The sequence below is a fragment of the Streptomyces sp. NPDC026500 genome, assembly GCF_055567635.1.
On record NZ_JBVHQB010000014.1, the window covers coordinates 1 to 57,671 of the forward strand.

At 70.1% G+C, this 57,671-nt stretch carries 31 protein-coding genes and 4 pseudogenes (1 of these 35 running past the window's edge); 15 read left to right on the top strand and 20 right to left on the bottom strand.

All coding sequences use genetic code 11. The annotated features are described in order from the left end of the window. A partial coding sequence (locus ACZ4N5_RS24635) for an SDR family NAD(P)-dependent oxidoreductase (protein WP_467759222.1) occupies positions 1-4,989 on the top strand: 4,989 nt, incomplete at its 5' end. Between the two features lie 180 nt (positions 4,990-5,169). Here ACZ4N5_RS24635 and ACZ4N5_RS24640 read toward each other — a convergent pair. The 3 genes from ACZ4N5_RS24640 to ACZ4N5_RS24650 form a co-directional block, all read right to left on the bottom strand. After that, entirely contained in the window at positions 5,170-6,135 is a 966-nt protein-coding gene (locus tag ACZ4N5_RS24640) for an ACP S-malonyltransferase (protein ID WP_467759223.1), read from the bottom strand. Between the two features lie 143 nt (positions 6,136-6,278). Then, a complete protein-coding gene (locus ACZ4N5_RS24645; protein WP_467759224.1) occupies positions 6,279-7,124 on the bottom strand; it encodes an ABC transporter permease in 846 nt (281 codons plus the stop codon). Further along, on the bottom strand, positions 7,121-8,113 hold the full coding sequence (locus tag ACZ4N5_RS24650) for an ABC transporter ATP-binding protein (protein ID WP_467759225.1): 993 nt from the start codon (positions 8,111-8,113) through the stop codon (positions 7,121-7,123). Before ACZ4N5_RS24650 ends, ACZ4N5_RS24645 begins: the two co-directional genes overlap by 4 nt. Positions 8,114-8,474: 361 nt before the next feature. Here ACZ4N5_RS24650 and rfbD point away from each other — a divergent pair, with 361 nt between their 5' ends. The 6 genes from rfbD to ACZ4N5_RS24680 all read left to right on the top strand — a co-directional run bounded on the left by rfbD (position 8,475) and on the right by ACZ4N5_RS24680 (position 14,435). Continuing rightward, positions 8,475-9,428 carry a dTDP-4-dehydrorhamnose reductase gene (gene rfbD / locus ACZ4N5_RS24655; RefSeq protein WP_467759226.1) on the top strand — a complete coding sequence of 318 codons (954 nt, stop codon included), beginning with the start codon at positions 8,475-8,477 and terminating at the stop codon, positions 9,426-9,428. Next, positions 9,425-10,039, top strand: a complete 615-nt coding sequence (rfbC, locus tag ACZ4N5_RS24660; RefSeq protein ID WP_467759227.1) for a dTDP-4-dehydrorhamnose 3,5-epimerase — start codon at positions 9,425-9,427, stop codon at positions 10,037-10,039. The genes rfbD and rfbC overlap by 4 nt, the downstream gene beginning before the upstream one ends. Further along, on the top strand, positions 10,036-11,103 hold the full coding sequence (locus tag ACZ4N5_RS24665; protein ID WP_467759228.1) for a glucose-1-phosphate thymidylyltransferase: 1,068 nt from the start codon (positions 10,036-10,038) through the stop codon (positions 11,101-11,103). Before rfbC ends, ACZ4N5_RS24665 begins: the two co-directional genes overlap by 4 nt. Next, positions 11,100-12,086, top strand: coding sequence for a dTDP-glucose 4,6-dehydratase (gene rfbB, locus ACZ4N5_RS24670; protein WP_467759229.1), 987 nt, complete (start codon positions 11,100-11,102; stop codon positions 12,084-12,086). Before ACZ4N5_RS24665 ends, rfbB begins: the two co-directional genes overlap by 4 nt. Further along, positions 12,083-12,727, top strand: coding sequence for a thioesterase II family protein (locus ACZ4N5_RS24675; protein ID WP_467759230.1), 645 nt, complete (start codon positions 12,083-12,085; stop codon positions 12,725-12,727). Before rfbB ends, ACZ4N5_RS24675 begins: the two co-directional genes overlap by 4 nt. A 283-nt stretch (positions 12,728-13,010) precedes the next feature. Beyond that, the gene (locus tag ACZ4N5_RS24680; protein ID WP_467759231.1) at positions 13,011-14,435 is read left to right on the top strand and encodes a class I adenylate-forming enzyme family protein; all 1,425 of its coding nucleotides are present in this window, start codon (positions 13,011-13,013) and stop codon (positions 14,433-14,435) included. A gap of 93 nt (positions 14,436-14,528) precedes the next feature. Here the strand turns inward: ACZ4N5_RS24680 and ACZ4N5_RS24685 are convergent, their stop codons facing one another. The 4 genes from ACZ4N5_RS24685 to ACZ4N5_RS24700 form a co-directional block, all read right to left on the bottom strand. Then, positions 14,529-16,190 carry a flavin monoamine oxidase family protein gene (locus tag ACZ4N5_RS24685; RefSeq protein WP_467759232.1) on the bottom strand — a complete coding sequence of 554 codons (1,662 nt, stop codon included), beginning with the start codon at positions 16,188-16,190 and terminating at the stop codon, positions 14,529-14,531. 176 nt (positions 16,191-16,366) lie between these two features. After that, positions 16,367-17,101, bottom strand: coding sequence for a 4'-phosphopantetheinyl transferase family protein (locus ACZ4N5_RS24690; RefSeq protein ID WP_467759233.1), 735 nt, complete (start codon positions 17,099-17,101; stop codon positions 16,367-16,369). Further along, on the bottom strand, positions 17,098-18,069 hold the full coding sequence (locus ACZ4N5_RS24695) for a metallophosphoesterase family protein (protein ID WP_467759234.1): 972 nt from the start codon (positions 18,067-18,069) through the stop codon (positions 17,098-17,100). Before ACZ4N5_RS24695 ends, ACZ4N5_RS24690 begins: the two co-directional genes overlap by 4 nt. Then, entirely contained in the window at positions 18,050-21,190 is a 3,141-nt protein-coding gene (locus ACZ4N5_RS24700) for a LuxR C-terminal-related transcriptional regulator (protein ID WP_467759235.1), read from the bottom strand. Before ACZ4N5_RS24700 ends, ACZ4N5_RS24695 begins: the two co-directional genes overlap by 20 nt. A 567-nt stretch (positions 21,191-21,757) precedes the next feature. On the opposite strand from ACZ4N5_RS24700, the gene ACZ4N5_RS24705 reads away from it, so the two are divergent. The 4 genes from ACZ4N5_RS24705 (at position 21,758) to ACZ4N5_RS24720 (ending at position 29,168) form a co-directional block, all read left to right on the top strand. Next, complete coding sequence (locus ACZ4N5_RS24705) at positions 21,758-23,350, top strand: acyl-CoA carboxylase subunit beta (RefSeq protein ID WP_467759236.1); 1,593 nt, start codon at positions 21,758-21,760, stop codon at positions 23,348-23,350. Positions 23,351-23,376: 26 nt separating this feature from the next. Next, positions 23,377-24,366, top strand: a complete 990-nt coding sequence (gene speB, locus ACZ4N5_RS24710) for an agmatinase (protein ID WP_467759237.1) — start codon at positions 23,377-23,379, stop codon at positions 24,364-24,366. A gap of 488 nt (positions 24,367-24,854) precedes the next feature. Then, the gene (locus ACZ4N5_RS24715; RefSeq protein ID WP_467759238.1) at positions 24,855-25,307 is read left to right on the top strand and encodes a hypothetical protein; all 453 of its coding nucleotides are present in this window, start codon (positions 24,855-24,857) and stop codon (positions 25,305-25,307) included. A 300-nt stretch (positions 25,308-25,607) separates the two neighbouring features. After that, the gene (locus ACZ4N5_RS24720) at positions 25,608-29,168 is read left to right on the top strand and encodes a choice-of-anchor D domain-containing protein (protein WP_467759239.1); all 3,561 of its coding nucleotides are present in this window, start codon (positions 25,608-25,610) and stop codon (positions 29,166-29,168) included. 121 nt (positions 29,169-29,289) lie between these two features. Here ACZ4N5_RS24720 and ACZ4N5_RS24725 read toward each other — a convergent pair. Together ACZ4N5_RS24725 and ACZ4N5_RS24730 are read right to left on the bottom strand one after the other, a co-directional pair. Next, positions 29,290-30,081 (bottom strand): annotated as a pseudogene (locus ACZ4N5_RS24725) (DUF262 domain-containing protein); the annotation flags it as partial. A gap of 893 nt (positions 30,082-30,974) precedes the next feature. Further along, entirely contained in the window at positions 30,975-31,337 is a 363-nt protein-coding gene (locus ACZ4N5_RS24730) for a hypothetical protein (protein ID WP_467759240.1), read from the bottom strand. Between the two features lie 368 nt (positions 31,338-31,705). Between ACZ4N5_RS24730 and ACZ4N5_RS24735 the strand changes: the two are divergent. Further along, positions 31,706-32,164, top strand: a pseudogene (locus ACZ4N5_RS24735) (IS3 family transposase); the annotation flags it as partial. Between the two features lie 470 nt (positions 32,165-32,634). On the opposite strand, the gene ACZ4N5_RS24740 reads toward ACZ4N5_RS24735, so the two are convergent. Together ACZ4N5_RS24740 and ACZ4N5_RS24745 are read right to left on the bottom strand one after the other, a co-directional pair. Further along, on the bottom strand, positions 32,635-33,489 hold the full coding sequence (locus tag ACZ4N5_RS24740) for a slipin family protein (RefSeq protein ID WP_467759241.1): 855 nt from the start codon (positions 33,487-33,489) through the stop codon (positions 32,635-32,637). Between the two features lie 1,450 nt (positions 33,490-34,939). After that, positions 34,940-35,302, bottom strand: coding sequence for a hypothetical protein (locus tag ACZ4N5_RS24745; RefSeq protein WP_384787652.1), 363 nt, complete (start codon positions 35,300-35,302; stop codon positions 34,940-34,942). A gap of 216 nt (positions 35,303-35,518) precedes the next feature. Here ACZ4N5_RS24745 and ACZ4N5_RS24750 point away from each other — a divergent pair. Then, positions 35,519-35,746 (top strand): annotated as a pseudogene (locus ACZ4N5_RS24750) (helix-turn-helix domain-containing protein); the annotation flags it as partial. A 37-nt stretch (positions 35,747-35,783) separates the two neighbouring features. Here the strand turns inward: ACZ4N5_RS24750 and ACZ4N5_RS24755 are convergent. Beyond that, complete coding sequence (locus tag ACZ4N5_RS24755; RefSeq protein ID WP_326784222.1) at positions 35,784-36,146, bottom strand: hypothetical protein; 363 nt, start codon at positions 36,144-36,146, stop codon at positions 35,784-35,786. Positions 36,147-36,276: 130 nt separating this feature from the next. Beyond that, complete coding sequence (locus ACZ4N5_RS24760; RefSeq protein WP_467759242.1) at positions 36,277-43,515, bottom strand: RHS repeat domain-containing protein; 7,239 nt, start codon at positions 43,513-43,515, stop codon at positions 36,277-36,279. Between the two features lie 341 nt (positions 43,516-43,856). Here ACZ4N5_RS24760 and ACZ4N5_RS24765 point away from each other — a divergent pair, with 341 nt between their 5' ends. Further along, on the top strand, positions 43,857-48,122 hold the full coding sequence (locus ACZ4N5_RS24765; RefSeq protein WP_467759243.1) for a ricin-type beta-trefoil lectin domain protein: 4,266 nt from the start codon (positions 43,857-43,859) through the stop codon (positions 48,120-48,122). Between the two features lie 268 nt (positions 48,123-48,390). Here the strand turns inward: ACZ4N5_RS24765 and ACZ4N5_RS24770 are convergent, their stop codons facing one another. The 7 genes and pseudogenes from ACZ4N5_RS24770 to ACZ4N5_RS24800 all read right to left on the bottom strand — a co-directional run bounded on the left by ACZ4N5_RS24770 (position 48,391) and on the right by ACZ4N5_RS24800 (position 55,676). Further along, positions 48,391-48,795, bottom strand: a complete 405-nt coding sequence (locus ACZ4N5_RS24770; RefSeq protein ID WP_326784219.1) for an FKBP-type peptidyl-prolyl cis-trans isomerase — start codon at positions 48,793-48,795, stop codon at positions 48,391-48,393. A 979-nt stretch (positions 48,796-49,774) separates the two neighbouring features. Continuing rightward, positions 49,775-51,952 (bottom strand): FUSC family protein, encoded by a 2,178-nt coding sequence (locus tag ACZ4N5_RS24775; RefSeq protein WP_467759244.1) that lies wholly within the window; start codon positions 51,950-51,952, stop codon positions 49,775-49,777. 275 nt (positions 51,953-52,227) lie between these two features. Beyond that, a complete protein-coding gene (locus ACZ4N5_RS24780; RefSeq protein WP_467759245.1) occupies positions 52,228-53,403 on the bottom strand; it encodes a glutathione-independent formaldehyde dehydrogenase in 1,176 nt (391 codons plus the stop codon). A gap of 536 nt (positions 53,404-53,939) precedes the next feature. Beyond that, a pseudogene (locus ACZ4N5_RS24785) lies at positions 53,940-54,325 on the bottom strand (GNAT family N-acetyltransferase); the annotation flags it as partial. Positions 54,326-54,438: 113 nt separating this feature from the next. Next, positions 54,439-54,768 carry a putative quinol monooxygenase gene (locus ACZ4N5_RS24790; protein WP_467759246.1) on the bottom strand — a complete coding sequence of 110 codons (330 nt, stop codon included), beginning with the start codon at positions 54,766-54,768 and terminating at the stop codon, positions 54,439-54,441. Positions 54,769-54,854: 86 nt separating this feature from the next. Continuing rightward, a complete protein-coding gene (locus tag ACZ4N5_RS24795) occupies positions 54,855-55,109 on the bottom strand; it encodes a hypothetical protein (RefSeq protein WP_467759247.1) in 255 nt (84 codons plus the stop codon). A 54-nt stretch (positions 55,110-55,163) separates the two neighbouring features. Then, a complete protein-coding gene (locus ACZ4N5_RS24800; protein WP_467759248.1) occupies positions 55,164-55,676 on the bottom strand; it encodes a hypothetical protein in 513 nt (170 codons plus the stop codon). 942 nt (positions 55,677-56,618) lie between these two features. Here ACZ4N5_RS24800 and uvrA point away from each other — a divergent pair. Continuing rightward, a protein-coding gene (uvrA, locus tag ACZ4N5_RS24805) for an excinuclease ABC subunit UvrA (protein ID WP_467759249.1) crosses the window boundary here: on the top strand, positions 56,619-57,671 show its beginning. The gene runs 1,434 nt beyond the window's last position; only the first 1,053 of its 2,487 coding nucleotides appear in the window; it begins with the start codon at positions 56,619-56,621; its stop codon lies beyond the right edge, outside the window.

The following is a 57,671-nucleotide window of genomic DNA, read 5'->3' on the forward strand; positions in this document are numbered from 1 at the left end:
GTGGACTGGGAGGCGGGCGCGGTGCGCCTGTTGACCGAGTCCGTCGCCTGGCCCGAGACCGGCCGGCCCCGCCGCGCGGCCGTCTCCTCCTTCGGCATCAGCGGTACCAACGCCCACACGATCATCGAGCAGCCCCCGTCCGCGTCCGCCCCGGAACCGGTCGGCGACACCACGGGCCCGCTGCCGTACGTGCTGTCGGCGCGGTCGCCCGAGGCACTGCACGCCCACGCCGCCCGGCTGCGGGTGCACCTGGAGCAGAGTCCGGGGGAGCGGACCGTTGACGTGGCCCACACGCTGGCGGTGCACCGTGCAGTGTTCGACCACCGCGCGGTGGTCGTGGCCGGAGACCGCGACCAGCTGGTACGCGGTCTGAACGCGCTGGAGTCCGACGGCACGGCCGCCGGGGTCGTGCGCGGGGAGGCGGATTCCCGAGGCAAACTCGCCTTCCTCTTCACGGGCCAGGGCAGTCAGCGGCTGGGTATGGGGCGTGAGTTGTACGCGTCCCAGCCGGTGTTCGCGGCGGCGCTGGACGCGGTCGCCGAACGGATGATCCTCGAACCGCAGCTGAAGGATGTGCTGTTCGGCGAGGACACCGAGCTGTTGAACCGTACGGAGTTCGCGCAGCCTGCGTTGTTCGCCATCGAGGTGGCGTTGTTCCGGCTGTTCGAGTCGTGGGGTGTGCGGCCGGACTTCGTGTCCGGGCACTCGATCGGTGAGATCGCTGCCGCCCATGTGGCCGGGGTGTTCTCGCTGGAGGACGCCTGCAAGCTCGTGTCGGCCCGTGGTCGGCTGATGCAGGCGCTTCCGGAGGGCGGCGTGATGATCGCGCTCCAGGCGACCGAGGATGAGGTCACGCCGCTGCTGTCGGAGCGGGTGAGCATCGCGGCGATCAACGGGCCGCGGTCCGTCGTCATCGCCGGTGATGCGGAGGAGGTCGAGAGGGTCGCCGGATCGTTCGGCGACCGCAAGTCCAAGCGGCTGACCGTCAGTCACGCCTTCCACTCGCCGCACATGGACGGCATGCTCGACGCCTTCCGCGAGGTCGCGGAGGCCCTGACGTACGAGCTGCCGAAGATATCGGTGATCTCGAATGTGAGCGGTGCTCTCGCTTCGGAGGAGCTGACGCAGCCCGAGTTCTGGGTGCGGCACGTCCGTGAGGCGGTCCGTTTCGCCGACGGCATCCGAGCCCTCGAAGCCGCGGGGGTGAGCACGTACCTCGAACTCGGTCCCGACGGCGTCCTGTCCGCCATGGCCCAGGACTGCATCGAGGGCGGCGACGCCGCTGCCTTCGTCCCCGCCCTGCGCGACGGCCGCGACGAGGCCGAGACCGCCGTCACCGCCCTCGCCCAGGCTCACGCCCACGGCACGCGCGTCGACTGGGCCGCCTACTTCGCCGGTACGGGCGCACACCGCGTGGACCTGCCGACGTACGCCTTCCAGCACGAGCGGTACTGGATCGACGTGCCGGTCGGTGGTGTCGGCGACGTGACCTCGGCCGGGCTCGGCGACGCCGAGCACCCGCTGCTCGGCGCGGCGGTGGAACTGCCGGACGGGGCGGGCACGGTGTTCACCGCGAGACTGTCCCTGGCCGCGCACCCGTGGCTCGCTGACCACGCCGTCGCGGGCACGGTCCTGCTGCCGGGTACGGCCTTCGTGGAGCTGGCGCTGCACGCCGGACGGCGGGTCGGCGCCGATGTACTGGAGGAGCTGACCCTGGAGGCCCCTCTGGTGCTGCCCGAGCAGGGCGCCCGCCAGCTGCGGGTCTCCGTGACCGGGCCGGACGAGGCGGGCCGGCGGGCACTGCACGTGCACTCGCGTCCCGAAGGCGACGCGCGGGCGGACGCGCAGCCGGACGAGCCGTGGACGCGGCACGCCGGTGGCGCGCTGGCCTCGCCGGAACCGGCGGCGCTGCCGGACCGGCTGGAGGCCTGGCCGCCCGCGGGCGCCGAGAAGCTGGACTCGGACGACCTGTACGAGCGGTTCGCGGCTGGTGGGTTCGGCTACGGTCCGGGCTTCCGCAACCTGCGGGCGGCCTGGCGCCACGGCGAGGAGCTGTACGCGGAGCTGGCCCTGGCCGAGGGCTCCGGCGCGGACGCCTTCGGGGTGCACCCGGCGCTGCTGGACGCGGCCCTGCACGGCCTGGCGCTCGGGATCGTTCCGCTCGGCGAGGGGCAGGACGCGGCCGGGCAGGTCCGGCTGCCGTTCTCCTTCAGCGGGGTCGCCCTGCACTCGGTGGGCGCGGACGCGCTGCGGGTGCGGCTGGCTCCGGCCGGTTCGGGGGCGGTGTCCCTGACGGCCTACGACGTGCAGGGCGCACCGGTGCTGGCGGTGGAGTCGCTGCTGCTGCGGGCGCTCGACCCGGCCCGGCTCGGGGCCGCCCAGGCGCCCGCGTACCACGAGTCGCTGTTCCGGCTGGAATGGCCGATCGTGTCCGCCGCGCCCGGGAAGAACGGGCGCTGGGCGGTTGTCGGGGACGACCCGATGGGCCTGGAGGCCGCGTTGCGCGGTGCCGGGCACGCCGTCGACGGGTTCGCCGACGCGGGTGTCCTGGCGGGTGTGGTGGCCTCGGGCAAGCCGGTGCCTGACACCGTGCTGGTGTCGTACGCCCCGTCGGACGGTGGCGATGCGGCGCCGGCCGCGCACGACGCGCTGGCGCTGGTGCGCGACTGGCTCGCCGGGGACGTACCGGAGGACGCCCGGCTGGTCGTGGTGACCCGGGGCGCGGTGGAGGCCCGACCGGGCGAGGGCGTGGCCGACGTGGCCCACGCGGCCGTATGGGGTCTGCTGCGCTCGGCGCAGTCGGAGAACCCGGGCCGGTTCGTGCTGCTGGACCTGGACGCGTCCGCCGCCACCGATCCGGCCGAGGCCCTGACCGCCGCCGCGGCCACGGGCGAACCCCAACTCGCGGTCCGCGACGGCGAGATGCGCGCGGCCCGGCTGGCCCGCGTACCGGCCGGCCGGGAGACGGTCGCGGAGATCGCCCTCGATCCCGAGGGCACGGTCCTCGTCACCGGTGGCACCGGGGCGCTGGGCGGTCTGCTGGCCCGGCATCTCGTCGTCGAACACGGTGTACGGCACCTGCTGTTGACGAGTCGGCGCGGTCCGGCCGCCGAGGGCGTGACCGAACTCGTGGCGGAGTTGCGCGAGTTGGGGGCCGAGGCGACCGTGACGGCGTGCGACGCGGCCGACCGGGACGCGCTGGCTACGCTGCTGACGTCCGTGCCGCCCGCGCACCCGCTGACGGCGGTCGTGCACACGGCCGGTGTGGTCGACGACGGCATGGTGGGTTCGTTGACGCCGGAGCGCCTGGAGAAGGTGCTGCGGCCCAAGGCCGAGGCGGCGCTGCACCTGCACGAGCTGACCCGGGATCAGGATCTTTCGGCGTTCGTGCTGTTCTCCTCGGCGGCGGGCACCCTCGGCAACCCCGGCCAGGCCAACTACGCGGCTGCCAACGCCTACTTGGACGCGCTCGCCCAGCACCGGCGCGCGGCAGGACTGCCCGCCGTCTCGCTGGCCTGGGGCCTGTGGGAGCAGCGCAGCGCCATGACCGGGGAGCTGTCGCAGGCGGACGTGCAGCGCATGGCACGGGCCGGGCTCGCGCCGCTCACCTCGGAGCAGGGACTGGCGCTTTTCGACACCGCCTGCGCGCTGGCCGCGCGCCGCGAACAGCCGGACGCCGGGGCGTTCGTGGCGATGCGCCTGGCCACGGCCCCGCTGCGCGCCCAGGCCGAGGCGGGGGCGCTTCCTCCGGTGCTGTCCGGGCTGGTGCGGGGCGGACCGCGCCGGGCTGCGGCGGGGCGGGCGACTGCCCCGGCGGCCTCGGCCGCCGCGCAGCGACTCGCGGGCCTCGCCGGACTGCCGGAGGCCGAGCAGGAGTGGATGCTGCTCGACGTGGTGCGGGCGGAGGTCGCGGCAGTGCTCGCGTACCCCTCGCCCGAGGCGGTCGGTGCCGACCAGCAGTTCCTGGAGCTGGGCCTGGACTCACTCACCGCCGTCGAGCTGCGCAACCGGCTGAACGCGGCGACCGGGCTGCGACTGCCCGCCACGCTGCTGTTCGACCATCCGACGCCCGTTCTGGCCGCGGCGCGGCTGCGCACCGAACTGAGTGCGGGCGCACCGACGGAGCGGTCCGCCGACGCGGGTGCGGCGGAGGAGTCCGGGGTGTTCGGCGCGATGCTCCAGGAGGCGGGCGCGCAGGGCGCGTCCGGCCAGTTCATGGAGCTGCTGATGCAGGCGTCGCGGTTCCGGCCGTCGTTCTCCTCGGCGGCCGACCTGCGCCGCGCGCCCGCCCTGGTGCGGCTGGCCCGCGGCGGGGAGGGTGTGGAGCGGCCCGGACTGATCTGCTTCTCGTCGATCCTGTCGATCTCGGGCCCGCACCAGTACGCTCGGTTCGCCGCGGCCTTCCGGGGCCGCCGCGACGTGCACGCGCTGAGCGCCCCCGGATTCCTGCACGGCGAGCAGCTGCCGGTGAGTGCGGACGCCGTCGTGGAGGCGCAGGCGGAGGCGGTGCTGAGGCACGCGGACGGCAGGCCGTTCGTGCTGCTGGGCCACTCCTCCGGCGGCATGCTGGCGCACGCGGTCACCTCCCGGTTGGAGGACGCGGGCGTCTTCCCGCAGGCCGTGGTGCTGATCGACATCTACTCGCACGACGACGACGCGATCGTGGGCATCCAACCGGGCCTGTCCGCGGGCATGGACGAGCGGCAGGACAGCTACGTGCCGGTCGACGACGACCGGTTGCTCGCCATGGGCGCGTACTTCCGGCTCTTCGGCGGGTGGAAGCCGACGGCGGTCAAGACGCCGACCCTGCTCCTACGGGCCGGCGAGCCGTTCTTCGACTGGCGTCGGGGCTCGGACGGTGACTGGCGCTCGTACTGGGATCTCGACCACACGGCGGCCGACGTACCGGGGAACCACTTCACGATGATGGAGGAGCACGCGGGGGAGACGGCCGGGGCGGTCGAGTCCTGGCTCGACGCCCCCCGCTGAGGACCCGAAGGGCGGCACCGCCGGCACCCTGCCGGCGGTGCCGCCCTTTCCGCCCTTCGCCGGGCGCCGCCCTTACACCCCCACGCCCCCGCACGGGGTGCCGGGAGTGCGGTCCGGGGCCCGCGTACGACTGAGGCCCGGCCGGGAGGAAGAACCTCCCGGCCGGGCCCCGGTGCGTGGTCAGGGCGCGGTGCGACGCCCCGGCCGCTGCCGCTCCCGCTTCTTGGGCAGCCCCACGGTCCGCACGGTGAACGAGGAACGCGTCAGGTCGAGCCGGTGAAACAGGTTGTCCGGCCCGGTCACGCACACGGTGCCCACGTCCAGCCCCGTGAGGGTCTCCACGACACTGGGCCAGTTGATCGGCCGGTCGAACGTGTCCAACATCATCGAGCGCAGCTCCGCCGCCGTCCGCACCACGCTTCCGTCGTGGTCGGAGACCACGGGAAGGGCCGGGTCGGCCAGTTCGTACAGGGTGAAGACCTCGTCCTCCGCTTTGCGCCGCAGCGCGGAGAACGAGGCCGCGTGCACCGGCGGGCGCATCGAGTACATGGAGTACCCGCCGGCCGCGCTGATGCGCGCCTTGAAACCGTCGAGGTCCTGCTCGCGCACGGACACCATGTGGAAGGCGTCGTCGAGCCGGCCGGAGAGGTCGTACCAGGCGCCGCGCGCGTCGAAGTCGGCGAGGATCTCCGCCAGGCGCTCCTGCGGGGTGCGCACGAAGGAGTGGGTGACCACGTCCGGATGGGAGGTGGCGAAGAACTCCTCCTCACAGCGGGCCAGTTCGGCCGTGAGCCGGACGACGTCGGCGAAGGACAGCGCGCCGGACCAGGCCGCCGCGGCCTTCTGGCCGAAACTGGGGCCGGTGATCACGGTGGGGGAGAGGCCGAGTTCGGCGACGGCCCGGTCGGCCATCGCCATCGAGTTGACCAGGAAGACGATCTGCGAGTGGACGGAGTAGTCCTCCTCGGAGTCACGGAAGCGGTCGAAGACCGAGTGTCCGAGGGCCTCGTCGGCCTGGGCGAGCCGTTCGCGGGCGTACGGGTCGAGCAGGAGGAACTTGCCGACCTCCGCGAAGGCCGAGGGGCCCATGCCGGGGAACACGATCGCGGTCCCGGTCCGGGCCGGTGCGACGGTGTGGGTCATCATGCTGGAACGCCTCTGCTGGTAGGGGTGGTTCGTCGAGGAGGAGCGGTCGGGGACGGGCGCGGCCCCGTGTCCGGACCGGCGGGCACCGGTCCGGACACGGGGCCGGGTAGGGGGAGAGACGGGGGTTCTGCGCCCCCGCGGGATCAGTCCTGCGCCCTGCGGTGGAAGCCCTTGATGCCGATGAGGCCGAAGATCATGACGGCCCCGCCGAGCGCGGTGAGGTCGATCCAGAGCGGGATGGACTCGGGGCCGCCCGGCGGCAGCAGCAGGGCGCGGATGCCCTCGCTGACGTACGTGAGGGGGTTGAGCGTGCACAGCACCTGGAACCAGGGGATCCCGGCGAGCCCGTGCCAGGGGAACTGGGCACAGCCGGTGAACATCAGCGGGGTGAGGGTCACCGCGAAGATGACGCTGATGTGCCGGGGCGGGGCGAGCGTGCCGATGGTCAGGCCGACGGTGCTGCCGGCCAGTGCGCCCATCAGCAGCACGCCGAGAGTGGCGGCGAACTTGTCCATGGGCCAGGAGACGTCGTCCAGAATGAGGAATCCGACCGGGATCATCACCAGCGAGGCGATGACGCCGCGCAGCGCGCCGAAGATCAGTTTCTCCACGGCCACCAGGCTGGTGGGGATGGGCGCGAGCAGCCGGTCCTCGATCTCCTTGGTCCAGGAGAAGTCGATGACCAGCGGCAGGGCGGTGTTCTGCAGACTGACCAGGAAGCTGTTGAGGGCCACCACGCCGGGCAGCAGGACCTGGTTGAAGCCGCTGACGTAACCGAGTTCGCCCAGCACCTTGCCGAAGACGAACAGGATGAAGAACGGCTCGACGAGCACCTGCGCGAGGAAGGGGCCCAGTTCACGGCCGGTGACGAAGACGTCCCGCCACAGGATGAAGAAGAAGGTGCGGGCGGCGGTGCGCACGTCGGTACGGGCCGGTCGCAGGGCGGCGGGGAAGTCCCGGACCGGGTCGGGGGCGGTGGTGGCCGTCATCGCAGCTCCCGACCGGTCAGTTCGATGAAGACGTCCTCCAGGGTGGCAGTGCCCATGCTGATGTCCTTGATGTCGCAACTCGCTTCCGTGAGGGCCGAGATGGCGCCCGGCAGCACCGCGCCGGACGGCGCGTCGCTGTAGAGGCGGAGCCGTACGATGGCGCCGGCGTCCTGGCCGGCGGGCTCCTGGTCCTCCTGGTGCACCACTTCGACCCGGTCCACCGCGGGCAGCTTCCCCAGCAGCCGGACGACTTCCTCGTGGCCGGCGCGGGCGGGTTGCACGGTGAGCCCGACCGCCGTGGCGCTCAGGCTCTTCATCAGGGCCTCGGGCGTGTCCAGGGCGAGCAGCTTGCCGCGGTCCACGATGCCGACCCGGTCGCAGAGCTTCGCGGCCTCGTCCATGTCGTGGGTGGTCAGCACCGTGGTGACGCCCCGCGAGCTGAGTTCGGCGACCCGCTCGTGGATGAACAGCCGCGCCTGAGGGTCGAGTCCGGTGGCCGGCTCGTCCAGGAAGAGGACCTGGGGGCGGTGCATCAACGCCCGGGCGATCATCACCCGTTGGGCCTGGCCGCCGGAGAGCTCGTCGCCGCGCGCATCGCGCCGTTGGGCCAGCCCCACCCAGTCCAGGCACTCGTCGGCGAGCCGGCGCCGCTCGGCCCGGCCCATGCCGTGGTAGCCGGCGTGGAAGAGCAGGTTCTGGCGGAGTGTCAGGGAACGGTCGAGGTTGTTGCGCTGCGGCACGACGGCGAACGCCCGCCGGGCGCGGGCGGGTTGGGCCACCACGTCCACGCCCTGCACATACGCGCGCCCCGCCGTGGGGGCGACGCGGGTGGTGAGGACGCCGATCGTGGTGGTCTTGCCGGCGCCGTTGGGGCCGAGGAATCCGAAGACCTCTCCCCGGCGGACGGAGAAGCTCAAGCCGTCCACCGCCGGTCGGTCGCGGTCCCGGTACTTCTTGACCAGTCCGTCGACCACGACGGCAGAATCCATGGGTGGTTGAGAATTCATTTACGCCTGCGAATCGCGCGGGACGCGTAAACGAGGGGTCCGGGCTCTCGCGCAAGAATGTCGCGCCACCGGCCGCACGTCGAGCGCCGACTGAATGGGACACAGAAGTGGTGCTGCCCCTGTCTAGCACTCGGATCCGGGCAGCGGACCGGCTTTCCCCGTGCGTAGGGGTCGTTCGGCCGGGCTAGGGGGAATGAGGGGGAATCGGGGCCGGATGGGGTCGGCGGAAATCACCACCCCTATTCGTCGATCTACCGGTGATTGACTGTTGCGATCCCTCGAAAATGCCTCCTAGCATCGCTGCGTGATCACGCCGAATTACTCTTTGCAAAACGAAGTGTCGGTGGGGCGGACGGACACGGTGGTGGGCGAGGACCCGGCCGCGTTGCGATGGATGGTGATCGGCGCGACCGGCATGCTCGGCGGCGAGGTCGTCGCCCGGCTCAACGCCCGCGGCGTCGACCCCATGACGAGCGGGCGGGCCGAGTTGGACCTGACCGACCCGGCGGCCGTCGCCGACGCGGTCGCCGGGGCCCTGGCCGACGTGGTCGTCAACTGCGCCGCCTGGACGGCCGTCGACCTCGCCGAGACCGAGGAGGCCGCGGCCCTCGCCGTCAACGGCACCGGCACGGACCACCTGGCCCGCGCCTGCGCCGCCACCGGCAGCAGACTGCTGCACGTCTCCACCGACTACGTCTTTTCCGGTACCCGGGCGGAACTCGGCCGCCCCTACGCCGAGGACGCCCGCCCGGCCCCGCGCACCTCCTACGGGCGCACCAAGCTCGCGGGCGAACGCGCCGTGGCGCGGCACCTGCCGCGTACCGGCGCCGTTGTGCGCACCGCCTGGCTCTACGGGCGCGAGCGGGGCGGCTTCGCGCACACCATGGCCGGCCTGGCCCGAGAGCCGGGACGCACCGTCGACGTCGTCGACGACCAGCACGGGCAGCCCAGTTGGGCGCCCGACGTGGCCGACCGGCTGATCGCCCTGGGCACGCTGCCCGCCGACCGCGCCCACGGTGTCTTCCACGCCACCGGCGCCGGCAGCACCACCTGGTACGAGCTGGCCCGGGAGGTCTTCCGGGTCACCGGCCACGACCCCGACCGGGTGCGTCCCGTCGACAGCTCCCGGCTGGACCGGCCCGCCGTGCGGCCCGCCTGGAGCGTGTTGGGCCACGACCGGTGGGCCGCGGTCGGCCTGCCCCCGATGCGGCCCTGGCGCACCGCGCTGGCCGACGCCTTTGCGGACGCGGTCCCTGCCGCGCCCGACCCCCGGACCCGAAAGGCTGTGGAAACGTGAAACCCCTGTCGCTGGAGGGCGCGTGGCTGTACGAGCCGCACCTCCACGAGGACGAACGCGGCACGTTCCTGGAAGCCTTCCGGAGCGAGACGTTCGAGAGGGCCACCGGACGCCGCCTGGAGCTGGCGCAGGTCAACTGCTCCACCTCCCGCCGGGGCGTGATACGCGGCGTGCACTTCGCGGACATGCCCCCCGGGCAGGCCAAGTACGTCAGCTGCGTGCGTGGCGCCGTCCTCGACGTGGTCGTGGACCTGCGCGTCGGCTCGCCCACCTACCGCCAATGGGAGAGCGTCCTCCTGGACGACCGGGACCGCCGTTCGGTCTTCCTCTCCGAGGGCCTCGGCCACGCCTTCCAGGCCCTCACCGACGACGCCACCGTCGTCTACCTGACCACCTCGGGCTACGACCCCGCCCGCGAGCACGGCGTCCACCCGCTCGACCCGGAGCTGGGCATCGTCTGGGCGCCCGGCACCGCCCCGGTGCTCTCCCCCAAGGACGACCGGGCGCCCGGCATCGCCGAGGCCGAGGCCGCCGGTCTGCTGCCGCGCCACGAGAACTGCGTACGCCAGCCGTCCTCGTCGGCCGCACCCCTCAGCGAGGAGACGCCGTGAAGGCACTCGTCCTGTCGGGAGGCTCCGGCACCCGCCTGCGCCCCCTGACCCACACCACGGCCAAGCAGCTCGTGCCGGTCGCCAACAAGCCCATCCTCTATTACGTGTTGGAGGGGATCGCCGAAGCCGGCGTCACCGACGTGGGCATCATCGTCGGCGACACCGCGGAGGAGATCCGGGCCGCCGTCGGTGACGGCTCCCGCTTCGGCATCAGCGTCACCTACATCCCCCAGCACCAGCCGCTCGGCCTGGCGCACGCGGTGCGCGTGGCCCGCGACTGGCTGGGCGACGACGACTTCGTGATGTACCTCGGCGACAACTTCCTGCTCGGCGGGATCAGCGAACAGCTGGAGGATTTCCGCACCCGCAGGCCCGCCGCGCAGATCATGCTCACGCGGGTCCCCGACCCCTCCGCGTTCGGCGTCGTCACCCTCGACGAAGAGGGCCTCGTCACGGGCCTGGAGGAGAAGCCGAAGTTTCCCAAGAGCGACCTGGCCCTCGTCGGCGTGTACTTCTTCACCCCCGCCGTGCACGACGCGGTCGGCGCCATCCGCCCCTCCGCGCGCGGCGAGCTGGAGATCACGGACGCCCTCCAGTGGCTGCTCGACCAAGGCCTGGAAGTCACCTCCTCCACCGTCCACGGCTACTGGAAGGACACCGGCAACGCCACCGACATGCTGGAGGTCAACCGCTCGGTGCTCGACTCACTGACCGCCGTCTGCGCCGGCACCGTCGACGAGGCCAGCGACATCGTCGGCCGGGTCGTGGTGGAGGAGGGCGCGGTCGTCACCCGCTCCCGCATCGTCGGCCCGGCCGTGATCGGCCGCGGCACCCGCGTCGAGGGCTCGTACATCGGTCCGTTCACCTCCGTCGCGGAGGACTGCCTGGTGGCCGACAGCGAGATCGAGTACTCCATCGTGCTGGCCGGCACGGCCATCGAGGGCGTGCGCCGCATCGCTGCCTCCGTGATAGGTCGGCATGTGCAGGTCACCCCCGCGCCCCGTACGCCCCAGGCCCACCGACTCATCCTCGGCGACCACAGCAAGGTGCAGATCCGCTCATGAACATCCTCATCACGGGGGCGGCCGGGTTCATCGGCTCCCACCTGACGCGCACCGTCCTCGGCCCCGACAAGCCGCTGGGCGACGACGTCCGCGTCACCGTCCTGGACGCCCTCACCTACGCCGGCGACCGCGCCAACCTGGCCGCCGTCGAGGACGAGCCCGGCTTCTCCTTCGTGCACGGCGACATCACCGACACCGCCCTGGTGGACCGGCTGGTGGCCGAGCACGACGCCGTCGTGCACCTGGCCGCCGAGTCCCACGTGGACCGCTCCATAGCCCACGCCGACGCCTTCGTGCGCACCAACGTGCTCGGCACCCAAACGCTGCTGGAGGCCGCGCTGCGCCACGGCACCGGCCCCTTCGTCCACGTCTCCACCGACGAGGTGTACGGCTCGGTGCCCACCGGCTCCTCCAAGGAGACCGACCCGCTCGCCCCCAACTCCCCGTACTCCGCCTCCAAGGCCGCGAGCGACCTGCTCGCGCTGTCCTACCACCGCACCCACGGCCTGGACGTGCGCGTCACCCGCTGCTCCAACAACTACGGGCCGCACCAGTACCCGGAGAAGATCATCCCGCTGTTCGTCACCCGACTGCTCGCCGGTGGCACCGTCCCGCTGTACGGCGACGGGGAGAACGTACGCGACTGGCTGCATGTGGACGACCACTGCCAAGGGCTGCTCGCCGTCCTCACCGGTGGCCGGGCGGGGGAGACGTACAACATCGGCGGCGGCTCCGAGTTGACCAACAAGGAGCTGACCGGGCTGCTGCTGGAGGCCTGCGGCGCGGGCTGGGAGCGGGTGGAGCACGTCACCGACCGCAAGGGCCACGACCGGCGCTACTCGGTGGACTGGACCAAGATCAGTGACGAGCTGGGCTACCGGCCCCGCCACGACTTCACCGAGGGTCTCGCCGAGACCGTCGCCTGGTACAGAGCCCACCGCCCGCCGCTGACCGCGCCCGAGGCGGAGTTCCGGGGCGCATGACACCCGAGTGCACCGAGCACTCCACCAGGGAGGTCACCCCGGACGCCGTCACCCTGATCCAGATCCGGCAACCCGCGGTCCCCAGCACGTACCGCATGATCTGCTTCCCCAGCCAGCGCAATTCCTCCGTCTGCTACCTCGCCATGTCGGAACTGCTGCTGCCCACCGTGGAGTTGCTCATCATCCAGTACCCCGCGGGCACCACGGAGGAGGAACAGGAAGACGGCGACCGCGCACGACTGGTGGACAAGATCTTCGAGTCGATCCGCGGCTGGGCCGACCGTCCGCTGGCCCTCTTCGGCCACCGGCTCGGCGCCGAGCTCGCCTACGCCGTCGCCCGCCGCCTGGAGCAGGAGGAGCACGCCGTCCCGCTGACCCTGTTCGTCTCCGGGTGCACCGGACCGGCCAACCGCGGCAGCATCGGCCCACCGGCCCTCACCTGCCGGGTGGTCGCGCTCGCCGGGCACCACGACAACCGTGCCCCGCTCACCGGGATCCGGGCCTGGCGCCGGTGCACGGCCGGCCGATTCGACCTCGAGGTGTTCCCCGCGCCGCGCGGCTACCTCGACTCCTACCGCCGCGAGGTCGTCAACCTCGTGCACGACCAGCTCATCTCGCTGCACGGGACCGAACCGGACTGAAACGCAGGGGTGTTGAGGACTCCGATCGCCCCCTGATCGGCCCCGGAGGGGACGCCGACAGGGGGCGACAGGGGCGGGACTGGGGTACCCGCGCCCACCCCGACTGAATAGCGTGCCGTGCGGAGACCCGCGTCAACCGGGCGGGACCGACCGGTCTCCCCGTCTCTCGTGAAGTTCGCGATTCCGCGATTCACCCACCGGACCAGCCGGACCCGCCTCGGCACGGCGCATCGCGCGCCGCCTCCGGTCCCGTCCGGTCCAGAGGAAGGACAGTGTGCGACCGATGACCGCGAAGATCTTCGCAGCCGACTCGGTGCGGCCCGTTGCCGAGTTCGAGCAGGACGCCCTGCGCGTCGCCGATGTGATCCGCGACCGCGGTGTCGGCCTCGGCGACCGGGTCATGCTCAAGGCGGGCAACTCGGCGAACTACGTATGCGTGCTCTACGCGCTGATGCACGTCGGCGCCTCGATCGTCCTTGTCGACCAGCAGGAGCACAAGGAGGAGACCCGCCGCATCGCCCTGCGCACCGGCGTCAAGGTCACCCTGGTGGACGACGAGACCCCCGTCGACCAGGACGCCGACCCCATCCACCTGTACGAGCTGATGGTGGACGCGGCCGACCGCGTACCCCTCGACACCGAGCTGTCGTTCGACGCCTGGGGCGAGTTGCCCGACGGGCTCATCATGTGGACCTCCGGCTCCACCGGCTCCCCCAAGGGCGTGGTGAAGTCCGGCGCCAAGTTCCTCACCAACCTGCGGCGCAACGCCGCCCAGGTCGGCCACCGGCCCGACGACGTGCTGCTGCCGCTGCTGCCCTTCGCCCACCAGTACGGGCTGTCGATGGTGCTCATCGCCCAACTCACCCGCTGCTCCCTGGTGATCGCCCCCTACCGCCGGCTGGACCGGGCGCTGCGCATGGCCCGCGACGCCGGCACCACCGTCGTCGACGCCACCCCTTCCAGCTACCGCAGCATCCTGGGCATGGCCACCCGACAGGCCGGGCTGCGCGAGCACCTGGCCGGGGTGCGCATGTTCTGCGTCGGCGCGGCCCCGCTCGACGCGCCGCTGGTCGAGGGCTACGTCAAGGAGTACGGGCTGCCGCTGCTGGACAGCTACGGTTCCACCGAGCTGGGCAACATCTCCTTCGCCACCCTGGAGAACCCGGTCGCCTGTGGCAGGGCCATGGACGGCATCCGGCTGCGCATCGTCGACGAGGACGGCCGTGAACTGCCCGCCGGGCAGCCCGGCGAGATCGAGGTGGACACCCCCGACGCGCTGGAGGGCCAGATCGCCGACGACGGCACCGTGGTGCCCGCGCCGACCGGCTGGCAGCCCACCGGCGACCTCGGCCACCTCGACGCGGAGGGCAACCTCCACGTGCTGGGCCGCAAGTTCGCCGTGCACCGCATGGGCTACACGCTCTACCCTGAGCTGATCGAGCGCAAGGTGGCCGGCGAGGGCTGCTCCACCCGCATCGTGCCGGTGGACGACGAACTCCTCGGTTCTCGGCTGGTGTTCTTCGTCGAGGACGACGAGCAGCGGGACGCCGCCCACTGGCGGGAGCGGCTGTGCGCGGTGCTGCCCTCCTTCGAGCAGCCCAACAAGGTCGTGGTGCTGGAGCAGTTCCCGCTCAACCGCAACGGCAAGCCCGACAAGAAGGCCCTGGCCCGCATGGCTGCCGAAGAACAGCGCTTCCCGACAGCGTAGTCGGCGACTCCGAGCTCCAGGGACGGGAAATTCCGCGCAACGGACGCCGCCCCCGTCCCGGGTCCGCCGGGACGGGGGCGGCGTCCGTTGCCCTCAGTCGTCGTAGGGCAGCTCCACAGGAGCCAGCGCGTCGAAGAGGTCACCGGGGCCCGGGTTGTCGGGGTGCGTGGCGCCGCCGAGGTGGTCGAGGACGGCCCACACCGCGTTGAGAGCGGTGGTCACCGCGCCCTCCGCGAAGCCGGCCGTCCACGACACGTCGTCGCCGCACAGGAAGAAGCCGCGCTGGTGCGCGGCGAGGTCGCGCTGCACGAACTGGGTGAACAGACGGCGCTGGTAGCGGTAGTGGCCGGGCAGGTTCGACTTGAAGGCGCCCATGAAGTGCGGCTCGTTCTCCCAGGTGATGGCGATGGGGTCGCCGACTATGTGGGAGCGGACGTCCACGTCCGGGTAGATCTCGGCCAGCCGCTCCAGCAGCACCTCCAGGCGCCGCGCGGTGCTCAGCGTGGAGATCTTCGCCGAGTCGTCGTTCCAGGTGTACGACAGACACATCACACCCGGCCGGTCCGGGCCGTCGTCGAAGAGGTACACCCCGCGCGGCATCCGGTCGGTGAGCGTCATACTCATCGCCGGCCGGCCGGTCAGCGGGTCGACGTCGTGCCAGAAGGGGCGGTCCGTGAGCACGAACAGTTTGGAGGCGCCCATGTAGTGGGTGCGCTCCACCGCCGTCCACAGCGGCGCGGTCAGCAGCGCCGGATCGCACGCCACCCGGTTCAGCAGGGTCCACACGTGCGGGGTGTACACCACCGCCGCGAACCGCTCACGGTCGCCGTCCGCGTCGGTGACGACGAAGCGGTCACCGTCGCGCGCCACGGCCGCCGCGGCCGGGCGGGTGCGCCCGCCGTGCAGCGAGGCCAGCGAAGTACCGGCCGGCCAGTGCGCGAGCGTGTCCGGACTGCGCTCCCACAGCCCCAGCGGCACGCGCTGTGAACCGCCCTCGATGGACACCTGGTTGTCGTCGGCCTCGGTGTAGACCACCCGCAGGATCTCCAGCAGCGAGTTGGGGAAGTCGGTGTCCCAGCCGCCGGAGCCGAAGCCCACCTGGCCGAAGATCTCGCGGTGCCGGAAGGACTGGAACGACGAACTCGTCGCGAGGAAGCCGTAGAACGACTGGTCGTCGAACTCCCTGACCAGCCGGTTCCATATCTGCTTGAGGATGTCCACGTCGCGGCGCTGCACCGCGGCGCGCATGGTGGCCAGCTCGGCCCGCTCCTGCAGGGCCTTCTCCCAGGCGACCGCCACCTCCTGGAAGACGTCCGGGAGTTGCTCCACCACGCGGGCGGTGTGCCGCTCGCCGCCCAGGTCGATCAGGGTGCTGGGGGTGGTGGGGGCCAACGGGTTCGGGAAGGGGCGGGTGGACAGCCCCAGCAGGTCCACGTAGTGGAACAGGGCGCGGGCGGAGAGCGGGAAGCGCATCGCCCCCATCTCCGCCACGCACCCGGGCGCCCCGGGGAAAGGCAGCGACCGCATCCGGCCGCCCACCTGCTCCGCCTCGTACACCACCGGGCGCAGCCCCAGCCGCATCAGTTCGTACGCGGCGGTCATCCCGGCCATCCCGCCGCCGACCACGGCCACCGGGGTGCCGGCCCGGTGCGCCGGCAGTGTGCCGAGCCCGGCCGGGTGGCGCAGCCAGTCGTCGTAGGAGAAGGGGAAGTCCGGTACGAGCATGGTGGTGGGAGGCGCGCTGGCTGACGTCATCTGGAATACCTCTCGGGCCGATTCCACATCGCTTCCGGGGAAACCGGAGACCTGTCCCGGCGAAGCGGGAACGCGCGGAGTCGGGCCGGGCCCCGTGAGGCGGGTCGCCGCGAGCGGCCCGGCGCGGTCGTGCCGGTCACCTCACGCTAAGGACCGGCCACAAACCCCGACAACCCCTATCCACCCTGGTTGCGCCCCGTACCCGGGGTACCGGGAGCCACGGCCGTCGCCCGCCGGGCCGGCACGGCGATCGCCGTCACGACGATGCCGCGCCCGGACAGCCAGCGGCCCGCGAAGCGGTCGACCAGCCGGCCGTCCGGGGCGTGCCGGGGCCGCAGCACGCGCGCCGCGAAGACGCCGCGCGCCGCGCCGGTGACGGCGTCCTCGTGCTCGGTGCGGAAGGCGATGTCGGCGTCGTCGAAGTCCAACTCGCTGCCCAGGGCCGGGAACCAGGTCTTGTAGACGGCCTCCTTGGCGCTGAACAGCAGCCGATCGCGGCACAGCCGCCCGCCCGCCCCGGCCCGTACCCAGGCCAGTTCGCGCGGCAGGGCGATCGACTCCAGCACCCCGTCCGGCAGCGGCCGGTCCGGCTCGGCGTCGATGCCGACCATCGCCAGGTCGGTGTCGCGGGCCAGCACCGCCGCCCGGTAGCCGGCGCAGTGCGTCATGCTGCCCACCACGCCCTCGGGCCAGCGGGGCACGTTGCGCACGCCCGGCAGCACCGGGGCGGGCGGCAGGCCCAGCGCCGTCATCGCGCGGCGGGCGCAGGCCCGTACGGTGGTGAATTCCTCGCGGCGCTGGTCGGTGGTGCGGGCCACCAGCTCCGCCTCCTCCGGGTACAGCGTCGCCGAGCCGTCCGGCCCGAAGGCCTCGACCGCGACGGCCGTGTCCGGCAGCAGTACCTCGATCACGCCCCTGCCTCCTGCGCCTGGCGCGCACCTGTCCCGGTGACGCTCTCCGCGCCGGCCGTGGTGCGGGCCTCCTGCCGGCCGGGGTCGGGCAGGATCTGCCGCAGCAGCCCCCTGGGATGGCCGCGGCGGCGCCACTCGCGCGGATAGCCGATCGACACCTCCTCGAACCGCACGCCGTCGTACCAGGTGGTCCTGGGAATGTGCAGATGTCCGTAGACGACCGCGGCGGTATTGAACCGGCGGTGCCAGTCGGCGGTGAGCACCGTGCCGCACCACTGGGCGAACTCCGGGTGCCACAGCACGTCCGTGGGCTCGCGCACCAGCGGGAAGTGGTTCACCAGCACCAGCGGCACCGCCGGGTCGTGCGCCAGCAGCCGCTTCCGGGTCGCCGCCACCCGGGCCCGGCACCACGCGTCGCGGGTCGGATGCGGGTCCGGGTGCAGCAGGTACTCGTCGGTGCACACCACGCCCGCCTCGTGCGCCCGGGCCAGCGACTCCTCCTTGGTCGTCGTGCCCGGTACCCGGAACGTGTAGTCGTACAGCAGGAACAGCGGGGCGACCGCGACCGGGCCGCCCGGGCCGCGCCACACCGGCCACGGGTCCTCCGGTGTGCTCACGCCCAGGTCCCGGCACAGCTGCACGAGGTACCGGTAACGGGCCTCGCCGCGCAGTTGCACCGGGTCCTCGCGCGCGGTCCACAGCTCGTGGTTGCCCGGCGTCCAGATCACCTTGGCGAAGCGCCCCGCCAGCAGCCGCAGCGCCCAGGCGATGTCGTCGGTCAGCTCGCCGACGTCCCCCGCGACGATCAGCCAGTCGTCCTCGTGTGTGGGGCGCAGCGACTCGGTGATGGGCCGGTTGTCGGCCATCCCGATGTGCAGGTCGCTGACCGCGAGCAGTCGCGGGGCGGAAGTCGTCCCGGTACCGGGGGCTTGGGCCACGGCGTACGGGTCATGCGGTGTGTGCGACATCTATGTCCAGACTCACCGGCAGGTCCTGACGGTGCGTTATGTTGATCTTCCGATAGACCCGGGTGAGGTGCTGCTCCACGGTGCTGACGGTGATGAAGAGCTTGGCGCTGATCTCCCGGTTGGTGTAGCCGTGCGCGGCCAGCGCCGCCACCCTGCGCTCGGCGTCCGTCAGCGCGGCCGACGTTGCCGAGTGCTGCCGGCCCGCGCCCGCCGCCCTGTCCGGGCGGGGCAGCACGGTGCGGTCCGCGAGGCGGGTCGGCGCGGCGCCGGCGGCCTGCGGGGGCGCGGTCTGCCGCTGCGCGCCGTCCGTGCGGTCCTGGCACGGCTGGAGCGCGCGGTACAGCTCCTGCGCGGCGCAGCCCTTGGCGATCCGACGGGCCCGCCGGGTGTGCAGCTTGAACTGGGCCGCGTCACCGAGCTGCTTGTACGCCGCACCCAGGTCGCTCAGTGCCCGTGCCAGCTCGTACCAGTCGCCGTTGTCCTGCAGCAGCGACACCGCCTCGCCCAGCAGCGCAGGGCGCTCCGCCGCCGGGCGCGCGGTGGCCAGCACCCGCAGCGCCAGCCCGCGCACCCGTGGACCGGCGTCCCCGGCGAGCTGCTCGCGGGCGAACCGTTCCGCCTCGTCGCGGCTGCCCAGCGCCAGCCACGCCTCGGCCACGCCCACCCGCCACGGCACCAGCGCCGAGCGGTCCATGTCCCAGCGCCGCATCAGCCCGCCGCAGGCGGCGAAGTCGTTCAGCGCCGCGTGGTGCCGGCCGGTGGCCAGCCGGTGCCGGCCGCGCGCGTAGAGGTAGTGCAGTCCGTAGCGGGTGCGCAGCATCGCCTCCGGTACCGGCCGGCGCACCAGCTCGCCCGCCGCCTCGTGGTCGCCCATCGCGGTGCGAGCCTCGATCAGCGCGGCCAGCGGCATCCCCACGCCCACGCCCCAGCTGTGCGGCGGCAGTTGCTCCAGCGCCTGTTCCGCCATGTGCCGGGCCTCCGCCAGGCAGCCCCGGCGCAGCGACATGTGTGCGCGCATCCCGCGCAGCACCGCCGTCCAGCCCGGCGCCCGCCGGTCCGCCGCCTCCGCCAGCAGCCGGTCCGTCCACACGGTCGCCGTGCCCAGCCGGTCCGCGTACAGCAGCGCCAGCAGACAGCCGCGCATCCCCAGGTGGGTCTCCTCCGTCAGCCGGGTCGTGGCCAGCAGCCGCTCCGCGGTGTCGGCGAGCTCTTCGTCGGCGGCCTCCCCCGCCCCGGCCGCGCCCAGCACCCCGCGCAGCACCCGCGCCGCCTCCAGCCGGGGATTGGCCGACGTCGGTACCGGGTCCCCGGCAAGGGCGGCGTCGGCGGCGGCGACCGGCGTCCCGTCGAGCTGCTCCAGGACCGTCGGGTAGGTGCCGGCCAACAAGAGCCACAGGGTTCGCAGTTCCGCGGCGAGCGGCTCGTCCGGCTCGTCCGGCATCTCCGCCAGCACCTGGCACAGCGCGCCCGAGGCGTCGTCGGTCCAGCCGTTCCACAGCAGGTCGCGCACGAGTCGCAGGGTGTCGGCGGGCGGCAGCAGCCCGTCGCGGACCGCGCCGAGCAGCGAGCGCAACTGCTGTGCCCAGGCCGAGGGTTCGACCCGCCAGATGTACTTGGCGAGCGCCGCGCGCAGCTGCATCCGCTCGGCCTCGTCCGCGCAGCAGTCCTCCGCCAGCCGCAGGCAGCGCACCGCCAGGGCGACGCGCTGCGCGGACAGCGCGGTGCGCGCGGCCTCCCGCAGCACCCGGGGCGCCCACTCCTCCTCGGGCGCGGGCATCTCGTGCGCGAGGAGCTGGGCGGCGACCACCATCGGCGAGGCGCCGTCCGCGTACAGCAGCCGGGCGGCGCGCAGCCGGAGCCGGGCGACCGCGTCGTCGGCCAGGCTCTCCACCACGGCGGCCCGCACGCCGCCGTGCCGGAACCGTGTGCCGGCGAGCACCCCCGCGCGGTCCAGGGCGCTCACCACGCGGGCCGCGGTGCGGTCCTCGACCTCCACCAGCCGGGCCAGCAGCGCCATCGAGCCCGCCGAGCCCAGCAGCGCGATGCCCTGGGCCACCCGCAGCCCTTCGGGGCCGGTGCGGTGCACGCAGATCAGCGCGTTGCGCAGGAACTGTTCGTCGGCCTGGCCCGCGACGACCGGGTCGGGCGCGGCGGTGTCGTCCGGGTACAGCTGTGGGTCGGCCGCCGGGTCGCCCAGCTCGGCGAGGTCCATCGGCGCGCGCGGACCGAAGGCATCGTCCGCCTCCAGCGGGTCCGGCCCGTCGTGTCCGTCGCCCGCGTCCGGAGCCGGTACGCGGTAGGGGTCTTCGCCGCCCGGCCGGCCCAGGCGGTCCTCCATCAGGCCGAGGACCAGCAGCGGGTTGCCGCCGGTCGCCGCGTGCAGGGTGTCTGCCAGGGCGGCGGTCTGCCGGGCGGTGCGGCGGGCCGGGCGCCGCAGGGTGCGCTGCCCGGCGGCCGGTACGGTCCCGTCCGGCCCGGCGCCGTGCCCGGCCTCCCGGGCCGCGAGCAGCCGTGCCACGCCGTCGACGCTCAGCGGCGCCAGCCGCAGGTGCACCCCGTGCCACTGGTGCAGCAGCTGCGACAGCACGCGCGGGGCCGGGCCGCCGGCGTACGGGTCGTGGGTCAGAATGAGGGAGATCGGCGCTCCGGGCGAGGGGGTTCTCAGCAGCGCGTGCGCCAGGCACTGCAAGGACTGCGGGTCGGCGTACTGCACGTCGTCCACCGCGATCAGCACCAGCCCCCGGGACCGCAGGGTCGTCAGCCTGGCGTGGAACGCCTCCAGGACGTCGAGGGGGACGTTCTGCGGCGCGTCAGGACCGGTGGGCGCCACGGGCGGGCGCAGCGGCGGCAGCCCGTCGACGGCCGGGGCGTCGCACAGCAGTTGCTCCACCACGCCGAAGGCGACGGCCTGTTCCGCGGGCGAGGGTACGGCGGTGAGCACCTGCGGGCCGGTGTCCGCGGCGGTCTCCAGCGCGCGGTGGAGCAGTGCCGTCTTGCCCGAGGCGACGGGCCCGCTGATCACCGCGATCCGCCCGGCCCCGCGAGCGGCGCCGGGAGCCGTGCCGGAGGCCGCCCCCGATATGAAGGAGGTGAGCCTTCCGATCTGTTCGTCCCGCTCCACCAACACAGCCGCGAAAGCCTCTCCGTTGTATGTGAAATGGCGCCGGCGGGGCGCGTTGCCGCACCCCCGTCCGCTCTCCCCGTCCCCGCACGGTACGGAGGTGTCAGGCCAAATCGTTTGGGATGCAGCGGGAATTCACTGCACTCGTCCCAGGCCGCACGACACCCCGGTTCTCCTCGTTCGGCGAGTTTCTCGAACTGTACCAACGACACGGCCCCCGATTGCGTCCGCGCCATTGCAGCTTCGCCCTGTCGTGTTTCCCGGGTAACGCCGAGGAATGAACGCCCAGTTACCTCTTGGGGGTGATCATTGCTGGTCAGGTGGGTAAGCATGCAGGATGGGACCCGAACCTCAGGGAAACCTCAAAGAATGGCCGCAGCGCGGGGAACTGGCCGATGGCCAGCCGCTATTGAACCCCTCTTCTTCTAGGGGTGATCGCGCCGAGAGTAGGGGTGGTCAGCGGTGTCGCGCCCATTGCCCGGGCCACTTGAATTACCCGACGTGGGCATTTGGCGCCCACGGGACCGCAGAGTCGCCCGCACCGCCGGGCCGGGTTGGGGATGGTGCATGTCGACGATCCGGGAGAGCGCTTCGGCACACGGGAGCGCCACGACAATCAACGGCAGGGTTGCCGAGTTGTGCGCTGTTCGTGAAGCCGCCGTTCGCGGTCCAAGCGAGAAGGCGACCGAGGCGCAGCATGCCAAGGGCAAGCTGACCGCCCGGGAGCGGATCGAACTGCTGCTGGATCCTGGGTCGTTCGTGGAGGTCGAGCAGTTGCGTCGGCACCGGGCCCAGGGCTTCGGTCTGGAGGCGAAGAAGCCGTACACGGACGGTGTGATCACGGGCTGGGGCACGGTCGAGGGCCGCACGGTCTTCGTGTACGCCCATGACTTCCGCATCTTCGGCGGCGCGCTGGGTGAGGCCCACGCCACGAAGATCCACAAGATCATGGACATGGCGATCGCGGCGGGTGCGCCGCTGGTGTCCCTGAACGACGGCGCGGGCGCCCGTATCCAGGAGGGCGTCTCCGCGCTCGCCGGCTACGGCGGCATCTTCCAGCGCAACACCAGGGCCTCCGGCGTCATCCCGCAGATCTCGGTGATGCTCGGCCCGTGCGCGGGCGGCGCGGCCTACTCGCCCGCGCTCACGGACTTCGTCTTCATGGTCCGCGAGACCTCGCAGATGTTCATCACCGGCCCGGACGTGGTCAAGGCGGTGACGGGCGAGGAGATCACCCAGAACGGCCTGGGCGGCGCCGACGTCCACGCGGAGACCTCCGGCGTCTGCCACTTCGCGTACGACGACGAGGAGACCTGCATCGCCGAGGTGCGCTACCTCCTGTCGATGCTCCCGCAGAACAACCGCGAGAACCCGCCGGTGGTCCACTCCGACGATCCGGTCGACCGGCGCGGCGAGGTGCTGCTGGACCTGGTCCCGGCCGACGGCAACCGCCCGTACGACATGACCAAGGTCATCGAGGAGCTCGTCGACGACGGCGACTACCTCGAGGTCCACGAGCGCTGGGCCCGCAACATCATCTGCGCGCTGGCCCGCCTCGACGGCATGGTCGTCGGCATCGTCGCCAACCAGCCGCAGACTCTCGCGGGTGTCCTCGACATCGAGGCATCCGAAAAAGCCGCGCGCTTCGTCCAGATGTGCGACGCCTTCAGCATCCCCCTGCTGACGCTCCTCGACGTCCCCGGCTTCCTGCCGGGCGTGGACCAGGAGCACGGCGGGATCATCCGCCATGGCGCCAAGCTCCTCTACGCGTACTGCAACGCGACGGTGCCGCGGATCTCTCTCATCCTGCGCAAGGCGTACGGAGGTGCCTACATCGTCATGGACAGCCAGTCCATCGGGGCGGACCTCACCTATGCCTGGCCGACGAACGAGATCGCCGTGATGGGCGCCGAGGGCGCGGCGAACGTCATCTTCCGCCGTCAGATCGCCGAGGCGGAGGACCCCGAGGTCATGCGGGCGCGCATGGTCAAGGAGTACAAGGCCGAGCTGATGCACCCGTACTACGCGGCGGAGCGCGGTCTGGTCGACGACGTCATCGACCCCGCCGAGACCCGTGAGGTGCTGATCAAGTCCCTCGCGATGCTCCGGACCAAGCACGCGGACCTGCCGTCCCGCAAGCACGGCAACCCGCCCCAGTGAGCCACCGGAAAGGTACCGATCCCACCATGACCGCCCACCCCAATGGAGTGACCCCGCCGGTACCGCCGGTGGAGTCGGACCGCACCGTCCACTTCGCGGGCCTCGCGACGTTCGGGCGGGTGCCCCGGCTCGACCAGGTGGACAAGGCGGAGGTCGCCGTCGTCGGGGTGCCCTTCGACGGGGGCGTCACCTACCGTCCCGGTGCACGCTTCGGCAGCAACGCCATCCGCGAGGCCTCCCGCACACTGCGCCCGTACAACCCCGCGCAGGACGTCTACCCCTACCACTACAGCCAGGTCGCGGACGCCGGCGACATCACCGCCAACCCCTACAACCTCGACGAGGCCGTGGAGACCATCGAGGCCGGCGCGGACGAACTCCTCTCCACCGGCGCCCGGTTGATGACCCTGGGCGGTGACCACACCATCGCGCTGCCCCTGCTGCGCGCCGTCGCCAAGAAGCACGGCCCGGTCGCCGTCCTCCACTTCGACGCCCATCTGGACACCTGGGACGACTACTTCGGCCAGGCGTTCACCCACGGCACGCCCTTCAGGCGGGCCGTCGAGGAGGGCATCGTCGACACCTCCGCCCTCTCGCACGTCGGCACCCGGGGCCCCATCTACGGCAAGCAGGACCTCGACGAGGACGCCAAGCTCGGCTTCGGCATCGTCACCTCCGCCGACGTGATGCGGCGCGGCGTCGACGAGGTCGTCGACCAACTGCGCCAGCGCGTCGGCAACCGCCCGCTCTACATCTCCATCGACATCGACGTCCTCGACCCCGCGCACGCCCCCGGCACGGGCACCCTGGAGGCGGGCGGACTGACCTCGCGCGAACTGCTGGAGATCCTGCGGGGCCTCAGCGACTGCAAGCTGGTCTCCGCCGATCTCGTCGAGGTCGCCCCCGCCTACGACCACGCCGACATCACGTCCGTCGCCGCCAGTCACGCGGCGTACGAACTGGTGAGCATCATGTCGAAGCAGATGGCCCCGGTGCGGTGGGGGACCGGGCAGTAGACGCCCCGTGGGCCCGTCCGGAACCCCTGCGCGCACCCCGTGCGCGGGGCCACCGGCTCTGCGGCGCGCAGGTCGCAGCATGGCGTCGCTTGAGCAGATTGCGGTGCCACGGCAAGAGCCTGTCGGGGCGTACCGGTAGCAGGAGGTTCCGGAGCCTGTCGTTCGGGCGGTGGCGGAGCGGTCCGGCGAGCACGGCATGATCCACCAGCCTGGCGCGCCCACCCCGCGAGCACCGGCCCCTCGCGACCTTCTGCACGTACAGACGTTGGACGGGAATCTCTGCACCGGCAACGCGCCGAGGGGCATGCCACGCCCCATGCGATATTTGCGGACTTCAGTAAGAAATTTGTAATAATCTGCATGGCCCATTCTTTGCTTCGTCGGAATCTAGCGCGGTGGATGGGGCTCTGTACGGTCGGGGCGCCGGTTTCCCGCACTCCTTGAAGGAGCATCAGGCGCTGACGGTCCCCGGGCCATGGCGACCGGCGGTGGCCGCCGTCGCAGTGGTCGGCGCGATGTGCGTGGCCCTCTTGCCGGCCGCCGTCACACAGTGGGTGCCGCCGTCCAGGGCGCTCCGGACCGGCCCGACGGCCCACGCTCCCCGGCAGGCGCAGGCGCAGGCGCAGGCGCAGGCGGCAGCGTGTGGTGGGTGCGACGACGCCGTTCTCGGTCGGGCCAACAGCTGCGGCATCTCCCTGGCCGTCGGTGCGAGGTGCACGGTCTCCGCCACCTTCGCACCCACCGCCTCCGGTGCTCGTGCCGGCACCCTCACCCTGACCGGCAACCAGTCCAACACCCCCACCACCGCGGCCCTCTCGGGCACGGGCGCCGACACCACCGGGGCCGACCTCGCCGTTGGCAAGCCCGCCAGTGAGTCCATCACCGCCGACAGTGGCCGGACCGCCGGCCGGGTGTCCGAATTCCGGATCTGGACCTCCTGACCCCTCGCGCCCCACCCCTAATGGTGCCGCCGGACACCCCGTCCGGCGGCACCGCCATGTGCGGGGCCCGGTGCTGGATGCAGCCTCAAGGCGTGACATTAGATCTTGCAGGCTGAATTTTTATTGTTGCAATGCTCTGTCTAGTTCTTGCGTGTCCATGTCGAGGATATTACGGTCCCCCTCGCGTCGTCAGCACCCCCTGCCTTCCCCCTGTCTCCCTTCTCCCCTTGAGTCCCGTTCTTCCCCCTCCGGCGGTGTTAGCGGCACAGTTCCGGCATTTCGTGTTGAAAGGAGTGGCACGTGTTCCATTCCATCCGAGATCTGAGACGAGCCCTCGTCTGGGCAGTCAGCACCGCGATGCTGGCCGCCGTCGGCGTCTTCGCTCTGGCTGTCCCGCCCGCCTGGGCGGCGACCGCTGCCACCGGCGGCAGCGGCGCGAGCCTGCCGTACGTCGAGGTGCAGGCGGAGAACTCCGCCACCAACGGCACACCCATAGGCCCCAGTTACACCCAGGGCCAGTTGGCCGATGAGGCGTCGTACCGCAAGGCGACGACGCTCCAGGGCACTGGCGAATACGTCACGTTCACCACGCCGGTGGCGACCAACTCGATCAACTTCCGGTACAGCATCCCCGACACCTCGGGCGGCTCGGTCTACACCGCCTCGCTCTCGCTGTACATCAACGGCGTCAAGCAGCCCGACTTCACCCTGACCAACGCCTACAGCTGGTACTACGGCAGCTACCCCTTCACCAACTCGCCGGGCAGCAACCCGCACCACTTCTTCGACGAGGCCCACCGCCTGTTCTCCACCACTTATCCGGCGGGAACGACCTTCAAGCTGCAGGTCGATTCGGGGGACACCGCCTCCTCGTACACGATCGACTTCGCCGACTTCGAGCAGGTCGGAGCAGCCCTGACCGCACCCTCCGGGGCGGTGTCGGTGACCAGCAAGGGCGCCGACTCCACCGGTGTGGCCGACGCGACCAGCGCGTTCAACGCCGCGATCAGCGCGGCCGGCCCCGGCGGCACCGTGTGGATCCCGCCGGGCACCTACAACATCCCCGGCCACATCAGTGTCAACAACGTCACGGTCGCCGGCGCCGGCATGTGGTACTCGACCGTCACCGGCACGGCACCCGGCTTCTACGGCAACTCCGCACCCTCGGCGAGCACCAATGTGCGCCTGCAGAACTTCGCGATCTTCGGCAATGTGCAGGAACGCGACGACAGCGCCCAGGTCAACGGCATCGGCGGCGCGATGAGTGCATCGACCGTGGCGGGTCTGTGGATCGACCACATGAAGGTCGGCGCCTGGATGGACGGGCCGATGGACGGGCTGACGTTCAGCGGCATGCGCATCCGCGACACCACCGCGGACGGCATCAACTTCCACGGCGCCGTCACCAACTCGAAGGTGACCAACAGCGACATCCGCAACACCGGTGACGACGGCATCGCCACCTGGGCGGACTCCGGTATCGGTGCCGACGCCAACGACACGATCTCCAACAACACCGTGTCACTGCAGATCCTCGCCAACGGCATCGCGATCTACGGCGGCCACGACAACACCGTCAGCGGCAACCGGGTGGTGGACACCGGCCTCGCCCAGGGCGGCGGCATCCACGTGGGGCAACGCTTCACGTCGACGCCGGTCGGCACCACCACGATCTCCGACAACACCATGATCCGGGACGGCAGCCTCGACCCGAACTGGCAGTTCGGCGTGGGCGCACTCTGGTTCGACGGCAGCCAGGGCGCGATCACCGGCCCGATCAACGTGACCAACGCGCTGATCCAGCAGAGTCCGTACGAGGCCGTCCAGTGGGTCGAGGGCACCATCAGCGGGGTCAACCTCAACAACGTGACCATCGCCGGCACCGGAACCTTCGCCCTCCAGGAACAGACCGGCGGAGCGGCGAAGTTCACCAACGTCACGGCGACAGGCGTCGGTTACTCGTCCCCGGTGTACAACTGCTCGGGCGGGAACTTCGTCGTCACCGACGACGGCGGCAACTCCGGCATCAGCGGCACCCCGTACTGCGGCGGTTGGCCGGCTCCGGTCTACCCGCCCTACCCGTCCGAAGGCGTGACGGCCACCCCCGGCGCGCTGAACTTCGGTTCGGTCCCGACCGGTTCGACGAGCGCGGCTCAGACCGTGACGGTCTCCAACCCGACCAACAGCGCCGCGTCCGTCTCGTCGATCTCCACCAGCGGCGACTACTCCCAGACCAACACGTGCGGCTCGTCGATCGCGGCGAACGGCTCGTGCACCGTCAGCGTGAAGTTCACACCGACGGCGACCGGCAGCCGTAACGGATCCCTGACCGTCAACGCGGGCGGGATCACCAACACGGTCAGCCTCTCCGGTACCGGCACCACGCCGGGCCCGGTCCTGAACACCGACCCGGCGAGCCTGTCCTTCGAGGGCACCGTGGTCGGCTCGTCGGCCACCGCACAGACGGTGAAGGTGACCAACTCGGGCACCGCGTCGGCGAACGTCTCGGGAGTGTCGGCTTCCGGCGACTTCAGCCAGACCAACAACTGCGCCACCCTCGCGGTCGGCGCGTCCTGCACGGTGAACGTCGGGTTCAAGCCCACCACGGGCGGCACACGCAACGGCAACCTGACCATCACCAGCAACGCCAACAACAGTCCTACCGTCGTCTCCCTGACCGGCAGCGGCATCGACAGCACCACCAACATCGCCGCCGGACGGCCGGCGACGGCGAGTTCGAGCAGCAGCCCGTACGTGGCCTCGAACCTCACCGACCCGGACGCCTCGACGTACTGGGAGGGCACGAACGGTTCGTTCCCGCAATGGGCCCAGGTCGACCTCGGCCAGAACTACAGCGTCGGCAAGGTCGTGCTCAAACTCCCGCCGGCGACGGCGTGGTCGGCCCGCACGCAGACGCTGTCGGTGCAGGGCTCCACAGACGGCTCCAGCTTCTCCACGATCAAGGCATCGGCCGGGTACACCTTCGACCCGAACGCCAACAACAACACGGCGACCATCACGTTCAGCGCGGCCACGGCGAGATACGTGCGGGTGAACATCACCGCCAACACGGGCTGGAACGCGGCCCAGTTGTCGGACTTCGAGGTGTTCCCCAGCAGTGGCGGTTCCTCGCCGGCGACCTTGTCGGCCAACCCGACGTCATTGACGTATCCCACCCAGGCGCTCAACACCTCCAGCAGCGCGCAGACGGTCACGGTGACCAACACCGGAACCGCGGCCGCGACCCTCTCCGGCATCAGCGTCACGGGTGACTTCTCGCAGACCAACAACTGCGGGACGTCGATCGCGGCGAACGCCTCCTGCACGGTGAACGTGACGTTCCGGCCCACCGCGTCCGGCACCCGCGCCGGCGATCTCAGCATCGCCAGCAACGCGTCGAACGGCACGACCACGGTCGCGCTGACCGGCACCGGCGCCGGCACGGTGAGCAGGAACCTGGCGGCAGGCGCGGCCACCACGGAGTCCAGCCACACCGACGTGTACCCGTCGTCGAACGTGACGGACGGAAACCAAGGCACCTACTGGGAGAGCGCCAACAACGCCTTCCCCCAGTGGGTTCAGGTCGACCTCGGTTCCGCACAGAGTGCGAGCCGTGTCGTCCTCCAGCTCCCCGCGGGCTGGGGCGCCCGCAACCAGACGCTGTCCCTGTCGGGCAGCACCGACGGCTCCTCCTTCTCCAGCATCAAGTCGTCGGCCGCCTACACCTTCGACCCCACCACCAACAACTCGGTCACCATCACGTTCACCGCGACCACCCAGCGATACGTCCGGGTGAACATCACGGCGAACAACGGTTGGCCGGCCGGTCAGCTCTCCGAGTTCCAGGTCTGGAACACCTGACCCGACCTGACGGTGCCGCCGGGCGCGCTCGCGCCCGGCGGCACCGACCACCGAAGGCCACTCGACCAGTGGAGTCCAGATGGGTGTCACGCGCAGAGTCTTCTTGAGAGCCGCGATCGCGTCCACCGCGGTGGGAACACTCGGGGTCGCCGGCATAAGCGGCGGTGAGGAGTTCGAAGACGTTCAGGGGCACGCCGCCGGTGTTGACGCGCTCGAACACCGCGCAGACGGCGTCCATCGAGGTCGAGGCGGCCAGCCGGATCATCGGGACCTGGAAGGCGCGGACCTGCTGGAGGACCAGGTCGTCGAACTGGCCCCAGCGGTCCCAGTTCCGTTCCTCGTCCGCCTTGATGTAGCCCTTCTTCCACTGGTTGACGCGCTGGGCGTCGAAGACGAGGTGCAGCGGGAAGAGTCCCGCCGCACACTCGGCCTCCTGGGTCCTCAGATCCAGCACCACCGTACGGTTGAAGTCGGTGCGGAGGACTTTGTCCGCCGGGACGGACAGGATCGCCTCGTCGCGGTCGGCGGACGGTCCGACGGCCTTCTCGATGTCGACGTAGTACCAGCGCTCGATGGGCTTGCCGCGGGAATCGGACGTCTCCACCGGGGCGTCCAGCCACAGTGCCTGGAAGAGTGAGGTGAGGCGCTGCTGTCCGTCCAGCAGCAGGAGTTCCGCCTTCGGATCGCCTTCGGCGCGGGCCCCCGTGAGCGTGCGGGAACGGAAGCGGGTGGCACCCCCGGTCTGCAGCGTCATCACCACGCCGAGCGGGTAGTCCAGCGTCACTGTCGCGATGATTGCCCTGATCCGGTCGTCGTCCCACTTCCAGTTCCGCTGGAAGTCGGGCAGTTGTAACGCCCCGGAGGCGACGTCCGCGAACACGTCCCTGAGCTTCAGATTGTCCAGTGCCGCCATGTGTCTCTCTTCTCGCCCTGTCGCGCGTACGGAGAGTGATTCCAAGATGGGTGGCAGCGCAGTCCACGACCGAGCGGCCACGTCGGTAGGCGAACGCTGCCCGGTGCGGTTGAAAGCCGACTGGAAGGGTCTCCAGGCGGGCCAGGATTTCTTGCTGCATCTCGGACAAGCGCGGGACCGGGGCGTGCACGGTCCGCAGTCCGCCGCGGTGCTTGGGTATGCGGTGCTCGGTGTAGGGGTAGATCGAGCCGCTGACCACCGCCTCGAGGAACTGGTCCGGGGTGAGATCCGCGAAGTCGTCTGTCGTCGTCACCGAACCGCCTCGTCCCCGCTGGTGAGACGCAGTCGGCGAGCCTCACCTTGAGTGTGGTTTTTCCAAGCCCGACACGCGGGCGGTCCGCTGTATCCCTCCGCCGCCCTGTGCAAGCACAGGGACCGATCCCCAGCACCTCGGTGTGATCAGCACCGAGGTGCCCCGGACCGGAGGGCCCATCGCAAGGGATGGGTTCCTGAGACCCGCCGACTGCGTTGAGCCGGATCGTAGCCTCCCTGCAATTCGAACTCACAGGCAGGTAGCCCGATGACACACGGAACCACAGTGCTTCGGAAGCGGCTTGGCAGTTCGACGATGGCCACGACGTTGACCTGCGCGTGATCGTCCTGAACGGCGAGGGTGGCGGCGTGTACGGCGGCGCGCTCTGACTCACATGGTCACGAACCGGGCATCATGCCACTTCGCCGAGGCGCCGGCGCACCAGATCGGCATCGATCTCCAGCATCGCGGTCGGCACCTCGCGTTCACCGAGCTTCGCACCCGCCAGCACTCGCAGCATTGGCATCCCGGCGGGTGCGAACGTCGGACAGCATCACCAGGAAGGAATTGCCGTCGCCCATCAGCGTCCGCGAGGGCGCCGGGAGATCACTTGGGGGAGGCTGCCGTCCCTCCAATAGCCGTCCAGGACCGTGAGGAGTCGTTCGGGGTCGTCGAAGACCTCGGAGGTCCGGTCACCGTATTCCGCCAAGAGCGGGTCGCTCTCGACCATTTTGCGTTCGGCCGCGGTGAAGGAAGACGAGTATGCGTGGCAGTCGCCGCACCACAGGTAGTTGAACCATGACGGTTCGGTCCGGCCGTAATTCTCGTGGTGGTAGTCCCGCATCGCGACGTGGCCGCAGATCGGGCAGGTCCGTTCGGTCAGGGGCAGGTGCAGTTGGGCGCCGAGTGTCTCGCGGTGATGTTGGTCGTAACGGCGGATCATGGATCGGCCTCTCAGAGGGGGCTGGGTACAACGGTCGTGGAGTCGGCCGAGGGAGGATGCGCTCCCTCGGCCGACCCGGCTCCATTTGCCCGGCAGCGGCACGGAGACGTCCGGCCGGCCCGGGGTGTGATTGATCGCTACCGGATATTTTCCGCCACATCATCTGGCCGAACTCTTCGGCCTTCTCCTCGGACCCGGTGTCGCCGAAGTTGGCCATGCGGTTGTGGTGGTAGGTCTCATGGAAGAACGTCACCACGGCCTCCTTCATGTCTCGCAGGCCCTTGTTCGAGATCTGGATGATCGGCAGCCCGTTCCGGCCCAGGTTCGGGCGTTCGGTGTAGGGGTAGGTCGTCTTCATCGTGTGCGGGGGGTGGGTCTACTGCGCGGCGGTCCTGGACACGTTCAGCCGCAGGATCGTGGGCTGGTCCATCGACTCCAGGCAGGACTCCACCCTCGTGGTCAACGCGTTGGACATGGCCATCCGCAACCGCCGCCCTGAGCGGGGCGGGATCGTTCACGCCGATCACGGAACCCAGTTCACCTCCTGGGTCTTCGGGGAGCGGATCCGCTCCGCCGGCCTTCTGCCGTCGTTCGGCACCGTCGGGGACGGCCTGGACAACGCGATGATGGAGTCGTTCTGGTCCTCGATGCAGATCGAGCTGCTCAACCGCAGGCGGTGGAAGACCCGGGTCGAACTGGCCAACGCGATCTTCGAGTTCATCGAGATCTGCTACAACCGCCAGCGACGCCACTCAGCATCGGGTTATCGCACCCCCATCGAGTACGAACTACTCTCCGAGAACGACACCACCCCGGCTGCTGGTTAGTCACCGAGCCTGGAGCCCAAATGGTGGGGCAGGTCAAACCTGTCACCCGAACCTGCATCAGACCCGTTCTCTTCTGCTGGTGGCACACGTGCCGTGCCCGCACTGACCTCGGAAACGGGACCGTTGTCGGCGGCGGGCGGTGACTTGGTCCGGGAATGGCCCGCGAGTAGCCGGAATCGTCGTCGCAGGGGGTGAACTAGCGCCCGCAGCCCCGAATGCAGCGGACGGCGATGGAGCGCTCGGGGAGACCGAGCATGTGGGAGACGCTGGCGCAGGAGCGGTCTCCGACGAGGCGGAGAGCGAGTTCGACACGGTCGAACAGGAAGGCGGCCAGGCGGCCGCACGGAGGGCCGCCCCGGAACATGCGTGTCAACTGGCAGTGAGCCGCCGGGGTCAAGGACGTCCGGCGCACGACGGTGTCCTGCCAGGACACCTGTCCTGGCAGGACACCGCCGTGGTGACGCGGTTGATCAGACGGTCTTGGTCGCCCCGTTCATAACGGGGTCCGGGCTGGTCGTGGTGCCGTCGGCGGGCGGCGGCGTCGCGGCGTGCGCGGCCGCGGACTCGCGGGAGAGGAAGGAGCCGAGCTCGCCGATGGTGCTCATCAGCGGGGCGGGGAAGACGACGGTGGTGTTCTTGTCGACGCCGATCTCCACCAGACTCTGCAGATTGCGCAGTTGGAGGGCCAAGGGATGGTCCATCATGATGTCCGACGCCTCCCCGAGGGCCGCAGCGGCCAGGGACTCGCCCTGGGCATTGATGATCTTCGCCCTCTTCTCCCGCTCGGCCTCGGCCTGACGGGCCATCGCGCGCTTCATGCTGTCGGGCAGTTGGATGTCCTTGAGCTCGACCAGGGTGACCTCCACGCCCCACTCGACGGTGGCGACATCGAGGATCTCGCGGATGTCCAGGTTGATGCGGTCGGTCTCCGACAGTGTCTCGTCCAGCGTGTGCTGCCCGACGACCTTGCGCAGCGTGGTCTGTGCGATCTGATTGATCGCCGCATGTACGTTCTCGATCGCGATGACCGACTTCACGGCATCCACGACGCGGAAGTACGCCACCGCCGACACGTCGACGCTGACGTTGTCCCGCGTGATGATCCCCTGCGACTGGATGGGCATCGTGACGATCCGCAGCGAGACCCGGTGCAAAACATCGACGAACGGAATGATGAACCGCAGACCGGGAGAGCGAGGGCCCACCAGCCGGCCGAACCGGAACAGCACCCCCTTCTCGAACTGCTTGACGACCTTGATGGCCATGGCGATCGCCACGACGACCAGCAGGGCCACCACGACGATAAGGAAAACGAGTACTCCCATGTGCTGCTCCTCAGATAGGGCACGAGACCGCCGGCTCTTCGTGCTCCAGCCGGAGCACGAAGGACACGGAAGCCGGACCGGGCTTGTGCGCCAGAAGGGTTGAAATGCCCTCAGTGGCGGCCCCGTTGGGCTCCGCAGTTCGTGCCGTGTTCCGAGCATGGCTCGCTGTCCACGCCGAAGGCAGGGGCCAACCGGTCCCCATTCCGTTTCTCACCGTCGGCCGGAAGGCCGGAAGGCCGGAAGCCCGGCCAGGCAGGGCCGATCAGCCGGGAAAAGCAGAACGGGGGCGGGGTGCTGTCGGCGTCGGGCAGGGGCGGCGCTGTCCAGGGAGCGCGCCACCCGTGTCGGCCAGGCCATTCCAGTAGGGCGCCCGAATGTGGGAGTCGACTGGCAACTGTGGCTCCAAGAGATGGACTTCACCGGGCGCGATGAATACGTCGTTTCAGCACATGCCGCTCCGCGACCCGTCCGACGGGAGCGCTGGAAGTCGAGGCGCCCCTCGAAAGGGATCAACTCGGGGCCGACCAGCGGTCGGCGCATTCACGCCGTGCGTCACCCGCCCCGGTTGCTGGGCTGCCGCGTGGCCGTGATCGGTTACGAGAAGGCGGTTGAATCCGAAACGGGACGAGAGCCCCTGCTCGCGTGCCCATGTGACTGGCGCGGTGTCAGGAACGTCAGCAACGGGTCAGTGTGAGTCCTCCGACACTTGGCGGCAGCTGACCGAACATGCGAATCGAGATAGTCTCGGGAGACCGCTTTTGACCTGTGTGAAGCAGGTAGGGAGCAGACATTTCGGGAGTTTCTTCATGTTTCGCACCATGTTCAAGTCCAAGATCTAGCGTTTGGGTGTTTCCGCAGTTCAGAGCCCTGATTGCCGTGCTGGGGTCAGCAATTGGTCAGCATGAGGCAGGACGGTGTCCCGGCTTGATCGACCTGTATCCGGGGTGGAGGCCTCCTGCGCCCCGCTCAGTGCCTCAGGAGTGGTGCGTACTTGCACGGCTGACGGTCTGGCCGGTCTGGAAGTTGTGTCAGCTCGCGCCAGCCGGGGCCAGCACGCGTGGGCAACGTGGAAAGTGACGCCCTCAAGGGCCAGTTCGACCGTCGTGTTGGTCGGTCGAACTGGCCCTTGAGGGCGTCTCGTTGGCTGACGGATCAGCCGGCGGAACCTTTTGCGCGTCTGCCCGCCCGGCCACAGGATCGCCCCTACCCTTCGACGGCCGTGGAAGCGTGCTGCGCTGAATGGAGAGTTCCGCTCGGAGCCCTCTGAGGCCGAGTCGTGTTGCTGATCAGCAACACGACTCGGCGCTCGCGCGCCGGTTTGGCGCGGACCTTCAGCATCGCGGTCGGCGCCTCATGCTCACCGAGCTTCGCGCCCGCCGGGCTCACAGCACGGGCACGCCGTCGGGTGCGATCGTCAGACGGCATCAAAGGAAGGCGCTGCCGTCGCCCATCAGTGTCCGCGGGGGCGGCGGGAGATCGTCTGAGGGAGCTTCCCCGTCTTCCAGTAGCCGTCGAGGATCGTGAGGAGTCGTTCGGGGTCACGGAAGACCTCGGCGATCCGGTCGCCGTACTGCTCAAGGAGCGGGTCACTTTCGACCATCTTGCGGCCTGCACCCGTGAAGGACGACGAGTAGGCATGACAGTTGCCGCACCACAGGTAGTTGATCCACGAAGGTTCGCTGCGGCCGTACTTTGTGTGATGGTAGACACGCATGGTCGTGCGGCCGCAGATCGGACAGGTTCGCTCGGTCACGGGCAGGTGCAGTTGGGCGCCGAGCGCCTCAAGATGCTGCTGGTCGTAGGGGCGGGGCATGGGACCAGGACCTTTCTGGGGAGTCGGGGCGGACGCCGTGCGGGAAGGCCGCGGTGGAAGGCGATCCCACCGCGGCCGGCCAGTCGGCGATTCAGCTCACTGATCGTTTTCAGAGTGGCCACCGATGGGGTGACGACAGGGTGTACGCAACGCACGAAGCACCCGTGCCGTTGAGGGAGGTGTTCGAAGTCTCAACTCATCAGCACAGGTGCCTCGTTGGTCTCCTATCTTGCCGCACTCGACCTGTCCCATGCGCTGGTCGAGTGGCTCACCATGCTCATCGTCACCCGCGAGGGTGACCGCCGCTGCAAGCTCCCGCCGCACCAACGGGCGTTGATCGGTCTGGTGTACCTGCGCAAGCATGACACCCTGGCCCAGATCGCTGTCGCCTTCGGCATCTCGGCCGGCACCGCCCACGCCTACACCACCGCGATGATCGATCTCTGCTAGCCGCTAGCCGCTAGCCGCTAGCCGGCAGCCGTCAGCGTCTGCGGGGGCGCCGGGAGATCACCTGAGGGAGACGGCCGGACTTCCAGTAGCCGTCGAGGATCTTGAGGAGTCGTTCGGGGTCGTTGAAGACCTCAGAGATCCGGTCGCCGTATTCCGCGAGGAGAGGGTCGTTTTTGACCATCTCGCGGCGGGCGTTTGTGAACGACGACGAGTAGGCGTGGCAATTGCCGCACCACAGGTAGTTGATCCATGATGGATCAATCCGGCCGTACTTTTCGTGGTGATAGTCACGCAGGCCGACATGGCCGCAGATCGGGCAGGTCCGCTCGGTCACCGGAAGGTGCAGTTGCGCGAAGAGCGCCTCACGATGGTGTTCGTCGTAGCGGCGGAGCATGAAGGAGACCTTTCTGGGGTATGCAGGGGCGTCACCCGGTCTGCCGCAGCGGGACAGTCTCCCGCTGCGGCAGACGGACGATATGCCGGACGACACGGTATGGCGCCGGGCCGACCGGCTGTTCAACGCATCATCGGCCTCTTGATATCTTGCGCCACATCATCTGGCCGAACGCCTCGGCATTTTCCTCGGTTCCGGTGTCCCCGAAGTTGGCCATGCGGTTCTGGTGGTAGGTCTCGTGGAAGAACGTCACCACCGCCTCCTTCATGTTTCGCAGGCCATAGTTCGAGATCTCGATGATCGGCAGACCGTTCCGGCCAAGATGGGGGCGGTCGCTGTACTTGGGCGAGGGTCCCAAGGAGTGTGGGCTGTTTCCCTCGGCCAGACGACCGGTGTTGAGATCGATGATCTTCTCTTTGTGGACGACATCGTACTTGTCCCACTCGGAGCGGTAACCGGCCCGGGACAGATACTGCTTGAGCCTGCCGAGGCTCACCACCGTCCCCTGCGGGTAGTAGTCCGGCTTCTTGTCGGGCTTGCTGCGATAGGCGTTGCCCTGCTCGGGCTCCGGACTCGGCTCGTTCCCGCTCCGGGCGGGGGACTTGCCACTGCCTCCCGGTTCCTTGCCGCCCTTGCCCGTACCCGCCTTCGGCGTTGACGGTGCGTCACTGTTCTTGGGCGTCGTGGGCGCGGGGTCGGCCGGGGTGGTGGTGGGAAGGTCTCCCGAGAGCAGCCTCTTGACCGCTCCGACGAGGTCCTCGCCGTCCGCCATCGCGAGCCTGACCGCCTTGACGGCCTTGACTCCACCACTGACCAGCTTGTAGGCGCCGTAGCCGTCGACGGCGAGCGTGCCGACCACGCCGGTCCACTGACCAGCGACATACGATTTCGACCCGGTGTCGACGCCGAAGAGGTTGGCCAGCGGGTGGTCGTCGACGTAACCGGTGTGGCCGAGCTGGATCGGGGTCTCGTTCGAGTAGCCCGTCCAGCTGTTGAACAACTGGTTGTCGCCGTTGGCGACGCCGGCGAACCCGTTCCAGCCGTCGGAGAGCTTGTTGACGCTCCACTGCCACGGGTCTCCGACGAAACTGTCGCCCACACCGCAGAAGAAGCCGCCGATCGAGCTGCCCCAACCGGAGAACCAGGACAGGCCGTTGGGGTCGCTACCGGAAACGGGGTTGTCGGCCCCGTAGCCATAGCCGCCCATCTGGTTCGGGTCGCCGCTCTCGAAGAGCGGGTCGACCGACAGGAAGCGGCCGGTGACCGGGTCGTAGTTGCGTACTCCGAGGAGGTTCAGGCCGGAGGTGGCGTCGGCCGGCTTGCCCAGGTAGCCGTGGTTGTCGGCCCATCCGGTGGGCGCGGGACCGCGCGGGTTGCCGTAGGGGTCGAAGGCGCGCCGCGTGATGGCCAGGGTGCCGCCGTCCACCTGGAGTTGGGCGGTTCCCTGCGGGGTGGTCGGCTGGTAACTGATGCCGCCCTTGCTGGAGCGGACCGTCACCGTGCCGTCAGGGGCGCAGTAGTAGCGCAGTCCGGTGACGGCTTTGGTGGTGGTGTCGAGGCTGAGCTGTTCGATGCCGCCGAAGAGGTAGAGCGTGTTGTTGCCCGGCCTGCGCTGGATCAGCAACTGGCCGTCGGCGTCGTAGAGGTAGCCCGTCTTCTTGCCGTCGGTGGTGGTGGCGGAGGTCAGACCCTCCTCGTTGTACTCGATCCCCTGACTGCCCGGGCGGGCTCCGGTGGTGGTCCGGGTCTTCGTGTTGCCCGCGTCGTCGTACTCCGGGGTCAGCACGGAGGTGCCGGTGGCGGGGTTGCGGGTGGTGACGGTGGACACCGCGTTGGGCCGCTTGGCGGGAGCCGTGCCGACGCCCGGGTAGGCGAGCGTCTGGGTGGTGTCCTTGGCCGCGTCGCCGGTCACATCGTGCGCGACCTGCTGGGTGCGGTCACCGAGCTGGTTGAACTGCCAGTCGGTCCAGTACGGGGCCGGTCCGCCGATGGTCGCTGAGGACGGGGACGAGGTGGCGCACCGGGCGAGCTGGCCCGCAATGGGCTTGGTGAGGCCCTTGGTGTCCGTCCAGGCCGTGGTCAGCCGGTCCTGTGCGTCGTAGGTGAAGCACTGGGTGTCGGCGGTCCGGTCCGCGCCGCCGCTTGAGCGGATGTCGGAGACCGCGGTGATGTTGCCGGCCTGGTCGTAGCCGTAGGTGGTGTCGGAGATCGGGTTGGCGGTGTTGGTCTGCAGGGTGACCCGGTTGGTGGCGAGCCTGCCCGTCGCCTGGTCGTAGGTCTGCGCGGTGCGCAGCTGCTTCGACGGGGTGCCGACGGTGGTCTGGAGGACCTCCCCGAGCGGGCTGTAGTTGACCGTGGCGACGTACGGCCGGCTGGGCGAGCCCATGCTGACCAGGCCGCCTTCGAGGTTGTAGCCGTAGCCGACGGTCTCGGCCGGCAGTCCGCCGTCGGCGCCGTACGTGGTGGCCGCCAGCAGGCCGACGTTGTCGGTGTAGGAGGCCTTGGCGGTGTAGGTGCCCGCCAGGGCTCCCTCGGCGTCCGGGATGACGGTCGAGGTGCTGGTCGGCTGGCCCACCGCGTTGTACGCGTCGATCTTCTGGACGTACGCGCTGCCGTTCTTGCCGCCGACGTAGCGGGTGGACGCGACGGGCAGGCCCTTGCCGAGCTCGTCGTAGGTCCACTCGGCCAGCAGCTTGGACGGGTCCGTCGTGCCGTCGCCCGAGTATTCGGCCTTACGGCGGCCCAGCAGGTCGTAGGTGAAGGACAGGGTCTGCTTGCGGGCGTCGGTGGTGCGGTCCAGCCGGCCCAGGTCGTCGTAGTGGGAGGTGGAGGTCCCGGCGTCAGGGTCGGTCTGGGAGATGACGCGGCCCTGCAGGTCGTAGCCGTAGGACCAGGTGTTGCCCACCGAGTCCTTGACGGTGTCGACCTGTCCTGTCGGCGTGTAGGTGTAGCGGGTGGTGATGTCCGCGGTCGCCGCCTTGCCGGCGGTCCCTGTCGACCAGAGCACGGCGTTCGACGCGTCGTGCACCGCGACGTTGTCGTCGGACTGCACCTTCAGGTAGCCGCCGGTGTGACCGGAGGTGCCGCTGGACCACAGGGTGGTCTTGCCGGTGGCGTCCAGAACCACGAAGTCACCGTCGGTCTGCATGACCGCGTAGGCGCCCGGCTTGCCGGACGTCTTGGACGACCACAGCACCTTGTCGCCGACGAGCGAGGACAGCACCAGGTTGCCGTCGGCCTGCATGGCCAGCCGGACACCGGCGGAGACCAGCGAGGTGCCCGAGGCCAGCTTGCCGCCGCCGGTGAGCTTGCGGTCCGGCGTGGTGTCGCGCATCACCGTGGAGGTGGTGCGGCCGAGGGCGTCGGTGTAGGTCGTGGTGGCCTTGCCGCCCTGCGGCGGGGTGGCGTCGACCCGGTCGACGCCCTGGTAGTCGGCCGACGACTGGAACAGGGTGCTGGCGAAGGACACCATCGTGCGGGTGACCGGCCGGCCCTGCCCGTCGTACGACGTGCGCGTCACCGACGGGCCCGTGCGGTTGGTCTCCGCCCACATCGTGCTGCCGGGGGCGTGATCGGCGTCGGAGTACGCCGCGATGTTCGAGACGGTCCACCCGTGCGAGTCGTAGTACGTCGAGGAGACGAGCCTGCCGGCCGAGTTGTCCGCCGGGGTCGACTGGGTCTGGCGGGGCTGCAGGGTGCCGTCGTAGATGGTGACGGAGGTGCTGTAACTACCGTCCTCCCGGAGGCCCTTGGTGGTGACGGACGACGCGGTGGGGTTGTCGCCCGAGCCGTGGACGTCATAGCTGTAGATCCGGTCGGGGGTGTCGCTGACCTTGTCCCGTCCCGGGGACCAGACCTTCTCCCGTCGCCCGAGCGCGTCGTAGGTCGCGTCGGTGACCTGCTTGTTGGCGTCCGCCGCGTGGGTGACCGAGCCACGGCCCGGTGAGACCGTGCTGGTGGACGTCCACTTCAGCGGGTTCGTCGTGGACAGGGTGGTGGGCAGGATGCCCGAGGTGGGTTCGTACGACGTGGTCGTGGTGTTGCCCGCCGCGTCGGTGCTGCTCGCGACCCGGCCGTACTTGTCGTACGACATGCCGCCGAGCGTCTGGTACTTCCGGTCACCGCTAGCGTCGTACGACGTGACCGACTGGGTCGCGGTCACCAGGCCGAGCGAGTCACCGTTCTGGCCGAGCTTGCCCAGGGTGCCGACCTTGTCGACCGAACCGTCCCCGTCGTAGAAGATCCGCTTGTCGGAGAGGGCCGTGTCCTTGCCGGGTGCGGTGCCGCAGGATCCGGCGACGCTGCTGGTCTCCTTGGGGTAGACCAGCATCATCGGGTTGTCGGCGGGCGCGTCGGCGTAGGTCGTGGTGGTGCAGGTCTCCTGCTTGGGCTTGGAGATGTCGCCCTCGTCGTCGACCTTCCAGATCCGCCCCTTGTCGTCGAAGGTCGTGCTGGTGCGGGTGGTCCGCCAGGTGCCGTCGGAGAGCAGGCCCATCGTGCGGGACGAGGTCGCCGATATTTGACGTGCCGTCACGTCCGGCAAGGTGGAGAGCTTGTCGGGCTTGGGGTCCTCGGACGTCCATGCCGTGCGGTCCCGGGAGGCTGTGACCTTGGATGTGGGCGGGGTGGTGAGGGTGCGGCCCACGACGGTGCCACCGGCCTTGGTGTAGGCCAAGGCCTGGTAGGGGGTACCTGCCAGCCAGGGGCTGTCGGTGATCTCCTCGTCCAGGGCGTTCTTGACCTTGACGCTGCGCCTGGACCCGTCGGACTTGTAGTCGCCGTCCATACCCTGGAGATAGGAGACGGTGCTCTGGGTGACCGGGTCCGGCGCGGCGCCGGTGGTGGTGGTGACGGTGCGGAAGCCCCGGAAGTCGTTCCACGTCCGGTGCTTGTCGTCGGTCAGGTCCGAGTCGTCCCGGTGCCAGGCCGCGCCACCGCTGTAGGTGTAGTTGGTGACCTTGGCCGGGGAGCCCGCCTTGGTGCGGTCGCTGTCGGTGACCTGCGCGACCAGCGTCTTGTGGAACCAGTCCTTGATGGGCTCCGAGCCGCCGGGGGTGTTCCAGAACACCGGGAAGCAGGCCATGGTGTTGCTGTCGGCCCCGGCCGGCATGTTCTTCTTCTCCCGCGAACACTCCGGTGCGCGGTAGGTGACCGCGACCGACTCACCGGTCTCGGTCTGCACGCTGGAGATCCGCGGGTGGTAGAGCGGCGGGGCGGCCGGGGTCAGGCCGTCCACGCGGTTGTCCATCTCGATTCCGGCGAAAGTGACCGGGTCGAGGCTGATCGGCTTGTCACCGCCGGCCGATGTGTCCTCACCGGTGTGGATGATCGAGGACAGCCACATCACCGACTGCAGTGAGCCGGTGCTCTTCGGGTCCTGGGTGTTTCCGGTGACCGGGTCGTAGGTGCCGCCCGCGTCCGAGAACACGTGCTTGAGGTCGTAACTGTCGACGTCCTGCCAGCCGGAGGCTGTGCGGACCGAGGTGTCGACGCCCTTGAGCCGGTACGTGGACCAGAAGGTCGGGCCGCTGATCAGGCAGACGCCGTCGGTGTCGTCGTCCTTGACCTTGTTCTTCCAGTCGGACTCGCAGCGCAGGTCGTACGGGGTGTCCGGCCAGTCCTTCGCGGTCTTGGAGGAGAGGTTGTCCGCCTTGCAGACCGTGTCGGAAGTGGTGCAGCGCTGCGCGGCGCGGAAGACCACCTTGGCGGCCGGTTCACGGCCCGCCCTGGCGTCGGCGAGCTGGTAGCCGTACGAGATCTGGGTGAGGCGCCCGCCGCGGACGTACTTGGTGATCTTGCCACCCTTGTCGTCCTCGGCGACCTGGCCGTAGCCCATGTTGTAGTAGTTGGACTCGGTCGCCCAGTCGTAGCGCTGGACGTTGCCGTGCGGGTCGACGACGAAGTCGAGGTTGAACCGGTAGCCCACCGGCTTGTCGCACTGCGAATCGTCGCCCTTGTCCGAGTCGTGGCAGGGGTCGCCCGACTTCGGGTGGTAGACCGGCACGCCCCAGGCGCTGTCCGTGGCGCTGTCGTCGGTGGTGCCGGGGGCGTGGTTCAGGCCCAGGTAGTAGGCGGTGCCGTCGGTCGTGGTGACCTTGAAGTACTCGCCGTCCCACAGGCCGTTGGACGCTCCGGTGAGCCGCTGGATGCGGGTGCCGTCGTCGGCCTGGAGGTGGTACTCGCCGTCCGAGTCGCGAACCAATTGGCCGTTGTGGGTGCCGAGTTGAATGGTGGCGTTCCAGCCGCCCCAGCATTCGTCGCCGGAGTCCTTGATGCCCTGGTCCTTGCAGCTCTTGTACGAGCGCTCGATGAACCCGGGGCTGTAGGACCAGCCGTCGCCGGCCCAGGAGGACTGGGAGTTGCGCGCCGAGGTCTCGCCGTCCACCGACTGGGAGTCGTAGGACAGTCCGACGCTGGGCGCCTCACCGCCGAGGGAGGGCGGCACCGTGATCGGGTAGTTGTACGTGAAGGCGCCCGAGGCCGAGGAGGACCAGGAGCCCGAGGCGGACAGCGAGGTGGCGCCGAAGTCGCCCTGCGAACCGCTGCTGCCCGCCACCGCCGCGACCGCCACGCCCGAGGAGGCCAGGGAGGTACGGGCGGAGGGAACGGCGAGATGACCGTTCGGCTTGGTGGCGGTTCCGGTGGGCACGGCGACGGTGCCGGTGATCTTCCGCGCCCGCGGATCGTTGACCGACTCCAGTGGCGTGCGGCTACGGCAGGCCGCGACCTGAGGCGTCGTCAGGGCGCAGGCCGGCATGGCTACCAGGCGCAGTCGGGACGCCCAGCCGCCGCCGTACGCCTGCTCGACGGCGCCGTAGTCCACCGAGACGGAGACACCGCCGGCGCCGGAGCGGTGGTCGGCGCGCGACAGGCCGACCAGCAGGCCGTCGACGCCGGCCTTCTTCGCCTTTCGCCGGTCGGCGAGTTGCACCCGTATCACACGGGCCGCCTCCACCGGCGCGCTCCGGCCGACGAGTGCGCGGGCGCGTCCGCCGATCGCCGACGGTGCGGCGGGCGACAACAAGACGGGCAGCGAGGCGGCCTTCACCTTGCCACCCGCCGTGGCCGCGACGCGGCTGCGCATCGGGGGCGCCTGGCCGAGGTCGACGGTCGTGGTGCCGCCGACGGGCCACTTCGGGGCCCTCACCTCGTGATGGGCGAGCTTGTGGGCGCCGGGCGGCGGGGTGGGTTGCTCGAGGCCTGAGCTGTCCGCGGGATGTCCCGGGACCTTCGGCTGGTCGGGCAGCGGATCGGCCGCCCAGACCTCGTCCTTGTACTGGTAGCCGCCGACCACGACGTCGGCGACGGCCGGCTGAACGGCCAGTGAGAAGGCGGCAGTCGTGGCGACCCAGAGGGTCGCCCGCCTCAACCAGGCCCGTTTTTGGGCACCTTGGATTCCGCGCGGTCTTGCGCGCATGTGTGATCCCCCATGAGAAGAAGTCCAGAAGCCGTATTGCAGTGGTCAACTGACGGCCTGTCTGGTCAGATTGGAACCGTATTGCCATGCCATGCGTGCAGCAATACCCTTTCTCACCGGTCGCATTGATCACAGCCCTCACACAGACCCCTCATGGGAGCTTCACAGCAGGGCGCGATGCGAAGAATCACCGCAATTCCGACATGCGACGGCCCTCGGGGGGACGCGCCCTGTGAGAAGGACCACAGCGGCGCGCCGGGGGGCGTCGCCCACGCTCCTCGAAAGGGCGATTCATGGGGGAGTTCACCCGCGTCCGGAGTCATCCGGCGCGTAATCTGACACGCCGTCTGGCGCTGTCAGCGGCCGTCACCGGCCTGCTGCTCGGCGCAGTCGGCCCGGTCTCGGCGGCAGGCCCGCCCCCGTCGGCGGCCGCCGACGGCACGGACAGTTCGCCGCTGGCGACCGCCAGCGCCGAGGCGGCCAGGACCGGACAGCCGCTCACCGTCGACCAGTTGACCACTGGGACCTCGGAGACCGTCGCCAACGCGGACGGCACTTTCACCCTCACCACCCACCTGCAACCTGCCCGCGTCCGCAAGGACGGTGAATGGGCAGACGTCGACGCCGGTCTGGCCCGGAACCCCGACGGCACGTTCTCCACCAAGGCCACCCCGTCGGCGCTGACCCTCTCCGGCGGCGGCGACGGGCCGCTGGCCACCCTCGTCGACGAGGCCGGGCACCGGTTGTCGTACACCCTCCCGTTCCGCCTGCCGGCCCCGGTCGTCAGCGGTGACAGCGCCCAGTACAGCGACGTGCTGCCGGGAGTGGACCTCAAGGTGAGAACCACCGACCAGGGTGGCTTCCACGAGGTCCTGATCGTCCACGACGCCAAGGCCGCCGCCGACCCCGCTCTCGCCTCGCTCCGGCTGACCACCGGGACGAGCGAGGGCATGGCTGTGAGCGCCGACCGGGACGGTCAGGTGACCGCCACCGCGTCGGACGGCGCCGCACTGTTCAGCTCACCCACCCCGATGATGTGGGACTCGTCCAGCGCACAGGTCCCCGCCGCGGCTCCGAAGAAGGGGGTCCGAGGCTCCGCCCGCGCTGGGGACGCCCCGGTGGCGGACGGTGCTACGGGTGAGACCGCCTCGACCGCGGAACAGCCGGGCAGCGGCGCACAGGTGAAGCCGATCGGCGTGACCAGCGAATCGGGCGCACTCACCCTCACCCCGGACGCGAACCTGCTCGGCGGCAAGGACACGGTCTGGCCGCTCTTCATCGACCCGTACACGAGCCCGATCACGAGCAAGAAGAGTCACTTCGTCACGGTCAAGGAGGGCTGCCCCTCCCAGAGCCCGTACGACGACGCGCAGGACAACGGCGAGGGGGTCGGCTACGAGCACTGGCGGAACTGCTTCGGCCTCAACCGCGCGTACTACGAGCTCAACACCGGCAACCTCACCAAGTCGATGGTGATCTCCAAGTCCGTGGTGCACCTCACTTCGACCTACGGTGCCTCCTTCGACTGCGACAACGAGACGGGCGTTCGCCTCGCGACGGTGTCGGGAATCAACAAGAACACCGACTGGGACCACCAGCCGAAGCTCGCCGGCGACGGCTACATCGGTGGTACGCAGAAGGTCAAGAGCTCCAACATGAGCCAGCACTGCGGCGACCACGACGTCAACTTCGACGTCACGGGCCAGATCAAGAAGCTGGCGGGCAAGGACGACAGCTGGACCTTCGGCCTGTGGGGCAACGAGTCCAAGTCGTCCAGCAACTACGACTTCGTGCGGTTCGCGACCAACCCGTACCTGACCACGGTGTTCGACATAGCGCCCTCGGAGCCGGACCGTCTGGGCACCACACCGGCCACCATCAATCCCGCGAGCAACGGATGCGACGGCGCGGCCGACGGCTGGATCGGCGAGTCCGGGCTCGCCGGCGACACCTCCGACATCACGCTGAACGCGCACCTGAACACCGACATGAGCGGGGTCAACCTGCGCGCCCGGTACGAGGTGTGGGACACCAAGACCGCGGACGACGACGGCAGCTCCACCAGCAAGACCAAGCCGGTCAGCGGCTGGGTCAGCGACGGAGGCACCACCCGGGTCAACATCGGCTTCAAGGTGGCGGACGGGCACCAGTACGGCTGGCACGTCCGGGCCGACGACGACACGCTGATGAGCGGCTGGTCGCCGAACTGTTACTTCAAGATCGACCTCAGCGCGCCGAGCGTCCCCTCCTTCACCGACTCCACGGTCTTCCCGCCGCTCGGCGCCGACAAGGCGCCCACCGGCCACGCCGGCGACGAGGGCGTCAAGATCAAGGTGACCGCGAACGACCCCACGCCCACCGGCTGCACCCGGGGCAACTGCGTCAGCAGCGGCATCGACCGGTTCGAGTACTCGTTGGACGCCAACATCCCCGGCAATGGCGCCGCCAAGGTGGACGCCGTCGCCGGGAGCGGCGGCACCGCCACCGCGGAGGTCCCGATCGGGCTGAGCGCCGCCCAGTGGGGCGCGCACACGCTCTACGTCCGGGCGGTCGACAACGCGGGCAACACCCAGGGCACCGTGGGGCAGTACAGCTTCTTCGCCCCCTGGAACCCGAAGACCAAGGTCACCGCCGGTGACCTCGACGGCGACGCCGTCCCCGACCTGGCCGCCCCCACCACCGACGGCGACCTGGTCCTGGTCCGCGGCAACGCCGACCCGGCCGCCCCGCCCACTACGGCGTCGACCAAGGCCCAGAGCCCTGACGGCACCGGCTGGGACAACTACCTCGTCGCCCACCGTGGCACCGCGACCGGCACCAACGTGGACGACCTGTTCGCCTTTGACAAGGCCACCCACGAGCTGTACCTCTACGCCAACGACGCGGTCACCCCCGGTGGGACAGCCGGGCACTTCACCCTGACCCAGAACGCCGTTCCGATCCGCAACTCCGACTCCTGCCCCGCGAAAGGCTCGGACGGCACCTGGAACAACGTCACGCAGATCCTGGCGCCCGGCAAGCTGGCCCAGTACGCCGACGTTCCCGACCTGATCACGGTCGACAAGGGCGAACTCTGGTACTACCCCGGCACGTTCCAGGCCGGCTGCAACCTCGGCCCGGGCGTGAAGATCGGCGCGGGCGACTGGTCCGACACCACCTTGCTCGCACCCGGTACCGTGGGCGGCGTCCCGACCCTGTGGGTCCGTGACAACGCCACCGGGGCGGTCAGCAGCTTCCCGCTGACCTTCGCCGCAGGCGTCCCGACCGCCAAGCTGACCGCTCCGCGGCACCCTCCGCTGGTCTCCGGCGTACTCGACACCAACAACAAGAACCTGTGCCTGGACATCGCCGGCTCCCGCACCGCGAACGGCACCCCGGCGCAGATGTACACCTGCAACGGCAGCGACGCCCAAAACTTCACCCTCGGCACCGACCACACCGTGCACGCGCTGGGCAAGTGCCTGGACGTCGTGAAGGGCGACACCGACAACGGCACCCTGGTACAGCTCTACCAGTGCAACAACACCGGCTCCCAGGAATGGGTCTCCGGCCCCCACCCGGGCACGCTCAAGAACCCGCAGTCCGGCCGCTGCCTGGCTGACCCCTCCAGTAACCGCAACCCGCGCACCCAGGTCGTCATCTGGGACTGCAAGAACATCGCCGACCAGAAGTGGGCCGCAGCCAACGGCAATGTGCTGCCCGCCGCCCAGCGAGTGCTTCCGGTCGGCATCGGCGAGCAGGACTACCCGACCGCCGCCTCTCCGGGCGACGTGCAGGGCACCGGCTTCCCGGCGCTGTACGCGGCCTCCCGGTCCGGCCGGATGGTCGAGTACCCGGGCGCAGCGGCCGACGGCGGGCTCGCACAATTCACCGCCCCGGTGAACATCGGTCACGTCCACCGGCCCGCCGACTGGTGGAAGCTGGACGGCGCGGCGGACGACGTCCGCCCGGCCAACGACCTCACCCTGAACGGTGGCGCCACCGTGACCGCCGATGCCGCACGGGGCAGCGCGCTCGCTCTCAACGGCAGCACCGGCTACGCGGCCACCTCGGGCCCCGTGCTCGACACCAGCCGCAGCTACACCGTCTCGGCCTGGGCCAATCTGAGCAGCCTGACGGCAAACTCCACCTTCGTCTCACAGTCCGGCACCAGCGCCAACGGCCTTCAGCTGTACTACTCCAGCGGCGCGCACGCCTTCGCCTTCGGTCACGCCCACGCGGACGACACGGGGGGCGACTTCACCAGTGCCTACGGACCCACCACGGGCGCGCAGAGCCCGAAGACCAACGCGTGGTTCCACCTGGTGGGCGTCTTCGACGCAGACACGCAGCAACTGCGTCTCTACGTGAATGGTGACCTGGCGGATACCGCCGCCTACGGCGGGACGGTCTGGAACGCGACGGGACCGTTGCAGATCGGGCGTCGCCTCTACAAAAACACCTACGGGGAGTACACCGACGGCAAGGTTGCCGACGTACAGCTCTTCACCGAGGCGCTCACTCCGGGCGGTGTCGCCTCACTCGACCGGAACCGCCCGGTTCCGACCCAGCTCGGCTGAGCCCCCGGGTGCCGTACGCGGCGGTCCGCCCACTCCGGCGAGGGGTGGGCGGACCGCCGCGCTTGTGCCCCCGGCAGGAGTGGCGGCGCAGGAGGTTTTGTACACAGAGATGTCGTGTGTATAGACATTGCTAGCGTCGTCAACAAGCCGTTCATTGATGGTGTGACTGACCCTCTACGACTTCACCGGTACTCGTATAACAGCCCCGAGCATGCCCGCTGGTCATGCAGGCGCACCGCGAAACTCCAAGATCCCCGACAGAGTCAAGTTAGGCGTTGCTCCACCCGGTTGTGCTGGAATATGAGTCCAGCAGGTCCACCACGAAGACCAGGGTCGAGCCCGGCGGGATCAACGGCGAGGGCGACTGATTGCCGTATCCGAAACGCGGGGGGACGATGATCTCGCGCCGACCGCCGACCTTCATCCCCCTCACTCCCCGGTCCCAGCCCTTGATGACCTTGCCGCTGCCCAGGGCGAACTTGAACGGCTGGTCCCGGTCCCAGGAGGCATCGAACTCCTTCCCGGACTCGAAAGTCACCCCGACATAGTGGACCCTGACCACCATGCCCGGCTTGACCTCAGCCCCGTCACCGACGACCAGGTCCCGGATGGCCAGCTCGGTAGGAGCGTCACCCTCTGGAACGTCGACCTCGGGTTTTGTCAGTTCACTCATTGCAGCCTTATCACTTTCCGTCGGAAGCCGTCGGACCAGCCAGACACATGGACACTCCCTGCGGCAGATGGTCACGCTACCGAGAGTGCCGGTCCGCGCCTTCTCTTCTCAACCATGGCCCTGAGCCCAGGTGATACCGACGCTTGGGCAGACCCCGGCGCGCCTGCTCACCGTGGCGATACCAAGTGAGTCCACCCCTCGGTCCCGCTCCAAGCTCGCACTCGTCTACGGGCAGGGGCCGAATCGACTCTGGGCGGGCCGCGTGCTACCGATCCCCAACTCGCCTGACGAGACGTCAGGTAAGTCAGCGTCCACTCAGCATCAGTCCGCACGGGTTTTCGTATATGGCCGAGTCGGTGGCCCCGCGGCAGCCTGGTCGGCGCAGAAATGCGCAGGCGGGGTGCCCGGCCGCAGCAGCGCACGATGTTCCTGGAAGTCTTCGAGTTCAGGGCGTGTCGATGTACAGTGTGGGCCGCCCTTGACCTGCAAAAAGCGGGCAGGGAGCCGTCTTCCAGGAGTCCAAAGTGCTGCGTACTCTGTTCAAGTCCAAGATCTAGTACTTGGACGTTTGGGCAGTTCAGCGCCCTGTCGGCTCGCCCGAGGTCAGCAAAAGGTCAGCATGCGTCGCAGCAGAGACTCCGCTTGCTGACCTGGCGCCCCATGCGGACGCAAGGCGTGATCACTGACTTGTCGGCGAACGCCGACCCGCCTGCTGCCGCAACTCGATCATCACCCGCGCCCACGGCCCCTCGCACTGAAGAACGGCTCGGTCGCACGCGGCTCACCGTCCTTCCCGCCGAGGGAGGAACCACCGCCGACAACCGCTCGCCCCACCGCTGACACGGCGTCACCACCGCGGCACCCTGGCTGGGCTGAAGCCTCGTAATGGCGACAGCGGGGTACGTGTGGCGGCGCCCGACGCGGCCGGGAGAGTGCTTTGCCGCTCCAGGAGGCGCGGCGCTCCCCGTGGCCGACTTCGTCACCCACCCCGGTGCGCGGGTGGCGATCCCTCACCTTCCGCCGCCACGGCCGCCCGCACCCGCTGCTCCTCGCGAGCAGAGCCGACGTCCCGTTCCAGGGGGGTGCGACTCACGGCCGTCGCGAGGTCTTCCAAGGCCCGCTTTTGCAGTTCCGCCTCGCGCCGCACGACCGGGCTCCGGTTGCCGGCGGCAGCGTTCTCCCACGCGTGGAGCGCCTCCTCCACACGCCCCCAGTCCGGATTCCTGTGCTCGCTCACGTCGACTGCTGCCTTCGCGGTGTCCGTCTCCAGGGCCTCGGCGAAACGCTCCGCCTCGGGGACGAAACGGCTGTCGGCCCGCGGGACGTGGCTCTCCATGAGCATCGCCGCACGGCCGAACCCCTTGAGCGCCTCCTGCGCCTCCTGCGCCTCGCGCGACGTCAGACCCCTGGGGCGGACCGGTTCCTGCCTTGCCCGGTCGTAGGCCTCCTGCCAGGCGGCACGTGCCTCCCTGCTCGCCAGCAGCGCCCTGCGCATGTCGGCGTGATGCTCCCGGGTCGGTTCGGCGTAGTTGCGGAGCACCGCGGCCGCGTAGCGGCCGTTGGCGGCGAGCCAGTCCGCGAGCCGGCCCGGCAGCCGGGGCGTCTCCCACGCGGGGAACACCACGTAGGCCAGCATTGCCAGGGTCCCGCCGAGCAAAGTGAGCACCACCCGCTCCGGGACCGTCTGCTCCCATGCCTGGCCGCCCATGCCGAGCAGGAAGACGACGTATGCGGCAGTGAAGCACTGGGAGTAGGCGTAGCCGGTACGGATCAGCGTGTACGACAGGCCCGCCGAGACCACCGCCAGCACGCCGAACACATGGGCGTCCGGGCCCAGGGCCCGCACCATCCCGGTGGCGAGCGCGACCCCCGCCAGGGTGCCGGCGAGACGGGCCACCGCACGCGCGTACGTCCGGTGGAAGTCCGGCCGCATCACCATCACCGAGGCGATGGGCGCCCAGTAGCTGTGGCCCAGGGGCAGCCGGGCGGCGATCAGATAGCCGAGCGTGGCCACCGCCGCCAGGCGGACGGCGTGTCGGAACACGGGCGAGTCCCGGCGGAGCTCACGGCGGATCGCCCGGACGACGACCGGGACCAGCCGGAACATTGTCGGGCGCACCAGGAACTGGGCGCTCGTCGAGCCGGGCGGCGTGGGCGTCCTCCCGGAGACGCTGCCGCTCCCGGCGATCTCCAACGCTTCGCCGAGCAGTTCCACGAGCCGCTCGGCGGCCTGCCGCGCGGGGCCCTCCAGCACCTCGTGCTCCTCGTCGACACGCAGGACGTCCGTGCTCCCGGGCCGCACCTCGGCGGGAGCGCCGCGGCGGATCGAACGAGCGGCCGCATCCAGGACGTCGGCGGCCGCGTCGAGCAACTCCCGTGCGCGGTCCCTCCCGGGTCCCTCCGCCGGGGCGCCGACGTCCGGGTCGGCGAGCGCGGCGACGACCGGCCGAATGCGCTCGGCGAGGCCTCGGGGGCCGTGGAGGACGGGGGGACGGGTGCGGGCCTGTGACGGCGTCACGGTGGCCGCGTCCCGGGCCGTCATCAACGGCTCCGGGTCGAACGGGGCGGTCGGGTCGTGCCGCAACCGGCGGGCGTAGTCCGCCACGGCGGCCAGGGCGTCGGCGAGCGCGTCACGATGCGCCCCCCAACGGCGGATCGGGAACAGCAGGATCAGCACGGCCTGCACCACGCCCCCGAGCGCGATGACCCCGGCGTGCTCCAGGGCTCGCCCGACGCTCGTGGGCAGGGTGACGGTCACCAGCATGCTGCCGACCGTCGTCGCTGCGACGATCCCAGTGGTCGGTCCGACGGCCCACGCCATCCCCGCGACAAAGGCCCATACGGCCAGCAGTGGGAGGAACGTCACGAGTCGGCCCGCCGCCAGGTAGCCCACGAAGGTGCTGAGGGCCAGACCCGCGCCCGCGCCGAGCGCGATCACCTTGCGTGGACGCCAGGTGCGCTGGAAGGTGGCGCCACCCGCGGAGTAGGCACCGAGGGCGGCGGACGCGGCATACGCAGGGGAGACGAGCCACAGCGCCGACCCGATGACGATCGCCATCCCCGCGGCCGTGCGCAGCGCGAACAGGGGCTCCAGCCGCGTCTCTTCGATCGTGAGCCCGGATCGTACGACCTCTCCGAAGGCCCGCAGCCACGTCACGGGTGTGAGCCTAGCCGGAACACCCTGCCGGGTCGCATCGGCCTGATTGAGGTGCGGCAACCCTCGGGCAGGGAAGCCTCGCACCCGCCCCGCGAACAGGCCGGCGGCCGCAGCCGCTGGACGGGGTGCAGCCACGGCGGCCACTGCTGAGCGTCCGCCGTCCGTCCTACCGGGCCGGAGCGCGGGCAATCGCCGTTGGTTCAGGTCCGACCGGAGCGCGGGCGATTGTCCCCAGCCCCGGCCGCAGGACGGGCGGGACGGCGGCCCCGGGTCGCCTACCGCTTGTGGCCGTTCCCGTGTCCGTTCGGGTGCAGGACCACCTTGGTCCAGCCCTCGTCACGGGCGTCGAAGTGTTCGTAGGCGGTGGGGGCCTCGTCCAGGCTGAGTTCGTGGGAGACGACGAAGCTCGGCGTTGCCTTCCCGCCGGCGATCAGATCCCGCAGCGCCCGGTTGTACCTCTTCACCGGCGCCTGCCCGGTGCCCATGCGCTGGCCCTTGAACCACATCATGCCGAAGTCGATCGGGACCTTGCCCTGCGCCTCCAGTTCCCCCTGGGCCTCGGCACCGCCGGGGTCCTGGGGCAGGAACACGCCCACCACACCGATGTCGCCCGTGAACCTGACCGAGTCGATCAGTCCGTTGAGCGTGAGGCTGGCGTCCTCATGTCCCTCGGGGTCGTGTGCCTGGTAGCCGACGCACTCGCAGTCGTTGTCGGCGCCCAGGCCGAGGGTGGCCTCCTTGACGACCTCCGCCGGCTTCTGCTCGGCGGGGTTGATCGGGATGGCCCCGATCTCCTCCGCCTTGCGCAGCCGGTCCGGCTGGTGGTCGGCCACCCAGACGCGGCCGGCGCCCTTGAGGAGGGCGGAGTAGGCCGCCATAAGCCCGACGGGGCCGGCCCCGAAGACGATCGTCTGGTCGCCCGGTTTGACGTGGGCCATCTCGGTGGCGTGATAGCCGGTGGGGAAGATGTCGGCGAGCATGACGTAGTCGGTCTGCCGCTCGGCGGCGTCCTCACCCAGACGCAGCGCGTTGAAGTCGCCGTAGGGCACGCGCAGCAGTTCTGCCTGGCCGCCCTGGTAGGGGCCCATGCCGGCGAACCCGTAGGCGGCTCCGGCGAGAGCCGGTTCCGGCTGCATGGTCAGGCGGTAGTTGGTCAGACCCCGCTCGCACTGCTTGCAGAAGCCGCAGGCGATGTTGAAGGGCAGGACCACATACTCGCCGACCTGGACCTTGCGGACGGCCGGGCCGACCTCCACGACCTGGCCCATGTTCTCGTGTCCCAGGGTGCGGCCGGACTCGAACGAGGTGCGGCCCTCGTACATGTGCAGGTCCGAACCGCAGATGTTGGTAGTGGTGATCTTGACGATGATGTCGCAGGGGTGTTCGATCTTCGCGTCCGGTACGTCCTTCACCGTGACCGTTCGCGGGCCTTCATATACCGCTGCTTTCATGATCGCTTCCTTCGGTGCCGCGGCATGACCGCAGCACGGGTGCGATGGAGACGGCGTACCGAGCCTGACTCCCGGGAGTTGGTGCGACGGGGCCCATGGCTCCGGCATGCCTCTGTGGGCCGTTCACCCGGTTCAAGTGGAACGGCGGTGCCGCCGGGGGCCTGCCCGGCGGAGCTTCGGCGCTCCGGCGGCGGGCCTTTCGAGTCCCCGTAGGTAGGCCCTTCACGCGAAACAACCACGCACCGATCGATCAGCGGAATCTTCGTACACGGACGACGACCAACCACCAACCACCGACGACCACCAACCACCAGCCACCAACGAATCTCCGACTCGGGTCACCAGCTAGGAGTTGTCCGGCCGATCATGTGGTGTTCCGCGTCCGGGTCGTTGATGTGGACATGGGGCGGGGTGATCCGACGGATGCTGAGTGGGAGCGGTTGCGGCCGTTTCTGCCGGTCAGCAACAGGCCCCGTTGCGACAAGCGCGGGTACGTCTTCCTCGGCACCGCCACAGCAGCAGCCCTGGTCATTCGGCTACGAACTTGATCGCCCGGACAAGTCCTGGCTGGACAAGAAGTCGTACGCCGCCCAATCGGTGACCGTGCGATAACCGAGGCGCTGGTAGAGAGCATTGTTGGCGGGGTTGGACAGGTCCGCGAACAGGACCACGTCCCTCGCGCCCGCGGCCACCGCGGCCCGGCTCACCTCCGCCGTCACGGCGACCGCGTAGGTGGGCGGGGGTGTAGACGATGTCCACCTGGACGTGGCGCCGATCACCGGGCTCATGCCCGCGATGGAAACGGGAGTGCCGGCGGGGGTTTCCCAGAGCCTATGGCGCTTGTCGGCGAAGCGCGTGTCGGCCCAGGAATCGGCGTCTATGGTGACTGGCTCCCCGACGGCCTTGGCCACTCGCCGCACCAGAGACGTATCGCACGCGTGGAGCGTAGGGCACGGCGCCCCGCGCGGTACGCGGCGACGAGTCCGGCCGTCCGCTCGCTGCGTCATCTCTCGTGTCCTGCTGATCCGTCCGGGGTCATGTCGGGAGCTTGGATGCGAGTACGTCGACGCTCTCGATCGCGGGCGACACGGTGAACAGCTCCGTTGCCCGCTCCCCGAGCGCCGTGCCCACGCCTCCGGCCAGGTGCGCCTGTCGACCCGCGTCGTCGGGGAACACGTCGAAGATGCCGAACGTGGACACGTCGAACTGGATGGCGAACCAGGCGCGGGTGTCGGGCTCCTGGTCGACGATCGCCTGCGCGTCTGTCAGGAACTGTGCTACTTCTGCTTCCTTGCCCGGTTTCGCCTGTACCCGGACCAACAGTCCGACCCGCACCATGGCTCCTCCTTCGATTCGTGCCTTCATGCCAACTCCTCTGCGAATATCGCAGCGTGTGCGGCAGTTCGATCTTCGGGACACGCCGATCGGGGCACACTCTTCATGAGTGAGTCTCAGGCCGTCGGGGCAGGGCGGCGCAGCGCGTCGGCCCGTTCGGCGAGCGCGTTCCACACGGGCAGGCGCAGCGCCTCCGGGCCGCCGCCGGACTGGCCCCGAGAACCGCGAGGGCGGTGTCGGTGGCCATGTCGCTCGGCCTCCTTGGCCACGAGCTCGGCGCCGACCTCGGTGTCGCCGTCGACCTGGTCGGCCAGCCGCATGGCCACCGTCTGTCGCGCGGAGGCGAGGGCCTGCGCGAGCCCGAGCTGCACCGCACCGCGCGAGGCGTTGGAACAGTCACATGATCGGCCGGACAACTCCTAGGGCTAGTCGCCGTCGTCGTCTTGGAGTATTCGGCGGCGCTCCTGTTCGCGCTTGGAGTAGGCGGCTGCCCGGATCGCCTCGTCGCTCTCCAAGCCTGATCCCAGCGCCCCGCCCACCGTGGCGACCGAAGCGACGAACCAGGACAACGTCCAGTATTCCGCGGCGTGAAGCGGGGTTCGTGTCGTGGAGGCGAACACTTGGGCGTTGAGGATGAACAGGGCCCACACCAAGTTGACGACGATCAAACCCACGTAGCAGACGAGCACCCCGATACCCACGGTCATGACCGTCGAGGCGTTGTAGAGCCTCGCCCTCTGCCTCGCCTCCCGAGAGACCTCTGCCGATCGATGCCACAGCTGCGCGTCCACGATCAGCCAGCCGATCATGAGCGCGACGGACCCGACCGTGGCGATCACGAGGCGTGGCGCGCTCAGGGACTCGGCCAGGTTCCAGATGGTGGAGTTCACAGTGGCGGCTGCTCCCGTGGCGAGTGCGGCCGCCAGGGCTTTCGACAAGCCCGGCACCAAGCGCCACGGCCGGTTGGCGCGGACCATACCGACGAGCACCCTCAGGTAACCGCGCGGTCCGCTGACGACGTACCGAAGATCAGCGGTCTCCTCCTCACCGACCTGGCCCGGGTGAATGGGCGCGAGGCGACTGACGAAGGGCCCCAGAAGCTGGCTCCGCGGAGGTCCCTCAGCCCCGGTGGCCCGCGGGGCCGCCAAGCTGAGCACGGCTTCTTCCACGGCCCGCCGGGCTCTCGTCTGCAGACGCAAGCCCCCCAGCGGAGGAAGAGACAGCAGGGCCAAACCGTGTTCGTGACTCAGATCCAAAACGAGCTTACGCCCGTGTGAGTGCAGCGGAAGGTCGGTGAGGGCCACGAGGATGTCCCAACTCTCCGCTCTTCCGCGGTCCATGATCCGGCGCATCAAGGTGGGTGGGTCCTCGGTCCCTGCGGTGAAGGGCTCACTGACCACTTCGACGTCGAACCGTCGTCCCTGGCCTGACTTGTCGGCGAGCCGAGCAGGAAGTATCCGGGCCATGCGCTGCGCGATCTCCGTGGGCGCGTCGGGATCCGCCAGGAGAGCCACGACCGTAACGCCCCGAGACGACACCCGCATGACTCCTTCTCGTCGGCTGCCCCCGCGACCGCCCGTGCCCACAGGATGCCCCCGAGGTATCGCCGACGCCGCGTGACACGCTGGCCCCTGCCGGCAGGTGCAGGCGGTACGGTCAGGTCTCCTCGTCCTCCCCGCACAGGGCCTGCTCCACCACCGGGCCACGGTTGCGTGCGCCACCGCGAACACCCGCTCCGCGCCACCCCGGTCGGCACCGCACGCCGCGCCACCGGCCACCCCGCGGCTCATACCGGGATTCTCCGGACGCTCGTGTGAGCGGGGCAGCCCGGTGACGGCGCCTGTCGCGCGGTTCCCGGTGCGATCAGGTAGTCAGGAACGGTGAACAAGGACGCGACCGATCCCTTCGTGCATGTCCGGGGCGCCAGTGAGAACAACCTGCGGAACATCGATGTCGACGTTCCGCGGGACGCGATGGTCGCCTTCACCGGCGTCTCCGGTTCGGGCAAGTCCTCGCTCGCGTTCGGCACGCTCTACGCGGAGGCCCAGCGGCGCTACTTCGAGTCCGTAGCACCGTACGCGCGAAGGCTGTTGCAACAGGTCGGCGCACCGCACGTGCAGGAAATCACCGGACTGCCACCCGCCGTGGCCCTGCAGCAGCGACGCGGGTCGCCCAGCTCGCGCTCGACGGTCGGCACCATCACCACGCTGTCCAATCTGCTGCGCATGCTGTACTCCCGCGCCGGCACCTATCCGCCCCGGGCCGCACGGCTGGAGGCCGAGTCGTTCTCACCCAACACCGCGGCCGGGGCCTGTCCGGAGTGCCACGGACTGGGCGTCGTGCACGACGTCGCCGAGGACCTGCTCGTCCCGGACCCCTCGCTGAGCATCCGCGAGGGGGCGATCGCCGCCTGGCCGGGCGCCTGGCAGGGCGCCAACCTGCGCAGTGTCGTGAGCGGCCTGGGGATCGACATCGACCGACCGTGGCGCAGGCTCAGGAAGAAGGACCGGGACTGGCTGCTGTACACGGACGAGCAGCCCTCCGTGTACATCGAGCCGGAGGAGGACCGCGTCGACTACGGCTACCAGGGGAAGTTCTGGAGCGCCCGCAAGCACGTCATGCACGTCCTCGCCGACTCCAAGAGCGAGAAGATGCGGGAGCGGGCGCTCCGGTTCGTCAGGAGTGTGCCCTGCCCCGAGTGTCATGGCAGCGGACTGCGGCCCGAGGCGCTCGCCGTGACCTTCGCCGGACGTTCCATCGCCGAGATCAACGCGATGCCGCTCACCGAGGTCGTGGCGCTGCTGCGGCCCGTCGCGGGGCGGTCCGAGGCCGACGCAACCACGTCGACCGCCCGATCCGGGGAGACGACCGAGGTCGCGGTCCGGATCTGCGGCGATCTGGTCGCGCGGGTCGACGTACTGCTCGACCTGGGC

Bases quoted from the DNA above. Each gene is read 5' to 3' on its own strand.
- ACZ4N5_RS24640 (WP_467759223.1), bottom strand. From the start codon at position 6,135: ATGATGACCCACACCGTCGCACCGGCCCGGACCGGGACCGCGATCGTG.
- ACZ4N5_RS24645 (WP_467759224.1), bottom strand. From the start codon at position 7,124: ATGACGGCCACCACCGCCCCCGACCCGGTCCGGGACTTCCCCGCCGCC.
- ACZ4N5_RS24650 (WP_467759225.1), bottom strand. From the start codon at position 8,113: ATGGATTCTGCCGTCGTGGTCGACGGACTGGTCAAGAAGTACCGGGAC.
- rfbB (WP_467759229.1), top strand. From the start codon at position 11,100: ATGAACATCCTCATCACGGGGGCGGCCGGGTTCATCGGCTCCCACCTG.
- ACZ4N5_RS24675 (WP_467759230.1), top strand. From the start codon at position 12,083: ATGACACCCGAGTGCACCGAGCACTCCACCAGGGAGGTCACCCCGGAC.
- ACZ4N5_RS24680 (WP_467759231.1), top strand. From the start codon at position 13,011: ATGACCGCGAAGATCTTCGCAGCCGACTCGGTGCGGCCCGTTGCCGAG.
- ACZ4N5_RS24685 (WP_467759232.1), bottom strand. From the start codon at position 16,190: ATGACGTCAGCCAGCGCGCCTCCCACCACCATGCTCGTACCGGACTTC.
- ACZ4N5_RS24695 (WP_467759234.1), bottom strand. From the start codon at position 18,069: ATGTCGCACACACCGCATGACCCGTACGCCGTGGCCCAAGCCCCCGGT.
- ACZ4N5_RS24705 (WP_467759236.1), top strand. From the start codon at position 21,758: ATGTCGACGATCCGGGAGAGCGCTTCGGCACACGGGAGCGCCACGACA.
- speB (WP_467759237.1), top strand. From the start codon at position 23,377: ATGACCGCCCACCCCAATGGAGTGACCCCGCCGGTACCGCCGGTGGAG.
- ACZ4N5_RS24730 (WP_467759240.1), bottom strand. From the start codon at position 31,337: ATGATCCGCCGTTACGACCAACATCACCGCGAGACACTCGGCGCCCAA.
- ACZ4N5_RS24740 (WP_467759241.1), bottom strand. From the start codon at position 33,489: ATGGGAGTACTCGTTTTCCTTATCGTCGTGGTGGCCCTGCTGGTCGTC.
- ACZ4N5_RS24745 (WP_384787652.1), bottom strand. From the start codon at position 35,302: ATGCCCCGCCCCTACGACCAGCAGCATCTTGAGGCGCTCGGCGCCCAA.
- ACZ4N5_RS24755 (WP_326784222.1), bottom strand. From the start codon at position 36,146: ATGCTCCGCCGCTACGACGAACACCATCGTGAGGCGCTCTTCGCGCAA.
- ACZ4N5_RS24765 (WP_467759243.1), top strand. From the start codon at position 43,857: ATGGGGGAGTTCACCCGCGTCCGGAGTCATCCGGCGCGTAATCTGACA.
- ACZ4N5_RS24770 (WP_326784219.1), bottom strand. From the start codon at position 48,795: ATGAGTGAACTGACAAAACCCGAGGTCGACGTTCCAGAGGGTGACGCT.
- ACZ4N5_RS24780 (WP_467759245.1), bottom strand. From the start codon at position 53,403: ATGAAAGCAGCGGTATATGAAGGCCCGCGAACGGTCACGGTGAAGGAC.
- ACZ4N5_RS24790 (WP_467759246.1), bottom strand. From the start codon at position 54,768: ATGAAGGCACGAATCGAAGGAGGAGCCATGGTGCGGGTCGGACTGTTG.